The following is a 41979-nucleotide window of genomic DNA, read 5'->3' as shown; positions in this document are numbered from 1 at the left end:
GACTACATCGAGCGCTTCTACAATCGCCGACGCAGGCACTCGACGCTAGGCTATCTGAGCCCGATCGAGTTCGAGGAGCGAGCTAAATTAGCTTAACCTGGTGTCCACAAAACCGGCGGCAGGCCAGTTCCCTAGGACGTTGCGCCGCGCTCACGTGGCATCACGCCGCCGCCTTGACGCCGCGCGCCGCAACGCGGGCCTCGACCCAGGCCACGACTTCGGCGCGCACGAACGCGATACGGCGAACCCCAAGTTTGATGGACTGCGGGAATAGACCTTCGTCGCGGGCCACGAGGATGAAGGCTTTCGAAAGCGAGGTGTATTTCACGACCTCATTGAGACTCATGAGGGGCGAGTTGTCATTCATCATGATCTCCAGGCATAGGGGGGCGTTCGCGCCCAAGACGAGCGCGGCGGATACTGGCAAAACGGTCAACTGGATTTCTTTGGACTTAAAATATCATGGCAACGGCGGGCGCCATCGTGATTTTTCGATCCGTTCACACGCTCCGCATAACAAAATAATACATCTATCCGATGTAATTGGCCCACTCCGTCATCAACGCGCGCCGTTTATCCAATGCGTCCTTGCGGCGGTACGCGGCTTCAACTCCCTGGATCGTGTGAGCTAGGGCGGCTTCGCATATTTCGCGCGCGTATGTGGTCATGTCGCCGGCCCAGTCGCGAAACGAACTCCGGAAGCCATGCAGGGTCGCTGCCTTGTCGGGTGATGCGCTGCGAAGTGCACTGACCATCGCGGTGTCGGAGATCGGCCTGCCATCGCGCTCACCGCCGAACACCAGCTCACCCGTCGAGATCTCCTTCTGGTGACGGAGAATCTCGACGGCGCGAGCGGGCAGCGGGACACGGTGCTCCACTCCAGCTTTCATCCTCCTGGCCGGAACGGTCCACAGTGCAGCGTCCAAATCAATCTCGCCCCAAACGGCGCCGCGAATCTCGCCTGCACGTCCCGCTGTAAGACACAGGAATTCGACCGCCCTCGCGGACACGCCACGCGCCTTCCTGAGGGTGGCGATGGTGCCGGGCACCGCATGATAGTCCAGCGCCGCGTGATGGCCGCGGCTGAGCTTCTGCTGTCGCGGAAGGAGCTTGTCGAGATTGCCCTTCCAAGCGGCGGGGTTGTCGCCGGCCACGAGCTTCCGAGCTTTGGCATAATCCCAGACGGCTGCAATTCTTGATCGAAGCCTGTCGGCAGTCTCGGGACGCTCTGTCCAATGGGGGGTCAGGCAGGCGACCACATCATCGACGGACACTTTATCTATAGCGAGGGCATGGAGCGGCTTGGCGTACTCCCGTAAGGTCATTCTCCATTGGGCGCCATGTTTTGGATTGCTCCACTCTTTTTCCTTCATAGCGAGCACGGCTTCCACGCATTCGCCGAAGGTGCGGGCCGCTGCCTTCGAGGTCCGCGGATCCTCACCCCGAGCGAGCTTGCCGCGAATCCCCTCGGCCTTCTCGCGCGCGAGCTTTAGGGACACGGGGGCGGTACCCTGGCCGTATCCGCCGAGGCCCAGCTCGGTCCGTGTCCCGTTCCGTTTGAAAATGAACAGCCAATTCTTCGAGCCGCCCTTCTGCACTCTGAGCCAGAGGCCCTCGCCATCACCATAAATCCCAGGCGAATACAGTGCTTTGCATTGAGCTTCGGTGAGCTTGTGGCGTGCCATCACGAGTCTCCCAAGGGACAAGGGCAGGGGGCTTTGCCGAGCCTCAAGCGTCAGGTTTCATCATAACCTATAGCATAACTTCCATTTGGTCATTTTGGACTTTTTGTTCCGCTTCAGTGGATTGCACGCCATAAAGCCCTTAAAAATGGCGGAGAGGCGGCCTCCGTCTCCGCCACTTTTCCCAGGCCGCCGCCACAAGCTGAGTCGCGGCGCTTCCTGCGGACCCCCCCCACTTCCCCTTTTCTCACGCGACCAGAGCGTCATTCCGGCGCGATCGTTCCAGGGTATGCCGACGAAGCCCGGCGATTCGTCCGCTGCGCACCTCATGGGCAAGGCGACAAAGGTTACGCACAGGCGGCTTGAGCTGGACCATCCCGGCGGCGACGCCCTCTCGTTCACGAACATGAGAGCCGGGAAACAAGGTGAACGCTTGGTTTCCGCTGGGGTCATAGGTAAAATAATAGCGAAAAACCTGCGTGCTATTCGTGCAACACCTAGTAGGAATCCAGCGCTAGAGGGGGTTTCGGGGCGTCATCGGCGTTGATCCCGGTTTCGCCTTTTGTATGGTGACTTTGCGACGAAGGGGGGCAGTCCCCGGTCGCCCTTCCGTATTGGGGCTTGGCCCGGACGCGGGGGGTTATCGGGGCAAGAACCTCTCGGGGTGCGATGGCACTGACGATGCGGCGCTCGCTCCCTCGGAACGAAACTTTGGAGGTCACGATGAAGATGGTGAAGAGCCTTCTCCTCGGCAGCGCTGCGGGTCTCGCGGCGATGACTGGGGCCCAGGCTGCCGACCTTCCCGTTAAGGCGAAGGCAGTGGAATACGTGAAGGTCTGCGCCGCATACGGCGCCGGCTATTACTACGTCCCCGGCACCGACACCTGCCTGCGCGTCGGCGGCTATGTCCGCTTCGACACCTACATCAATGCGGTCGGCACGTTCAACCCGGCGATCTCGTCTGCCGGCGCCACGATCTTCAATGGTCCCGGCGGCGGTCTCGGCGGCTATCCGTTCACCACGAACGACTCGTCCGACTACCTGACCCGCGCTCGCGCGGTCGTGGACCTCGACGCCCGCACCGCCACCGACTACGGCGTGCTGCGTTCGTATGCCCGCTTCGGCGTGCAGTGGGATTCGTCTGCTTCGGCCGGCAGCCCCGCGGGTAACTCCGCGTACTTCGAGCGTGCGTTCATCCAGTTCGCTGGCTTCACGTTCGGTTATACCCAGTCGTTCTTCGACACGGGTATCAACTACATGCTGACCACCCCGTATGCGGGCTCCAACACCTGGACCTCCGCGATCGCCTACACGGCGCAGTTCGGCAACGGCTTCTCGGCGACCATCGCCCTCGAAGACGCCGCCAACCGCACCACTGGCGTTCAGCAGACGGCCGCGCTCGGCACGTTCACGAACACCACGACCCTCGCGGGCTTCACGGGCCTCGCCTACACCAACTACCAGGAAGGCCAGCAGGCCCCTGATATCGTCGCCAACCTCCGCCTCGACCAGGCTTGGGGCACCGCGATGCTGTCCGGCGCTCTGCATCAGGTCGGCGGCGTCACCCCGCTCAACGCGGGCGGCGGGCCGTTCCTCGGTGCGCAGGGCTCGGACACCTGGGGTTGGGCGGTCGGCGGCTCGGTGGAGTTCAAGCTCCCCATGCTCTCCCCCGGCGACAGCCTCTACATCCAGGCCAACTATGCTGATGGCGCTCTGAACTATCTCGGTCTCTCGGGCACCGCCCAGGGTCGCGCGACGGGTCTCGGCTCCATCGACCTCAACAGCAACCTGAACACCGGTGACGGCGCCTTCTACCCGCTCGCGGACGCGATCTGGAACGGCACCGGCTACTCCAAGGAGTCCGGTTGGGCGATCCAGGGTCAGTACCGTCACTACTGGGTCCCGAACCTGCGTTCGGCCCTGTACGGCGGCTACGCCAAGGTTGAAGTTCCCGGCAACGCGATCTTCACCCCGGCTCAGATCTCCTTCGCTGGCGCTGGTTCTGGCCTCGCTGCCTTCAACGGCGGCTACAATGTCGAGATCTGGCAGGTCGGCCTGAACACCATCTGGTCGCCGGTTAAGAACCTCGATCTCGGCCTCGAAGTGCTCTACAGCAAGGTCGACGGCAGCCTGCCGCTCACCGCTGCTTCTGTGAGCTCCAGCGCGACGGCTCCGACCGCCACCACCTCTGCGGCGGTGTTCGGTGGTTCGTCCGACGTGTGGTCGGGCGGCTTCCGCGCCCAGCGCAACTTCTGATCGATTTCTCTTCGATCAGGGAAGAACCCCGGCAGGGAACTGCCGGGGTTTTTCTTTTTTGAGGTGCTGCTCTTCAATTCCCGGCGGTCTCCAGTTTTTTACTGGGATGGAATTGATGCAATGTATCATTTAAGGTTTGCGGCACGGCTTTTTGCAGTGCATGATGTATAAGGATAGTATCGTCGCCTGCGGCGGCGGGGGATGTAGCTGGGGGTAAAAATGAAGGCTTCACATCTTGTGCCGGCTCTCGCGCTGGTCGCAGCTTCGTGGGGAAGCGCGCTGGCTGCGGATTTGCCGATGAAAGCCGCGTCGGTTGCCTATGTGAAGCAGTGCACCGCCATGGGCGAGGGCTTCTATTACGTCCCGGGAACCGATACCTGCCTCCGGATCGGCGGATATCTCCAGGCTCAATCTTATTACAACACTTATACGAACTATCCCGCGGCCAACGACAAGACCTATTCGATCGGCCTCTTCGGCATGATCATGGATGCGCGCACCAACACCGAGTATGGCGTGCTGCGTTCCTATATGGACCTGCGCTTCCTGTGGCGCACCGCCGATCAATGGTCCGACGGGCCGAACCAGGCGCAGTTGGATCCCTGGAACATCTACATCCAGTTCGCGGGCTTCACCTTCGGTTACGCCCAGTCCTTCTTTGATTTCTATGCCAATGCCAACGTTCTCGGCCAGGATCCGGCGACCATTGGCGACGACACGCGCACGCCCCTCATCGCCTACACCTGGGAGTTCGCCAACGGCTGGGCCGCCACCGTCGCCGCCGAGGATGCGAACACCCGAAATGGGGGCGTGAACCCCTCCGATCCGGACATGCCGGATGCCATCGACAATTATCAGGCCGGTTCCACCGTGCCCGACTTCGTCGCCAATTTCGGCCAGACGGGCGATTGGGGCCAGTTCCAGCTGTCCGGCGCGCTGCACCGGGTCGGCGCCGTGACCCCCACCACCGCGGGTGCACCCTTTATAGGTTCGTCTCAGACGGACAGCTGGGGCTATGCCGTTCAGGCCGGCCTGATGTTCAACCTGCCCTTCATTGCCAAGGGCGATTCCCTCTATCTCCAGAGCGCCTATGTGGACGGGGCCATCTCCTATCTCGGCCTCATCAATGCCAGCGGCGACTTCTCGCCGCCCGACGCTTTCATGAATGCGGACGGCACGCTCTCCAAGGTGAGCGGCTGGAACTTCACGGCGCAGTTCCTGCACAATTGGAACGACAAGTGGCAGTCCGCTTTCTTTGGCGGCTACGCCAAGTTCAATCTCGACAATCCCATCGCGGAAATTGCCTACGGCGCCACGTCCGGCACCAACTACAATCTCGGCGCCAACATCACCTGGACGCCGGTGGACAAGCTCGGGATCACGCTGCAATACGGCTACAACAATTACGCAGCGAACAATTATGTGGACACGGGCTTCGGGCTCCCCACGCAGTCCCAGGTGGCGCATCAGGTCATGTTCATGGTCGAGCGCGACTTCTGAGGACGGTGCACACCGTCATCCCCGTGATCCCAGCGGCGGCTTCGGCCGCCGCCTTGCGTTTGAGACCTCTGTTCAGTTCGCATCGTCTTGACCCATTCCAAATTTGCGGCCAAATCGATACGTAAAGTGCACGTGTGCCTCGCGCTTGATCTGGCGGCTGCGGGCTCAAGTGCCGTGCCTTATCTTTGAATCCAGCGCGGATTCACGATCACGGGCAGTCATCAGGACATCCGGGCCACCTTTGCCGGGCGTCTCCAGGAAGGGCAGGGATGAACGCAGGCCCCCGCAAGAAGACGGCCTCCGGTGCGCCTGCGCGCCGGTGGAACCGGCTTGCGCTGTGCCTGGGCGTCCTCTGCGCCGCATTCATCGCCGCCCTCGCCGTCGCGCAGCGTCCCGCCATTGAGGCCCAGCTCGCCAGCAGCGCCGGCCGTGCACTGGAATTGACCGGGGAGGGTTGGGCGGGGGCTTATTTCGTCGGGCGGGATGCCTTCGTTACCGGGGAGGCGCTGGCGGAAGAGGCGCGTACCAAGGTGCGTGGCGTGCTCGCGAACCTTCCCGGCGTCCGTCGGGTGGTGGACCGCACGACACTGCTGCCGGAGCGCCATCCCTTCACCTTCAGCGCGGTGCGGGATGGCCGCACCTTGCAGCTCTCGGGCTATGTCCCCTCCGGCGCGGCGCTGGAACGGATCACCGCCGCGGCGCAGGCCATGCCGGGCATCACGTCCGTGAAGGGCATCGACCAGCTGGTGCGGGCGCGCGGCGCACCGCCCGGTGATTTTGCCGCCGTGGTGGCCTTCGGGCTCGATCAATTGTCCCTGTTGCCGACGGGGCGGGTCATCCTGTCCGACGATGCGCTCGCCATCGAGGGCCGCAGCCCGGATCTTTCCACCTATGAGGCCCTCTCCGCGACGCTGCACGAGCCTTTGCCGCAGGGCTTCCGGCTCGCCCGCTTCGCTGTGCGCCCGCCCGTGGTCGCGCCTTTCATGTGGTCCGCCTTGCGCGAAGGAAACGACGTGCGCGCGCTCGGCTATGTCCCATCGCAGGAGGCGCGGCGCTCCGTTCTCGCCGCGCTGCGCGCCGCGGTGCCCCAGGCCCGCATCATGGACGAGATGCGGCTCGGCGACGGCGCGCCTTCGGCCGAGCTCTGGCTGAAGGCGGTCACCTTCGGGGCCATGCAGCTGGCGCTGCTGCCCAAGGGCCGTGTGGTCCTGTCCGACACCACCATGATGCTGGAGGGCGCAGCGCCCACGTTCGAGATCTTCGACGCGCTCCAGGCGGCGCGGCGCGCCCCGCCGGAAGGCTTCTCAGTCACCCGCTTCGCCGTTGAGCCGCCCGCGGTCTCGCCCTTCGTCTGGCGTGCGGAGCGCCGGGCCGAGCAGGTGCGCCTGTCCGGCTTCGTCATCTCCGAGGAGGCAAGGCGCGGGCTCTCCGATGCCGTGCGCAGCCTCTTCCCCGGCGTGCAGGTGGCTGACGAGACCCGCCTCGCCTCCGGCGGGCCCTCCCCGGAAAGGTTCGCCGCCGCGGCTCAGTTCGCGCTGACGCAGCTTTCCCGCATGCGCCTCGGCGAGGCGGTGCTCGACGGCGCGCGCCTGTCGCTCGACGGCGAGGCATTGGACGCGGAGGCCTTTGCCGGCCTCGCCAAGGCGGCCGGTGCCCCGCCGGCAGGGGTGGATATCAAGGCGGCGCTCCGCCCGCCCTTCATCTCCCCCTTCGTCTTTGCCGTGCGCCGGGATGGGCAGGGCGCGACCCTTTCGGGCTTCCTTCCCGACACCGCCGCGCAGGAGACCGTGGCGGGCCTGCTGGAGGAGCTGTTCCCCGGCGAGAAGGTGCAGGATGTGGTGGCGCTCGGCGGCGGCGCGCCCTCGGGCTTCATCGAGGCGGTGAAGGCGGGGCTGGTGCAGATGGTGCGCCTCGATCCGGCCGAGCTGCGCCTGACGGGAACCGAGCTGCGGCTTTCGGGCGATGCGCTCCACGCCGCTGCCGGCCAGCAGATCGACGCTGCGCTCGCTGCCGCGCTGCCCCAGGCCTTCAGCGCCCTGACGCAGATCGTTCCGGCGCAGCCGGGCGCGCCGCTCTCGGATGTGGAATGCCTGCCTTTGGCGGACCGCCTCACCGCGCGCAGCCTGACGTTCGAACGCGATACCAGCCGGCTGGACATAAGGGGCGCGGCCATGCTCGACCGCCTTGCCCATCTCGCCCAGAGATGCCCGGACGCAACGCTGGAAGTCGCCCTGGAAACGAGCTCCGGCTCGGGTGCCTCGGCCTCCCTCGCCCATGCCCGGGCACTGGAGATCGCGGCCTATCTCACGCAGGCGGGCATTCTGGCGGCCCGCATCGCCATTGTGCCGTTCGAGGCGGGGGCGCCGGGGGATGGTTCCGTGGCGGTGCAGCTTCGGGCCGGGCAGGCCCCGCGCGAGAATTGAGCGGCATCGGCATCGGCGGAGCGGATGACCCTCGCGCCACCGTCTTGGCCCGAACACGTCCGGCCATGATGATGGCTCCTCGGCCAATCTTGAGCTTGAATGTTCATACGGCGTAAGCCCGCTTGAAGCTGCCGGGCGAAGGGCACATGTTTGTCCAGCGGGCTCCCGTTTCCGGAACGGGGTGGGGCGCCCCTTCCGGATCGAAGCCGGGAAGGGCTGGAATGCGTCCGGTTCCGGCGCGAGCGGGGAGGAGAGGGTGGTCTATCTCGCCTTGGCCTTGTGGCCCTATCTGTTGGCGGCGCTGCTGGCGGGCCTCGCTACCGGCTATTTCGCCCGCGGCGGAGCGCGCGGATGAGTTTCAGCCTGGAAATCATCTTCCTGATCGCGGTGGCATTCGCCGTGGGAATGGCGCTGGGCCTGCTCCTGCGCCGCCGCTCCCGCGGCCGGCGGGCTTCGCCGCTGGCGAGCACGGTCCTCCTGCCCATTGAGGAGACCGAGTCGCCGCCTTCAGCGATGTCCGCGCCTGTCGTGCCGGCGCCCGAATCGGAACCGGAAACGCCTGAGGCGCCCGCGGAGCCACCTCCGGCCCCCACGGCCTTGCGCCCGCGCCAGGCACCGGAGGTGGCGACCCATCCCGGCCTTCGGCCGCCGGACCTGAAGGCGCCGCAGGGCGAGGCGGATGATCTCAAGCGCCTGAAGGGTATCGGGCCGCAGAATGAGCGTCGGCTCAACGGGCTTGGCATCTTCCATTTCGCTCAGATCGCCGCCTGGAACCACGAGGAGGCGCTATGGATCGGCGCCGCGCTGGGCTTTCCCGGCCGTGTCGAGCGGGAGGACTGGATCGGGCAGGCCCGCGCGCTGACCGGCATCGACGGCACGGCCGCACCATCCAGCGATGCAGCGCCCAACGAGGCATCGTCCCACGATGATGTGCCGCTTTTCCCGGAACTGAGCGCCCCACCCGCACCACCCCGCCCGCGCCGAAAGCGCTGAGGGCGGGGGGAGGGAAGTTGGTCGGAGCAGCAGGATTCGAACCTGCGACCCTCTGCTCCCAAAGCAGATGCGCTACCGGGCTGCGCTATGCTCCGACGGCAAGGCGTTCGCCTTCCTATTTTCTCGGCGCGGCGGAAGCAAGGCCCCGGAAGCGGAAGAAAGCGGGATACCGCAAATACACGACGTTCCCGCCCCTTTCGTTTCAGCCGTCAGGACGGCGCGATTGGCCGTCTCTCAGCCGAGCAGGTCGTTGATTTGGGCGCTGACGAAATCGATCTGCACCACCAGGTCGTTGAAGTCGCGATCCCCGCCGCCGGCGAGATCCTCCCAACCCCAGGTGTTGAAGCCGTAGCCCCAGAGATGCGCGGCGTTCCCGTCCTTATTGGCATCGGAGAAGGCATAGAAATCGTTGCCCTCGCTGGTGTGAAGCCGCATGGCGATGATGTCACCATTGTCCACGCCGACGATCTGCTCCTCTCCATACTTGCCGTAGCCCGCGCCGGAAACCCACGTTCCGCCGCTCTCGGCGTGATAGGCGCGCGCCAAGCTGGCAGCCTCGTAGCCCGCGTCGCCGGGCTTGATGCCATCGATGGTGCCGGAGAAGTCGTCCACCTTATAGAACAAGACCTCGACGCCGTTCTGGCCGTTCTGGCGCATCCGCACGACGGCGTGCTGGTCGTCGGCATCATTGACGGTGTTGGCGACGGCGACCGGCCGGGTGATCGCTACGGCGCTATGTTCGTCCGCGGTGATGAAATCGACGAAGCCATGGTTGTTCGAGAGCATCGCCTGCGGTGTTCCGGCCTGCGCGCCGCCAATGCTTACCGCCAGCTTCGCGCCATCGAGGATGGTGGCCTGATGCAGCGCACCTTGGGACTGCCTATCGAACTGGATGACGAGATCGGACGAGAAATCCGCCCGGAGGCTTTGCAGGGCGAAGGCCTTGCTCCAACCCGCGGAGGCAACGCCGTCGAACTGCGCGCTGCCGGCGCCGTAGCTGACGTTCACCTCCCCATTCTCCGCAAGGGAGGTTTGGAACAAGAGGTTCTGGTCGGCGGAACTCTCCCAGCTGCCGTCCGTGCTCGCGGCCAGCACCGGTGCGGTGGACGCATTGAGGGTGAGAGACAAGGTGGCAATCGCCCTCAGGAGGAGGTCTTCGCTGGGTGTCACAGTGCTCGGGATGAGATCGTATCCCGCGGCAACCTGATAGCCGAGGAAGGAGGAGGCGTTGTCCGGGGTAATGTCCTTAAAGGCGCCGGGTGCGATCACTGAGGCGATATAGATCAACTCATTGAGGTTGTCGGGAGCGGGAATCCCCAGCTTGTCCAGCACCGTGTTGACGTCCGCGCCCACGGAAACCCAGGATGAGTGGGACGTGACTTCGCCGGTCACCGTGCCCGTGCGTGTACCGCCGCCGCCGTCCGCAGCGGTGTAGGTGAAGCTGACGCTGCCATCGAATGTGATGAAGGGCGTAAACACCAGCTTGCCGTCCGCATCGAGCGAGACCGTGCCGCTGTCGAGAACGACTGTGGTGCCAGGGGCAACCACGCGGCCGTCGATGTGCGTGATCCGCAGCGTGTTGCCGTCGGCATCGGTATCATTGGCGAGGACATCGATCACCAGCGCGCGTGTGTCCTGCGTCGCGGAGAAGGTGTCGTTGCCGGTGATGGGGGCATGGTTCGGGATGGGCGTGACTTCGCCTGTCACCGTGCCCGTGCTCGTGCCGCCGATGCCGTCCTCGGCGGTATAGGTGAAGCTGACGCTGCCATCGAACGTGATGACGGGCGTAAACACCAGCTTGCCGTCCGCATCGAGCGAGACCGTGCCTCTTTCGAGAACGACTTGGGCGCCCGGGGCAATCACGTGGCCATTGATGTGCGTGATCCGCAGGGTGTTGCCGTCGGCATCGGTATCATTGGCGAGGACATCGATCACCAGCGCGCGCGTGCCCTGCGTCGCCGAGAAGGTGTCGTCGCTGGTGATGGGGGAATGGTTCGAGATGAGGTCCGTCGAAGCCGAGCTCGTATTGCTGGCTCCGTCGGTGACATCCATCGTCAAGCTCCGGGGAGCGGAGGTGTCATCAGCCAGGCTCTGATAGCTCACCTGTGCGGCCAGAGCTGTGAGCACCGCGTCGGTCACCAGTGATCTCTCGACGCGGAAATTGTCGACATAGAGCGATCCGCCGACAGCCTGCCCCCCCGTGTAGTCGTATGTGCCGCCCACGAAGACGAAGAACCAGTTGCCGTTCTCTGGAACCGTCACGCTGGAGGTCGCCCAGGGCGTTGTGCCGTTGGCATCGGCACCCGTTTCGTTCAGGACGATGATGGAGGCGCCGGTATCGGCATTCATCAAATAGCCGAATGCGTCGTAGGCATCATCGCCCGCTGCGGCTCTCCAGTCGAAATGGAACACATCGCCGGCCGATGCGGAAAAGGTGTCGGAATACGCATAGGGGCCGTGGACGACGTCAAATCTGGCGTCCGCCGTTCCGGAATTGAAGAGCCTTAGAGAGGTGGATCCCTCGCTATGCTGGTTGGTGGCCAACTCGGAATCGTAGATCATGGAGATGACGGGATCGGCATCACCCCCCGCATTGGAGGGAGATGTGGGATCCCCCGGCGTCACGATGCCATTGATGATCGTCGTTCCCAGAATCACCCGATCTTCCACGACATTCCAGCCGGAAAGACCACTTTCAAAGCCTGGGTTCGCGAAGGCGCCCGTGGAATCGGCGGTGAAATTGATCTTCAGCGCCGCGCCGTTCAGGCCGTTCTCGACAGCATCGACGACGCCGATGGGATTCCTCCCGGTGCCGCTCCCGAGATAAACAATGCCGGCATCCACGGAGATCGCGCCGGCGGCATTCGGGTCTGCCGCACTGTTCAGGACGAACTGGTCATTCGCTGTCGAATTGCCCACGTCGAAGCGGATCGAACCGCCGGCATATCCCTGGCCACCGCTGAAGCTGACGCCAGTTCCGATATTCTGTGGGCCGATGCCATCTGTGGTCACGATCGGGCGGAGGCCGCTGATGAGCGGGGCTGTCAGCACGGCCGGGTAGTTCGCCACATGGATCGGCGCGATTGCGATGGCCCCGACATGGATTTCGAGATCCCAGTTCCCGCCCAGTGCCTCTGAGCCCGTCAGCGTCCGCGATGCGGCGACGTCCGCGCCCGTGACGGCGGACAGTTGGGAAATGAATGCGAGGCCGATCTCACCCTCGGCGACGCTGCAGCCATAGAGAAGAAGGTCGCCGCCGGGAGCCAGAGAGGTGCCGATGCGCGCGAAATCGGCGGCGCGTTCCGCGAGCGTTTGTGCGTCGATCTGGGTGGATCCGAATACCAGCGCTCCGGGTCGGCCGTGGCATATGAGATGGAGCGCGGGAACGCCGTTGCGTTCCCGCAGCGCGACGATCATTTGATCTAGGCAGTCGATTTGAGGGTCTAGAAGCTGAAACTCAGCGGAATTTGGAATGGATTCCAGAATGATAGAAAGGTCATGCAATGTTTTGTCGACGAAATAAATCTGACGATGCAGAGAGATGGTCTTTCTCATGTGAATTATATCCCCCGTAGTGAAAAATAATCTGTGCCTGCATCGATGCGTCCATTTCGGAGTAGGTGATTTATTTTTGAACTAAGATCCAGCGCTCATTGCGCGGTGAGATCTATCCAGCGAAGTTCGGTTTCATTATACCCTTAAGAAACAATCATTTTTTGGCTGTACGCTGGGGTATATGTGGCGAAATGCCGCGGAATACCAGATCAGGTTGTGCGACTAATATTGTGCACGCGCCTTGGTCCGGAGTGCCCCGGAAGGAAGCTACCGGTGCGATGCCCAGGCGGCCCGGCGGCGGCGCCCAAGATTTCCAGCATGGGCCCCCCACCGAGGGGAGGGAAAGGCGGTCGGAGCAGCAAATTCGAACCTGCGCTCCTCTACTCCCAAAGCGGATGCGCTATGCTCTGGAAAGATGCGCGTCGCGCAACGCTTTCATCGGTTTATGACCGTCACGCGCAAGGGGAGGCCCATGTCAAACTTGGTTCCGGTTCAGGCGGCCGTCGCTGGTGAACGCATCGTGCCGCTGGCGGCGACCCACGAAATCCATTGGCGGGCGCTGTATCGGGACTATGCGGATTTCTACAGCCTGCCCATGAGCGACGACATCCTCGCCCGCACCTGGGCCTGGCTGATGGATGGCCAGAGCCGCAGGCTGGAGGGTCTCGTCGCCCAGGCTCCGGACGGCACCGTTGTCGGCCTTGTCCATTTTCGTGCGGTGCCGGATCCGCTGCTCGGGCGGGATGTGGGGTTCCTGGACGATCTCTTCGTTTCGCCGGTGACCGGCGAGCAGACCATCACCCGGCGGTTGATCCAGGCCGTGGCGGACGAAGGGCGCCGGCGAAGCTGGCCGCATGTTCGGTGGGTAACGGCACCGAACAATGCGAATGCCCGCATGCTCTACGACACCCTGGCGCGGGCGACGGCCTGGGTGACCTACGAACTGGTGACGGGGGTTAAGCCGTAGGGACGCCCCTATCGGCTGCCGAACAAGGTGGTCGAGACCTTGTCCCCCGGCGCGATCCCCAGACGCTTGGCAGCGCCGCCGGGAATTTCCAGCACCGCGCGCACCGGCTCGCCGGAGGAGATGGTGCGCTCGGAGAAGGGGGTCGTCATGGCCTCGATGCGGGCAATGCTGCCGTCCCGCCGGATGAAGACCATGTCCAGCGGGATATAGGTGTTCTTCATCCACATATAGACCGGCTGGTCGACGCCAAAATCGAACAGCATGCCTTGCCGCTCCGGCAGCTCCTTGCGGTACATGAGGCCGGTCTCGCGCTGCTTGTCGGTGCGCGCCATCTCGACCTCCAGCACCACCACGCCGGACCTGGTGGCGATCTCCAGGGCATCGAGCGGAGCCTGGGCCTGCGCCGCGGGCGCTTTGGCTGCGGGCGCCTGGGCCATGCCCGGGGCCGGGAGCGCGGCCGAAACCGCCAGGGCAAGGAAAAGAGTATAGGCGCGCGCCGTTGCGCGCACCCGCTGCACTGTGGCTTCCGTCATGATGTCCTCAATGCGTGCCGGGGAGCCCGTCCTCTGCCTTCACGTCGGTCGCCATGAGGCCCTTGGGACCATTGCCGAAGCGCACCAGCACCTGCTGGCCGGGGCGCAGCTCGGTGAGGCCATGGCGGCGCAGCGTCTCCATGTGGACGAAGATGTCGGGCGAGTTGTCGCCCTGGGTCAGGAAGCCGAAGCCGCGCAGGCGGTTGAACCATTTCACCGTCGCCGGCTCGAACCCGCCCGAGGGCTCGATGCTGGCGCGGGCGCGGGTCGCCGGGGCGACGGGATGCGGGACGGAGGTGGAGAGATCCAAAGAGACCACCCGGAAGGCCTGGAAGCCCTTGGCCCGCTTCGCCGCCTCGCACACCACACGTGCGCCTTCGAGGGCGGTCTGGAAACCGTCCCGTCGCAGGCAGGTGACGTGGAGCAGCACGTCCGGTCCGCCGCCGTCGGGGACGATGAAGCCATAGCCCTTGGAGGCATCGAACCATTTGATGGTTCCGGCGATCTCGACCAAGCCAACCGGCGTCTCGTCCAGATCGTCGGTATGGACGACAAGGTGCGGTTCGAATCCTGGTCCGTGAGACCCCATAGCCACCCGACCCTACGCTGTACCCCGACCGCCACGCATGGGCACCTGTCTCCAGGGACAGCTAGAATAGCAAGTCCGTTTCCCCTCGCACACCCTTTCCGAGCGATGAATCGTGCTCTCGGCGCACGATTGTTGGGCAAACCTTGTACTCCAACGCCCTAGCGTCAGGCGCTGGCCGCCAGGCCCTCGGCGAAGGGGGCGAGCACATCGCCGATCTCCTCGCGCACCACTAGGTCCGCTAATTCGTCGAAATCGGTTTCCTGCCGGTTGATGATGACGAGCCGCGCGCCGTTCCGCTTCGCCTGGAGGGGGAAGCCGGCGGCGGGGAAGACCACGAGCGAGGAGCCGATGACGATGAAGAGGTCGCTCTCCCGCGTCAGCCGCTCGGCCCGCGCCATCTCGCGCTCCGGCATGGCTTGCCCGAAGGAAATGGTGGCGGTCTTCACCGGGCCATCGCACGCTTCGCAATCGGGCGCGCGGCCGCCGGCGGCCTCGAAGCGGCTGCGCACCCAGGAAAGCTCATAGCGCTGGCCGCAATCGAGGCAGGTGGCATAGGTGGTGTTGCCGTGGAGCTCCACGAGGTCCTTGTCCGGCACGCCCGAGGCCTGGTGCAGGCCATCGATATTCTGCGTGATGATGCCGGAGAGCCGGCCCTCGGCGAGCAGCCGCGCCAGCGCCTTGTGGCCGCGCCCCGGCACGGCGCTCCCGAAGGCTTCGTCCATGGCGAACTTGCGCCGCCAGGCCTCGTTGCGCGCCGCCTGATGGGCGACGAACAGGTCGTAGGGAATGGGCTTGTTCTGCGTCCACAGGCCGCCGGGGGAGCGGAAGTCGGGGATACCGCATTCGGTGGAGATGCCCGCGCCCGTGAAGGCCACGGCACGGCGCGCGCCGAGGAGAAATTCCCGCAGCGTGTCCTGCGCGCCCTTGAGATCGCCGCGCGACGTCATACCTTCCCCACGCCGCCCGACGGCATCCTCACCCCTGTTCCAGGATCAGCCATGCGCTTTCTCCACACCATGGTCCGCGTGACCGATATCGACCAGTCCCTGGACTTCTACGTCAATAAGCTGGGGTTGAAGGAAATCCGGCGCAAGGACGTGCCGCAGGGGCGCTACACCCTGGTCTTCCTCGCCGCCCCCGGCCAGGAAGGCGTCGCCGAGATCGAGCTGACCTACAATTGGGACAAGGAGGCCTATGGGGAAGGCCGCAATTTCGGCCATCTCGCCTTCGAGGTGGAGGACATCTACGCCACCTGCGAGCGCCTCCAGGCCGGCGGCGTGACCATCAACCGCCCGCCCCGCGACGGCTACATGGCGTTCGTGCGCTCGCCGGACAATGTCTCGGTGGAATTGCTGCAGAAGGGCGGCCCCAAGGCGCCGCAAGAGCCGTGGTCCTCCATGGCCAATACCGGCAAGTGGTGAACGGCGCTTAGGGAAGCGTCCGTTCCGCCGGCCCTTTGCCCTGGAGCGCGGGTAAACGGGGCGGAGAAAGCGAGGAAGGCCAAGGCGCCGGCTGGCGTCCTTGGCCTTCTGGGGCATGCCGGAACATTTCGGCTGTGTGTTCTTTCCTCAGGGGCTTGCCTGCCGCCTGCCGCCCTCCTATAAGGACGGCCGCTTCAGCGCCCTTCGTCTATCGGTTAGGACGCCACCCTTTCACGGTGGAGAGAGGGGTTCGACTCCCCTAGGGCGCGCCAAAGCGATTCAAAAGAGAAGCCGCGTCAGGCCTCACCTTCTTCCGCGCCATTGCATGGTCGCCGAGATCGAGGCTGGCCCATATCAGCCATCGCTCGCCGGCTGTTTCTCCTTGGCCCGTGCGCCCAGGCCGGCGGACAGGTGCTCGGCAAACTGTGCGCCCGCAAGCGGAAGGTTTCGTCCCCTGAGCTGCCCGAGCACCAGGTCCGCGGGGGGCAGGTCGCGCTCGTCGATGGGGCGCACCACGATGCCCGGCGGCATGGCGTCGGATTGTGCGCCCACCTCGATCTGGAACGAGATCATGCCGCAATGGGCGACCAGCCCGCGCAGCAGCTCGAAGGAATTGGACTGCGCCGCCACGGAGAATCGCAGGCCCGAGCGTGAAATGCGCTCCTCGATCATCTGCCGCCCGCCGGTGGAGCGTTCCGACAAAGCGAGGGGATAGCCCGTGCAGTCGGCGAGCCGCAATTGGGGCCGCGCCGCCAGGGGATGGTCCGAAGGCAGCAGCGCGACAACTCTCTGGGGCAAGGTCATGAGGGGGCGCAGCCTGGCGATGAAGGGGGGACGGAAGACCAGGATCAGGTCCACCTCATAATCCACGAGGAGCGTTATGGCGTGCTCGTGGTCCGCGACGCTCACCTCGAAATTCATCAAGGGGTAGCGCTGCCGGAAGGAGCCGATCTGCTGGGGCAGGAAATCGTGCGCCAGCGCCTGGCTGCAGGCGATGCGCACGGTGCCGCGCCGCAGCCCGCGCAGATCCTCCAGCTGCGAGCGCATGCGCTCGGCGTCGTTGAGCTGCTCGCGGATATAGCTGACGAACACTTCCCCGGCGGCGGTGAGGTCCACGCCGCGCGGGCGCCGGTCCAGCAGCTTCAGCCCCAGCTCCTCCTCCATGTCCATGATGCGCCGGTTGAGCGCGGAGGGGGTCACGTTGAGCCGGTCCGCCGCGCGCCGGATCGAGCGCGTGCGCGCCACCTCGTCCATGTAGCGCAGGAATCTCAGATGGCGCACGGATTGCCCCTTTCGGACTTCGTAGCCGATTAGGCTACAGACGAAGGAGAAAACGGCAATAGATCACATCACCGGAATGCCCGTAGCTTCATTCGGAACGCGGCTTGCATGGGCGAGCCGCATCATCCGATCCGGCGAGCTCGTTCATGTCCGTGTCTCCCTCGCTTCTCTCCTTCGCCCGGCCGGTGCCGACGCAGCGCCGGGTGGCGCTTGAAGCAGCGCCCCAGCGGGCGGAGATCGATCTTGCGCGGACCGCGCTGGTCATCGTGGACATGCAGAACGACTTCCTGCACCCGGACGGTTGGTTCCCGCGCGCCGGCGTCGACGTCGCCCCCTTGCTCGCCATCGTGCCGCAACTTACGGCGCTGGCCGCCGCCGCGCGGTGCGCCGGCCTGCCGGTGATCTGGCTCAACTGGGGTGTGCGCGCGGACCGGGCCGAGCTTTCTGCCGCCATTCTCGACAAGGCATCGGCCGGAGGCACGCGGCCCATCTATGCCGATCCCTCCGTGCCGGGGCGCGGACGCATCCTGGTGGCGAGCGACTGGGGGGCGGAGGTGATCGAGGCGCTGGAGCCCCATCCCTCGGACCTCCTCGTGCACAAGCATCGCCTCTCCGGCTTCCACGACAACGAGCTTGATTCCATCCTGCGCAACCGGGGCATCGACACGCTGCTGTTCGCCGGCATCAACACAGACCGCTGCGTCTTCTCCACCCTCTGCGATGCCAGCTTCCACGGCTTTGGCTGCCTGATGGTGGAGGATGCCTGCGCGACCCCGTCGCCGCCCTTCGTCACCGACGCGATCCTCTACCTCGTGCGCCTGCTCTACGGCGCCACGCTGAAGAGCGATGACCTGATCGCCGCCCTCGCTTCCGCTTCCACAAACCAATGATAACCAGACGGGAACCTTCCAGATGACCTTTGCAAAGCTCTCGCGACGACTTGCCTTCGGTCTTGCGCTCGCAGTCTCCACTTCCGCGCTCGCCGGCCTGCCGGCGCTCGCGGACACCAAGATCAAGATGGTGCTGAACTGGAAGTATCAGGGCCCGCAGGGCATGTTCTTCCTGGCGCAGGACCGAGGCTATTTCAAAGCCGAGGGGCTGGACGTGAGCTTCGACCAGGGCAATGGGTCGGGCGCGGCCGTGCCGCTGGTGGCGAACGGCACCTACGACATGGGCTTCGGCGACATCAACGCGCTCATCGAGCTCGTCGCCAAGAAGCCCGAGGACGCGCCCATCGCCGTCTATGTGATGTTCAACCAGCCGCCCTTCACCATCGCCGTGAAGGCCGACAGCCCCATCAAGACGCCAAAGGACCTGGAGGGGAAGACGCTGGGCGGCGCGGCCAATGACGGCGCACTGAAGCTGTTCCCAGCCTTCTGCAAGTTCGCCAAGATCGACTGCTCCACCGTCAAGATCACCAACATGCAGCCGAACCTGCGCGAGCAGATGCTGATGCAGGGCCAGGTGGATGGCGTGTTCGGTTACGTGAACACCATCCGCTTTTCGGCAAAGCTCATCGGCCTGGACGACGACAAGCTGCGCTACATCAGCTTCGGCGATTACGGGATGGATCTCTATTCCAACGGCATCATCGTCTCGTCCGAGCTGGTGAAGAAGAACCCCGACGCCATCAAGGGTTTCCTGCGCGCGCTCAACAAGGGCCTCATCGACACGCTGAAGGATCCTGACGCTGCCGTGGCAGCGGTGGCGAAGCGCGAGCCGCTGATCAAGATCCCGCTGGAGCGCGAGCGCCTCGACGCGACGCTGAGGGCCGAGATGAACCACCCCGAGATCGCCAAGATCGGCCTCGGCAACGTGGACCCGGCACGGCTGAAGACTGCCATCGACATCCTGGTGGAGGCCAACAACCTGCCGTCCACGCCGAAGGTGGACCAGATCTTCACCCCCGCCTTCCTGCCGCCCGTGGCGGACCTGCCGAAGACGCTGTTCTGAGTTCCTGACGAACCCTCCATTGCCGTCATGGCCGGGCTTGACCCGGCCATCTCCCTCCGCGGCGAAACATCCCCGGGTCGAGCCCGGGGATGACGGTCACGAGAAAAACAACGGAAATCCCATGGACCTGAAGCTTCAAGATCGCGTGGCGATCATCACCGGCCCGGCGAAGGGCATGGGCGCGGCCGTCACCCGCGCCTTCGCGGCGGAGGGATGCAAGCTCTCGCTCCTCGGCCGCGACGTCGAGGCCATCGCGCCGGTCGCCGAGGAGATCCGCCTGAAGGGCGCCGACGTCATCGTCGTGCCCTGCGACCTCACCGATCCGGAAGCCTGCGAGGCTGCGGCGAGCCGGACCGTCGAAGCCTTCGGCACCGTGGACATCCTGGTGAATGTCGCCGGCGGCTCCGGCCCCATCGGCAAGACGGGCGTGGAGACCACGCCCGAGGAATTCGACGACATCGTCACGCTCAACATGCACGGCTGCTTCCACACCATGCGCGCGGTGCTGCCCGCCATGATCGACAAGCGCTACGGCAAGATCGTCAATGTGGGCGGCACTTTCGGCATGCGCGGGCGGGCCGGGCGCATGGCCTATTCGGCCTCCAAATGGGGCCTGCGTGGCATCACCAAGAGCTTCGCGCTGGAGGTGGGCGTGCACAACATCAACGTGAACTGCGTCGCGCCCGGCATGGTCGATGGCCCCCGCTTCCGCGACAAGGTCTGCGCCGACATGGCGAAGAAGCTGAACATCACCGTTGAGGAGGCCATGGAGCGCCACGCGGCGGACTATGCCCTGAAGCGCGTCACCACCGACGAGGACGTGGCGAACGCCTGCCTGTTCCTCGCCAGCGACGTTTCCCGCCAGCTCACCGGCGTCGACATGCCCGTCGACGGCGGCTGGGCCATGCTGTGAGTGAGGGGGCCGGAATGAGCGACATCCACCAGATCCCCGCCGACCTCGTCATCCATGGCGGCAAGGTCGTCACGCCCGAGACCGTGCTGGAGGCGTCCATCGCCGTGCGGGACGGCCGCATCGTCGCGGTCGGCGCGGCGGATGCCATGCCGGCGGCGCGGGAGACCTTCGATGCCTCGGGCCTCCATGTGCTGCCCGGCGCCATCGACGTGCATGTGCATTTCCGTGACCCCGGCTACACCCATAAGGAGGATTTTGAGAGCGGCACGGCCTCGGCCGCGTTCGGCGGCGTCACCACCGTCTTCGACATGCCGAACACCATCCCCACCGTCGCGGACGGCCCGGCGCTGAAGGCGAAGCACGCCATCGCGTCCGCCAAGGCCCACGTGGATTACGGCCTCTACGCCGTGCTCGGCGAGGACACCATCGAGAAGGTGCCGGAATTGGTCGAGGCCGGGATCGTCGGCTTCAAATGCTACATGGGCAACACGTTCGGCCGCATCCCCTCGCCCTCCACCGGCGCCATGCTGGAGGCATTCGAGGTGGTGGCGCCTACGGGCAAGCGCATCTCGCTCCATGCCGAGACCAATTCCATCATGGAGCGGCGCCAGCAGAGGCTCGTGGAGAGCGGCCGGCGCGATCCGCTCGCGCACCTCGCCTCCCGCCCGGCCGTTGTGGCGGTGGAGGCGGTGGCCCGCGCCGCGATCCTCGCCGAATGGACCGGCGCGCGCATCCATATCCTCCACATCTCCTCCGCCGCCGAGCTGCGCCCGCTCGCCGAGGCCAAGGCACGGGGCGTCGACATCACCGGGGAGACCTGCCCGCATTATCTGATGCTGGGCGAGGATGATTATGCCCGCTGCCGGGGCGTGATCCGCGTGAACCCGCCGGTGCGGGAAAAGGAGAACCAGGAGCCTCTCTGGGCGGCGCTCCTGGACGGCACCATCGACATGATCGCCACCGACCACGCGCCCCACACGCCGGAGGAGAAGACCCGCGCCGACATCTGGAGCGTGGATTGCGGCTTCCCCGGTGTCGAGAGCCAGATGCCGCTGATGTTGAGCGAGGTGGCGGCCGGACGTTATTCCATCAGCGATTATGTGCGCTGGAGCGCGGCCAACCCGGCGAAGGTGTGGGGCCTTTACCCCCGCAAGGGGGTGATCCAGGCGGGGGCGGATGCCGACTTCGCCTTCGTGGACCTCGACCGCGCCTGGACCCTTCACGATGCGGATCTGCACTCCCGGTCCAAGATCTCTCCTTGGGACGGACGCGCGGTTACCGGCCTGCCATTGCACACCATGGTGCGTGGCCGCTTCGTGGTGAAGGACCGCGTTCTGGTGGCTGAGACCAGGGGCTTCGGCCGCTCGGTCCACGCCATCCAGGAGATGCCGGCACCGCAGCCGAAACATGCCGACCAGACGCTGGCCGCCGTCATCGCCCTCCGACCGGAGGAAGCGGCATGAATGCGGAGACGGATCCTTTCGTCCAGCTCCAGCAGGTCACCCTCTCCTATGGCCGCGGGGAGACCACCGTTGCCGCGCTCGGTGAGACCAACCTCAAGATCGGCAAGGGCGATTTCGTCGCCCTCGTCGGCCCGTCCGGCTGCGGCAAGTCCACCATCCTGAAGCTGGTGACCGGGCTCATCCAGGCCTCCACCGGCTGGGTGTTCGTGGCCGGGCGGGAAGTGGGCGCCGAGCCGGTGCGCGTCGGCATGGCGTTCCAGAACCCGACGCTGCTGCCCTGGCTCTCCATCCGCGACAACATCATGCTGCCGCTGAAGATCGTGCCGCCCTTCCGGCAGGATTTCCGCGCCAAGAGAAAGACCGAGTTCCGCGACCGGGCGGATGCGCTGCTGAAGCAGGTGGGCCTCGCCGGCTTCGGCGACAAATTCCCCTGGCAGCTCTCCGGCGGCATGCTCCAGCGCGCCTCGCTGTGCCGCGCGCTGATCCACGACCCCCAGCTGCTGATGCTGGACGAGCCCTTCGGCGCCCTGGACCAGTTCACCCGCGAGGAGCTGTGGGCGATCCTCCAGGATCTCTGGATGACCCGCCGCCCCACGGTGCTCCTCGTGACGCACGATTTGAAGGAGGCGGGCTATCTCGCCAACCGCGTCTGCGTCATGCGCGCCCGCCCCGGCCATATCGTCGAGGACCGCCATGTGGACCTGCCGCGTCCGCGCACCATCGAGATGACCTATGAGCCGGGCTTCGTGGCGCTGACCCAGCGCCTGCGCGAGCTCATCGTTTCCGCCCGCACCGGCGATCCCCTGCCGGCAGAGATCGCCGAGGTGCTCGCATGACTTCCACCACCCGCCGGCGCCTCCAGTCCGCCGCCGTCATCATCGGCTTCTTCGTCCTGTGGGAGCTCGCCTGCATCGTGTTCCACATCAAGGACATCGTGCTGCCGCGGCCGACGCAGATCCTCTACACATTGTGGGACCGTGCGCCGGCCATCTGGCCGCATACGGTCCAGACCCTCTACACGACGCTCGTGGGGTTCGCGCTGGGCATCGCCTCGGGCGTGCTGATCGGCATGCTCATCGGCTCCTCGCGCCTCGCTTATGACGTGGGTTATCCGCTGCTGATCGGCTTCTCCTCCATCCCGAAGGTGGCGGTGGTGCCCATCTTTGTCCTGTGGTTCGGGGCAGGGACCATCCCGGCGGTGCTCACCGCCATGATCATGAGCCTGTTCCCCATCGTGGTGAACGTCGCCACCGGGCTTGCGACCACCGAGCCCGAGCTTGAGGACGTGATGAAGGCGCTGCGCGCCACGAAGCTCGACATCCTGTTCAATGTCGGCCTGCCGCGCGCCATGCCTTACTTTTTCGCCTCGCTGAAGGTTTCCGTGACGCTGGCCTTCGTCGGCACGGTGATCGCCGAGACGGTGGCCTCCAATCGCGGCATCGGCAACCTGATGATGATCGCCTCGTCCTCTTTCGACGTGCCCCTGGTCTTTGCCGGCCTTCTTGTGCTCGCGCTCCTCGGTGTCGGCCTCTACGCCATCTTCTCCGTCATCGAGGGGCGGGTGATCGGCTGGGCCAAGCGCAAGGACGATTTCGCCATGGGCTGATGCCCACGGCCAACCAAAAAACCAGAACACAAACCTTCCTGGAGAACCATATGAAACGCTTGCTCATGGGGGCCTTCGCCCTGCTCCTCAGCGGCGGCATTGCCGGCGCGCAGGAGACCACCAAGATCCGCTTCACTCTGGACTGGAAGCTCCAGGGCATCCACGCCTGGTATTACTGGGCGAAGGAAAAAGGCTACTTCGCCGCCGAGAAGCTGGACGTCACCCTCGACCAGGGCGAGGGCTCGGCCGCGACCGTCACCCGCATCATGTCCGGCGTGTACGATGCCGGCTTCGGCGACACCAATGCGGTGATCCAGAACGCGGCGCTCAAGCCCGGCGAGGCGCCGGTGATGGTCTACATGCTCTACAGCAAGGCGCCGTTCGCACTTCTCACCAAGGCCGACAGCCCCATCAAGAGCGTGAAGGACCTCGCCGGCTCCAAGCTCGGCACGCCGCCGGGCGGCGCTTCCTTCAAGCTGCTGCCGCTGCTCGCGAAGGCGAATGGCGTGGATTATTCCAAGATCGCCGTGACGCAGGTGGCGCCGAACCTCCAGGAGCAGCTGCTGCTGGGCGGCCAGGTGGATTCCATCGCCATCTTCACCGCCACCAGCTACATGAATCTCGTGGCGCTGAAGCTCGATCCCGACAAGGATTTCCGCTGGATCTACTATGCCGATGCCGGCGTCGACCTCTATTCCAACGGCGTGATGGTCTCCCCCAAGCTCGCCAAGGACAAGCCGGAAGCGGTGAAAGGCCTGCTGCGCGCCATCAACCGCGCCATCAAGGAGACGGTGGCCGACCCGGACGCTGCCATTACCCTGCTGGCAAAGGTGGAGCCGCTCATCAACAAGGACATCGAGAAGCGCCGGCTCATCTATGTCTACAAGACCCTGATCGACACGCCGGAAGCGCGCGAACTCGGCCTTGGCGACGTGAGCGACGCGCGCCTCGACGCCTCCATTGCGGTGATCGCGGATGCCTTCGAGCTGCCGCGCAAGCCCACAGCCGCGGAGGTGTTCAACCGTAGCTTTCTGCCGCCCAAGGCGGACCGCATGCCGCCCACGCTAGGACAATGAGCATGGCCCGCAGCATCTCGTGCGCCCATCTGATCGGCGCGGCCCATGCCGCGCCGGCCGGTCCTTCCACGCTGGTCATCGAGGACGGGCGCATCGCGTCCCTCGCTCCCGCGACGTCGCCCGTGGAGCCGCTGCTGGCGCTGCCGGCCCTCGTCAATGCCCATGACCATGGCCGCCCGGTGCGCTCCTCCTCCATCGGCGCCGGGGGGAAGCCGCTCGAGGCGTGGCTGCACTATCTCGCGCTGTTTCCCTCGGTGGACCCGTATCTTGCCGCTGCCGTGTCGCTGTCGCGTAGCGCGCTGGGCGGGGCAGGGGTGGTCATGATGCACTACACCCGCGCGCAGGGCTTCATGGACCTGCCCAGCGAGGTGAGGGAGGTCGCCCGTGCGGCGCGCGATATCGGCGTGCGCGTCGGCTTCGCCGTCTCTATGAAGGACCGCAATCCGCTCGCCTACGGCCCGTCCGAACCCATCCTGGCGGACCTGCCGGAGCCGGCGCGCGAGGCAATCGCCGCCAAGTTCCTGCGCCCCCCGCTGACGCCGGCCGCCTATATCGCGCTGGCGGACGCTGTGGCGGAGGCGGCCGCCGGTCCGGGCTTCGATGTCCAGTACGGGCCGAACGGCCCGCAATGGTGCTCCGACGCGCTGATGGAGGCGGTGGCGGAAGCGTCCGCGCGCACCGGCCGGCGTGTGCACATGCATCTGCTGGAGACGCGATACCAGCGCATCTGGGCGGACGAAGCCTATCCGGGTGGCGTGGTGAAGCATCTCGATGCCATCGGCCTGCTCTCGCCGCGCCTCACGCTGGCGCACTGCGTCTGGGCGCGGCCGGACGAACTGGAGCTTCTGGCGGCGCGTGGCGTCACCATCGTCACCAACACCTCCTCCAACCTGCATCTGCGCTCGGGCATCGGCCCCGTCGCCCAGATGCTGAAGGCAGGGTGCAGTGTAGCCCTGGGGTTGGACGGCAAGGCGCTCGACGAGGACGACGACGCGCTGCGCGAACTGCGCCTTGCCCATCTTGTCCATGCGGGAACGGGCTTCCGGACCGCAGTGAGCCGCGAGGCCATGCTGGAGATGGCCGTGCGCAACGGCCGCTTCAGCGTGACCAATGAGAGGGATGGCGGCCTCATCGCGCCCGGCACCCCGGCCGACCTTATGCTGCTGGACTGGGACCGCATCGAGGACGACCGGCTCATGGACGGGCTCGATCCCGTCGAGCTGATGCTGACCCGCGCTACCGCAGCCCATATCCGCGAGTTGATCATCGCAGGGCGCACCGTGGTGAAGGACGGCGCGATCACCGGCATCGACTATCCCGCCGCCCGCACGGAACTGCTCGCGCAGATGCGCGCCGGCATGGCGGCCTCCGCTCCTCTCGCCGCAGCCATGCCGGCGCTCGACCGCGCCATGGCCCGCCATTTCGAACCCGATTGCCCCTGCTGCTGACATGCCCACTGCCAAGGTCCACCGCATCTCCGCCGCCGCCCCCGACGATGTCTCCGGCATCGAGGCCGCCATCGCCCGCGGCGATATCCAGCCGGCCTGCATCCTCGCCATCTTCGGCAAGACCGAGGGCAATGGCTGCGTGAACGATTTCTCGCGCGGCTTCGCGGTTCAATCCCTCTCGCTCCTGCTGCGCGGCCATCTCGGGGCGGCGGCGGACGAGGTCTGCCTCGTCATGTCCGGCGGCACGGAAGGGGGCATGGCGCCCCATTGGCTGGTCTTCGAGAGGAGCGAGGACGAAAGCGGGCCGACGCCCGCCCTCGCCATCGGCCGGGCCCATACGGCCGGTCTCAGGCCCGAGGATCTCGGCCGCATGGGCCAGGTTGAGCAGGTGGCGGACGCCGTGCGCCGCGCCATGGTGGCGGCGGGGATCTCGGACCCACAAGAGGTGCATTTCGTCCAGGTGAAGTGCCCGCTCCTCACCGCCGCGCGCGTCGCGGAGGCGCAGGCCCGCGGCGCCACTGTCGCGACCTCGGACACGCTGAAATCCATGGGCCTGTCGCGCGGCGCGAGCGCGCTCGGCATCGCTTTGGCCCTGGGCGAGGTGCCGCCCGGCGCCCTCTCGGACGGTGTCATCTGCGCGGACCTCAACCTCTGGTCAGGGCGCGCCAGCTGCTCCAGCGGCATCGAGCTGATGGGGCACGAGGTTGTTGTGCTCGGCATGTCCCACGCATGGTCCGGGCCGCTCGCCATCGCCCATGGGGTCATGGCGGATGCCATCGACATCGCCCCGGTGCAGGCGGCGCTCGCCCGCCTCGGCATCCAGCTTCCCCACCGAAGCCGGGAGGCGGCGGAGCGCATCATCGTCCTCGGCAAGGCGGAGGCGAGCCGTTCCGGCGCCATTCGCGGGCATCGCCACACCATGCTTGATGACAGCGACATCTCCTCCACCCGCCACGCCCGCGCCTTCGTGGCCGGCGCGCTGGCGGGGGTGGTGGGGCACACCGAGATCTACGTCTCGGGGGGCGCCGAGCACCAGGGGCCGGACGGCGGCGGCCCGGTGGCACTCATCGTGCCGCGCTGACGGCACCGCGCGCTCAATGCCGCATGGTGCAGCGTGGCACGCCGAGCTTCGCCATGAGGGTGTCGGAAAGAGCGACGAAATAAAATGAAAGAAATAGGCCTTCCAGTACCGGGCATCGAACCCGATTCAAACGTGCTGAACACATGAAGGTCGATTGAGGAAAGGAAACCGATCCTAGGTTTTCGGTGTTTTCCGGCTTCTAAACTCCTTCGCGCGTCCAAGACTATGGCTTGCATTCGCGCGGCGCCGGCCTTATCCGCGTGGGGTTGCCGTAATGACAATTCGCACGCGCCATTGCAGGGCCGGATCGGACAGAGCACGGTAGATGGATTGCAGTGGCATCACCGCCCCCGCATCAGCCATGGCCCGTTTCGGGCACCTCCTGGTTGTGCGCCTCATCGGCACCGCACCATCCGCGTGGCGATGGTGCCTCGCGGGCATGCTGCTCTGCTGCCTCCTCATGCCGGCCGGGGCGTCTGCCGACCCGCTGGCGCTCGATGCAGACGAGTATGGCGTGTCCGTCGCAGGCCATCTTTCCGTCCTTTATGACGAGGCCGGCACCATGACGCGGGACGAAGCGGTTGCCGCCGCCGACCAGTTCCGGCCGATCCCTGGCAATTTCAATGCGGGCTATTCACCGAAGGGCGCCTGGTGGATTCGGCTGCGGGTCCTGCCCAAGGCGGGAGGCGGGGGCACGTGGTATCTGGCGATCAACGCGCCCTATACTGACCTCATAGATGTCCACGCACGCGACATCGCGCCGGACGGCGTGGCGCGCATGACCCATAAGCAGACCGGTGCCCTCCTTCCCATATCGAGCCGGGATCTTCTCACCCATACGTTCGTTGTGCGTGTCGAGCTGACGGACCTCCAGGAAGAGGACATCTTCCTGCGCTTCTCGGGGGCCCGCTCGCTGAGCGCCAAGCCCGTCCTGTGGCGCCTGCCGGCCTTCGTGCAGCACCTGACGATCAATGTTCTTCTGAGCGCCGTGGCTCTGGGCGCGGCCGCCATCACCGCGGTCGGGGCGCTGATATTCGGCCTGTGGCTGCGCAACGCGGCCTTTGCGTGGTACGGCGCCTATGTCGGCAGCACGGCCCTGGTGTTTCTGTCCAATACCGGCTTTTCGGCGCTGCTGCTGTCCCCGCTTTCGCCGATGATCGTGCTCCGCCTCCAAGGCATGATCGGCTGCCTGAGCATCATGACCGCAGCCTTCGTGGTGCGCGCCATCTTCTGCCCACCCGGAAGGCTGCCGGCGGTGCGCTGGGTGCTTTCGGCTTTCGGCGTCGCCGCCGCGCTGAGCATCCCGGTCTCGGCAGCCGGCTATTACGGCCTGCTCGCGCCCTTCCTCATGGCGGGCGTCCTCATCATGGCGGTGCTGGTGCCCTTCCTCGCGGCGGCGCGGCTGATGCGGGGCGAGCCGGCCGCGCTCTGGTATTTCGTGGGTTTCGCGAGCTACGGCATCGCCAGCCTGTGGTTCGCCCTCGTCGTCTTCGGCATCGCCCCGCTCACCACTTTCATGGAATGGGGCTATCAGACCGTCGGGCTGCTGCACATGGCTGCGATCTTCGTGGGCCTCGCCGCGGCGCTTCGGGCAGGGGTGCGGGAGCGGCGCGCGCTTCAGGCCCGGCTGCTGAGCGCATCGCAGGACAATGAGCGCGAGCTCGAACGTTCAGTCGCCCAGCGCACGGTCGCGCTGGAAAACGAGATCGAGGCGCGCCGGCAGGCCGAGGCTGCGCTGCAGGTCGCATTGCGGGAGCAGCGCAATTTCCTTGTGATGGTCAGCCACGAATTCCGCACGCCGCTGGCTACCGTCCGCGCCGCCATCGCCGTCATCGAGCGCGGTTCCCAGGACATGAGCGAGAGATTGCAGCGCGAGGCCGGCAAGATCGTCCGCGCCGTCGCGCGCCTGACCAGCCTGATCGACACGTTCCTGGCGGAGGAGTGGATCAACAAGGTCGCCATGCAGATCGAGCGCGTTCCGGTGGACGTGGCGGCGCTCGCCGCAGACGTCTCCCGCGAGCAAGCCGCCCAGGCCGCGCGAACGATTCATTTCAGCGGATCGCCGCACGCCATGATTGAAGGAGACCCTGTCCTGCTGCGGACGGTCATCGAGAACCTTGTCGGCAACGCGATCAAGCACACTGACGGCGACATCCGTGTGGAGCTGTCTCCGCGCGACGGGGGTGTCGTCCTGGCCGTGATCGACAGCGGCGCCGGAATCGCGCCGGAGGAGCGGGAGGCGATCTTCGAGCGCTATTACAGGTCCGTGACGGCCGGTTCGCGGCCGGGGGCGGGCATCGGCCTGCACATCGTGAAGCGGGTCATGGACCTGCACCAGGGCCTGATCACCGTTTCGAGCAGCCAGGAGGGCGGGAGCATGTTCGAGGTTTGGCTGCCGGGGCTCGGGGCGAGGCAAGCCAGCTCAGAGCCTTCGCATTCGGTATCGGGAGCGTGAGCGAATGCAGATCCGTATTCTCCTGGTCGAAGATGATGATGATCTGCGGGACAGCCTTCAGGCTTACCTGACCGATGCCGGCTTGCAGGTGCGCGCCGTTCGGACGGCGGAGCATCTCGTCGAAGAGATCGCCGCATATGCACCGGACATCGTCGTGCTCGACATCAACCTGCCCGGCCAGGATGGCTTCGAGGCTGCCATGGCGGTGCGCGAGCATTCATCCGTGGGCATCATCATGCTTACCGGACGATCCATGCGAACGGATCGCCTGCACGGCCTGTCGGTGGGTGCGGACCACTATCTGGTCAAGCCGGCGGACCCGGCGGAGCTGGAGATGGTCATCCGCAATCTGCATCGGCGGGTGAAGGGGCCGGAGGCGGCCAGCCGGCCGGACGAGGTCGACAGGGATGTCTGGGGGTTCAACGCCAAGCGATGGACCTTGTCCTGCCCCCACGGGACAAAGGTGTCCTTATCGGCTGCGGAGCGGCATCTTCTGGAGAAGCTTCTGGAGCGGACCGGCGAGCCGGTCGCCCGTGCGGATCTTGTTGCGCCGGGCAGCCGGCAGGATCTCGATTCCGGCCGCGGGCTGGATCTGCTCGTGTTTCGGCTGCGTCGTAAGGTTGAGAGGGAGTGCGGACTTTCGCTTCCTGTGCTCTCCGCGCGAAGCATTGGCTATGTCTTCGCTGGCGCCATCCGCAACGATAACGACTGACGTAGTTTGAGAATCCCTTTTTCGCTGCTTGCGCGCCCCCGCTCTTTTTTAAGAGCGGGGGCGCGAGCGATGCGATCACCCTGGGAAGGGGTGACGAAGCCCGGTTAAGCTGCCCGCAGCACCGAGCGGTGAATCCTCCCCTTTGACGGAAGTCTAGAGAAGGTCGCTCATAAGGGCTTCGCCGGGGGCGAAGGTGCCGGGGGCAATGTCCACCGGCGCGAACGCGACGCGCCGGTAGCGGTCCTTGTCCTCGAAGGGGACCGTTGCGTCGATGCCGAGCTTCGCGCGGATGCCGTTGCGGCCGATGCGGACATATTCGTGGCCGCGCGCCTCCGGAATGACGAGGAGGTCGCTGGAGGCCTCCATCCGCGTGGCGAGGGCATATTCCACATCCGAGGGGTCGCGGATGTCGATGTCCTCGTCCACGACGATGACGAGATCCAGGTCCTTGAGCGCGCCGAACGAGGCGAGGATGGCATTGCGCTGCAGGCCGTCATGCTGGGGCGTCTGCTTCTTCACCTGGACCACCGCATGGAAGCGGTGGAGCCCGCCCGCGGTCATCTCCGCATCGGTGACGATGGGCACCGCTGCGCGCAACACCTTCAAAAGGCTGGCCTCCAGCACGTATTTGCGCAGCATGATGGTTTCGCGGCCGAAGCCGTTGATGGCGTGATAGATGGGGCGGGTGCGGTGCGTGATGGCGCTCACCTTCAGCACCGGCGCATCCGCCGCGGGTGCCGCGAACCCGATGAATTCGCCGAACGGTCCTTCCGGCTGGTGCCCGCCGGGCAGGATTTCCCCTTCCAGCACGAACTCGGCTTCAGCGGGGACGAGCACATCCTGCGTCACCGCCTTGATGACCGCCAGCGGCCGCCCGGCCAATCCGCCGGCGACCGCCAACTCGTCCATGCTCTCAGGCATCTGCGAGCCCATGGTGGCCGCGGTGAAGTGCAAAGCAAGGTCGGCGCCGATGCAGACGGCGACGGGCAGGGGCTTTCCAAGGCGCTGCGCGCGCTCATAAGCGACGCGCAGGTGCCGGCCGAAATCGAGCTTGATGCCGAGGCGGTCGGGGCCGAGCAATTGCAGCCGATGATAGGAGGCGTTGTAGATGCCGGTTTCCGGGTCGCGGACGACGACGATGCCGGCGGTGATGTAGCGCCCGCCATCCTTGGGGGCATGGAACAAGGCGGGCAGCATCTCGCCGAGATCGAAACCGGAGGTCATCACCACCTCCTGCACGGGCGCCTTCGTCACCAGCTCCGGCGGCATCGGTTCTGCAAGCGCGCGGGCGATCATCTCGCGGATGCCGTTGAAATCCCGGCCGAACGCGGATTCGCAGTTTTCCCGGCAGCTGAGGAGATTGCCCACCACGGGGGTGCCGTGCCCTTTGACCTTAGGAAAAAGCAGCACTTCCTTCCCGTCCAGCTTCTTCATCAGCGAAGCGATCTGCAAATGCGGATCCGCCTCTCCCTGGAAGGCATGGATGCGCCCGTCAGCCGCCAGACGGGACAGCGCGGGACGGAAACCTGTGTCCGGGGTGTTCGAAATCGGCATTGGGTGCCCCAGAGTTTTGAGGGAGATGACGACCGGCGCCCGGGAGACGCCGCTGCTTGCGATGTCGTAAATTTGATTATGAAAATAGCTATGCTGCAAAGTCAGTCAAGGCCATGGCCCACGCATTCACCGCTTCCACCAAACGGCACGGGCCGGGAGTTCGGGCTTGGCCGCCGACGGATGCACGATGCCGGCGACTGGAAGCGGGATGGGCGTGTGGCTGAAGACGGATAAAGGCCCGGACACAGCCCGGTCAGGCGTCGACATCTTCCGGTTTCGCTTCCAGAACGCCGTTCGGCGCCAGATATTCGATCAGGCGAAGCGTCCGGTCGCCGGTGCCCGCGAGCTTTGCGACGATGCCCCGGATAGCTTTGAAGTCGCCGGCGGTGAGGGGCTCGAAAAGGGCATCGTTGGCCGGACGCTGCACGCGCGACAGGGCCTCCAGGCGCTCTACGGCTTCGTCGGTCACCGTCAGCACCACGCGGCGGCGGTCCTCGGGGTTCACAGCTTTTGCGACCAGCCCGGCTGCCACCAGCTTGTTGACCTCGATGGTCACGAATGCGCCGCTGAGGTGCAGGTGATCGGCCAATTGGTTGACCCCAAGCTCCTCCCCCTGCTGCCCGAGGCGGGCAATGGAAATGAGGATCGTATATTGCGTTCCCGACAGACCGATGAGCTGGCCGAGCCGATTTCGCATGTCCTGCATCGCTGCGGCGAAGGCGAGCATGTCATGGACCAGTTCGCGAAACTCGCGGTCCGAACCATTCACCAGCAATGCCTTGCGGGAGGTGGTCAGCGGCAGCTTCTTGTTCGCTTTGGTTTGCCTTGGCTGCATCCTGGCTCCGGCTCCTTCGATCAGGTGATGGCGCACGTCTTAATGGCCTGCGCCACAGCGTCCAAGAATTTATCTGAGTAGCTTTATCACAAAGCGGATTTCAAGGGCGCCTCGTGGTTCCGCCGTCCGAGGCATCGGCTTCGCAAATCCGTGCAAGGCCAATGCCGAACGTTGCGGTGGCCATGCCCGGTTGATTGGCACACGCTGCCCGCTTTCGCAGCTTGACTGACTTTGTCACATAGCTATCATTTCAAATTAAATCCTTCCGGCGCCGCTCTGGGGCTTGATGCTGCAGCGTGCGTGTCCGGCCACACTTTCATCCGGGCGGGTGCTTCATGTTCCCACCAAGTGTCTTGGATATCCCATCCTGCTTCGGGCGCGCGATGCTGTGCAGGCCGTGGGCGGCCAGCTTTATAAATTCAATAATTAGAGCGGATCTTCTTGGATAAAGGCGTTCCTGCGAAAATAAATACGGTGGAAAAATCACCGGGGACTTCCAGATAAAGAGGAGAACGGTATGAAAAAGCTTGCGGTGGCGATGATATCTCTCGCCGTCATGGCTTCGACGGCAGCAATGGCCCAGGACAAGTGGCCGAGCAAGACCATCAAGCTCATCGTTCCCTATGCGCCTGGCGGCTATACGGACCTGACCGCCCGCATCACGGCCCGTTTCCTTGAGAAGGATCTCGGGCAGACCGTCGTGGTGGAGAACAAGGCCGGGGCAGGGGGGATCGTCGGCACCGATATCGTGGCGAAATCTCCGCCCGACGGCTACACCTTCTGCGTTTGCAGCGTCGGTGCCGTCTCCGTGGCGCCGGTCGCCCAGTCGGTGCAGTACAATCCGCTGAAGGATCTTGCCCCGATCAGCATCGTCAGCACCATTCCGCAGACGGTCATCATCAATCCCAAGCTGCCCATCAAGACCATCCCAGAGCTGATCGCTTACGCCAAGGCCAATCCCGGCAAGCTCACCTATGGATCCAGCGGCGCGGGCGGCCTGATGCACTATTCCGTGCAGCTCTTCGACACGCGCACCGGCACGAGGATGGTGCATGTGCCCTTCAAGGGTGGCGCCCCGGCCACCGCCGCAGTGGTGGCGGGCGAGGTGGACCTGTCCTTCACCAACATGACCGACGCGCTGCCGCAGATGGAAGCGGGGACGGTGCGCGGCATCGCCGTGACGTCCAGCGCTCGCAGTCCCTTCACGCCCGATCTTCCCACGGTGGAGGAGACCGGGGTGCGCGACTTCTCGGTGGAATCCTGGAACGGCATCATCGCGCCCCCCGGCACGCCGAAGCCCATCATCGACCGGATGTCCGCAGCCCTGAAGAAGATGTCCGAGGATCCGGAGGTGAAGGAGGCACTCGCCAAGATCGGAGCCTCGCCCGTCTTTACCACCCCTGAGCAGTATCAGGCGGCCATCGCCAAGGAAGTGGGGCAGTGGACCGACTTGATGAAGGAAATCAAGGACAAGAAGAACTGAGCCGCGCAGGCGCAGCTCAGCTTTCACCTTTGGTCCGAGGGCTTTCGGGCGGGGGCGCCTCCTTTTGAAGGACGCGCCCCCGCCACGGTGAGCCGAGGGGGAAGACGATGAAGATCACCGTGTTGCGCGGAGGCGTGGACTTCTATTCCGGCCTCCTGCTGGTCTCGATCGCAGCCGCCGCGCTCTGGTACATCACCAGCCTGGAGATCGGCACGGCGCTGGAAATGGGGCCCGGCTACTTTCCCCTGGGCATCGCCTTGGTGCTGGGCGGCATGGGGCTTTTCCTCCTGGTGCGCGGGCTGATGGTGGAGGGCGCTCCCGTGGGCCGCATCGATGCGCGCGCCATGGGGCTCATCCTCCTCTCGTTTCTCGCCTTCGCGCTGCTGCTGGACCGGTTCGGGATCGTGATCGCCATCCTCGCCCAGGTGGCCATCGCGAGCCTCGCCTCCCGCGAGGCCGTCTTCTGGCAAAGCCTCATCTTCGGCGCCGTCCTCGCCGCAGGCTCCACGATCCTTTTCGTCTGGCTTCTGGGCATCCCGGTGAGCGTGCTGCCATGATCGACACGCTGCTTCTCCTCGGCCATGGCTTCGCGGTCGTCCTGACGCCCGAGAATCTCCTGTTCTGCCTCATCGGCGCGCTCTGCGGCACGCTGATCGGCGTGCTGCCGGGGCTCGGCCCCGTCGCCACCATCTCGCTTCTTCTGCCGGCGACCTTCGCGCTGGAGCCGGTGGGCGCCATCATCATGCTGTCGGGCATCTATTACGGCGCCCAGTATGGCGGTTCCACCACCGCCATCCTCGTCAATATTCCCGGGGAATCCACGTCCGTCGTCACGGCCATTGACGGCTATCGCATGGCCCAGCAGGGGAAGGCTGGCGAGGCGCTCGCCATCGCCGCCATCGGCTCCTTCATCGCCGGTTGCTTCGGCACTGTGGTGATCGCCTTCGCCGGACCGCCGCTGTCGCGCATCGCGCAATCCTTCACCTCGCCTGATTATTTCTCCCTCATGGTGTTCGGCCTGGTCTCCGCCGTGGTGCTGGCCAATGGCTCGCTCTTCCGCGCGGTGGCCATGATCGTGCTCGGCCTCCTTCTGGGCATGATCGGCATGGATGTGAACACCGGCATGCCGCGCCTGACAGGGAACTTCGTCGAACTGTCCGACGGCGTGAGCTTCGTCGCCATGGCGCTGGGCTTGTTCGGCGTCGCCGAAGTCATCTGCAATCTGGAAGAGGATACGAGCCGGTCCCTGAACCAGGCGCGCATCACCAGTCTCTGGCCCTCCTGGAGCGTCCTGAAGGCGTCGCGCGGCGCGATCACCCGCGGCACGCTTCTGGGCTCCCTGTTCGGCGTGCTGCCGGGGGGCGGCGCCACCATGGCGGCCTTTTCCGCTTACGCCCTTGAGAAGCGCGTGTCACGCACCCCCTCGCGCTTCGGCAAGGGCGCCATCGAGGGCGTCGCGGCGCCGGAATCCGCCAACAATGCAGCAGCGCAGACCTCCTATATCCCGCTCCTGACCATGGGGCTTCCGACCAGCGCCACCATGGCCCTCATGGTCGGCGCGCTGACCCTGCACGGCATCGCGCCCGGTCCCACGGTCATCACACGCCAGCCGGACCTGTTCTGGGGCCTCGTGGCGTCCATGTTCGTCGGGAACATCATGCTGATCATCATCAATCTTCCGATGATCGGCCTCTGGGTGCGCCTGCTGAAGCTGCCTTATCGCTTCCTCTATCTTCTCATCGTGGTCGTCAGCGCCATCGGCGTTTATTCCGTCAACAATTCCGTCTTCGACATCTATCTGATGATCGGTTTCGGCCTGCTGGGCTACATCCTGCGCAAGCTCGATGCCGAGCCGGCGCCGATGCTCATGGGCTTCGTGCTCGGCCCCATGCTGGAGGAGAATTTCCGGCGCAGCCTGATCACGGGCAGGGGCGACCCGTTCGTCTTCTTCGAGCGGCCCATCAGCCTCGCTTTCCTCCTCCTCTCCGCCGCTTTGCTCGTCTCCGTGGCGCTGCCGTTCATCCGCAAGCGGCGCGAGGTGATTTTCCAGGAAGAATAGAGCCTTCCGGCAAGTTGAGATGTAAGCCCCATGAGCGACCTTCCCTACATTCCCTGCTTCCTCGGCGGCCGCGAAGTTCCCGCGCGCGATGGATTCGAGAAGCATGACCCCGCGACCGGCCGGCCGTCCGCCCGTGTGGCGGAGGCCGATGCGGACCTCGTGGACCAGGCGGTCGCGAGGGCCCGTGCGGCGTTACGCGGGCCCTGGGGAGCGACGACGCTCGCCGAGCGGATCACCTTCCTGGAGCGGCTTGCCGACCGGCTGGAAGAACGCCTCGATCTCCTGGTGAGCGAGGAGATTGCCGATACCGGAAAGCCCATCACCATCACCACCCAGGTGGAGATCCCGCGCGCCATCGCCAATTTCCGCGCCTTCGCGCAGATCGCGCGGGAGGCGGAGGAGGAGATGTTCGACACGCCCATGGCCGGTGGCGCGCGGGCAAGAAACCGCATCCTGCGCCAGCCCGTGGGCGTGGTGGGCATCGTCGCCCCATGGAACCTGCCGCTCCTGCTGCTCACCTGGAAGGTGGCGCCGGCCTTGGTGTGCGGCAACACCATCGTGGTAAAGTCGTCCGAGCATTCGCCTCGCACCGCCCTCATGCTCGCGCGCATCGCCGCCGAGGCCGGGCTGCCGGACGGCGTTCTGAACGTGATTCACGGCCACGGGGCAGGGGCGGCCGGGGGCTTCCTCGTCGCCCATCCCGGCGTGAACGCCATCACCTTCACCGGCGAGACGCGCACGGGCGAGGCCATCATGCGCGCTGCGGCCGAAGGGCCGCGCCCGGTCTCGCTGGAGCTGGGCGGCAAGAATCCGGCCTTGGTGTTCGGCGACTGCGACCTTGCGGCTGCCATCGCCGGCACCACGCGGTCCATGTTCGACAATTGCGGGCAGGTCTGCCTTACCACCGAGCGCGTCTTCGTCCATCGCTCCGTCTTCGGGCGTTTTGCCGAAGGCCTCGTCGCTGCTGCGCAGAATCTGCGGCCGGGCGATCCCCGCGCGGCGGAAACCACCCTCGGGCCGGCCATCAGCGCGGTCCAGCGCGACAAGGTTCTGGGCCTGTACGCTGGCGCCCGCGCGGATGGTGCCACCGTCCTGACCGGGGGCGGGGCGCTGGAGATGCCGGCTCCTTTCACGGAGGGTTATTGGGTGGCGCCGACCCTCTGGACCGGGCTCCCGGACGATGCGGAAATCTGTCGCCGGGAAGTGTTCGGCCCCTGCGCGCACCTCTCCATCTTCGATGACGAGGACGAGGTGATCGCCCGTGCCAACGCCTCCGAATTCGGCCTCGCGGCCACGGTCTGGAGCGGCGATGCCGCCCGCGCCGAGCGGGTGGCGGGGCGGCTCGAGAGCGGCACGGTCTGGATCAATTGCTGGCGGGTGCGCGACGAGCGGGCGCCGTTCGGCGGCTTCAAGCGCTCCGGCATCGGCCGAGAAGGCGGTGTCCGGTCGCTGGATTTCTATTCCGAGCTGAAGACCCTCTGCGCCTACGAGCCGGCGCGCTGAAGAAAGGGATGCACCACATGGAGACCGTCAGCCCCACGTCCCAAGGCGCCGCGCTCAGCCTGCGCAATGGCGGCCAGATCTTGGTGGATGGCCTGCGCATCCATGGCGTGGACACGGTGTTCGGCGTGCCCGGCGAAAGCGCGCTTCCCATCTTCGACGCCCTGCGCGGCGGGGAGAATGGCGTGCGCTTCATCGTCTGCCGCCACGAGGCCAATGGCGCGCACATGGCGGAGGCGGACGGCAAGCTGCGGGGCGCGCCCGGCGTGTGCATCGTCAGCCGCGGCCCCGGCGCCATGCATGCGGCGGTGGGCGTACATACGGCGTTCCAGGATTCCACGCCCATGATCCTCATCATCGGGCAGGTGCCGCGCGCCCATCGCGGCCGCGAGGCGTTCCAGGAGATGGATTACAGCCGTGTGTTCGCGGACATGAGCAAATGGGCCGCCGACATCCCGAACGCCGATTCCATCCCGGAATATCTGAGCCGCGCGTTCCACATCGCCACCCATGGCCGCCCCGGCCCGGTGGTGCTGTCCATTCCCGAGGATGTGCTCAGCGACCTTAGCCCTGTGGCGGATGCGCCCGCCTGGAAGCCGGTCTCCGCCGCGCCAGCAGTCGGGACCATGGCGCGGCTGCGCGAATTGCTTCAGGCGGCCCACCGCCCGCTGGTGATCGTGGGCGGCAGCGGCTGGACGGCGGAAGCGGCGGCGGATATCAGCGCGTTCTGCGCCGCCAATGATCTGCCTGTGGTCGCGGGCTTCCGGGCGCAGGACATCGTCGACAATCGCAGCCCGAACTATGTGGGCGACCTCAGCCTCGGCTCCAGCCCGGCGCTCACCGCGCGGGTGAAGGCGGCGGATCTTTTGCTGGTGGTCGGAGACAGGCTGGGCGAGGTCTCCACCAAGGCCTATGGCGCGCTCCAGGTGCCGGACCCCTCGCAGACCCTCATCCATGTGTTCCCCGATCCGGACGAATTGGGGCGGGTCTATAATGCCGACCTGCCCATCCTTTCGGGGATGGTGGATTTCGCCGCCCAATTGCGTGATGTCGCCCCGCTGGACCCCACCCATTGGAGCGGCTGGCGGCGCGAGGGCCGGGAGGCCTATGAGGCCTTCCGGAAGCCGCCGGGAAAGTCCGCGGGCTTCGACCTCGCCAAGGCCATCCTCCATTTGCGGGAGCGGTTGCCGGACGATGCCATCGTCACCAATGGCGCCGGCAACTACACCATCTGGCTCCAGCGTTTCTTCCGTTTCCGCACCTTTCGCACCCAGCTGGCGCCGAAGTCCGGCTGCATGGGCTATGGCCTGCCGGCGGCCATCGCCGCCAAGCTCCGCTTTCCGGACCGGGTGGTGGTGGGCCTTGCGGGAGACGGCTGTTTCCAGATGGCCTCGCCCGATTTCGCAACAGCGGTGCATCACAAGCTGCCCGTTGTGATGATCGTCGTGAACAATGGCGCCTATGGCTCCATCCGCGCGCACCAGGAGCGCCATTTTCCGGGGCGGGAAAGCGGCACGGTGCTGACAAATCCCAGCTTTGCGGCCCTGGCCCACGCCTATGGGGTTCACGGCGAGACGATCTCGGATGACGCCGACTTCCCTGCGGCGCTGGAGCGGGCGCTGTCGGCTGGGGTGCCCGCCATCCTTGAAATCAAGATGCCCGGAAACCATCTGACGCCCGATCTTATTATCTGAACAGGCCGTGGGTCTGGCGTGCCGCCATGCTTGCCGCACCTGAGGGATTTGGCCGTTGACCGGTCGTTCCAGTTCAATTATCTTTGTAACAAAGATATTTTATCAAGCTAAGAGAGGCCAAGGCCATGCATGAGGGGAGTGACGCTCAGTTCGATGCCCGTGCCTTTCGGCACGCCCTCGGCCAGTTCGCGACCGGCGTCGCGGTGGTTACCGCGAGCACGGCCGACGGCGTGGTGGTGGGCATGACCATGAGTTCCTTCAACTCGGTCTCGCTCGATCCGCCCCTGGTGCTGTTCTCCGTCGCCCGCAACGCCTATTCGCTTCCCGCCATGCGGGCCGCGAAGGGCTTCGGCATCAATATCCTGGCCCAGCACCAGCAGGACCTCTCCAACCGTTTCGCCCGCGCGCTGGAGGACAAATGGCACGCGGTGGAGCACCATCGCGGCGTCCATGACGCGCCGCTCATCACCGGCGCCATCGCCCATTTCGAGTGCGAGCCCTATGCCCGCCATGATGGCGGCGACCACGAGATCTTCCTTGCGCGGGTGCTGCGCTTCTCCGCGCCCCACGAGGGAGATCCGCTCATCTTCTTCCGCGGCCGCTACCACGCCCTCGCCTCGGGCGAGAGCGCGCGCAACTGACGCCGCCGGATACTAAAGGACCACTGCCATGATCAAGACCGGAGCCCAGCATATTGCGAGCCTGAAGGATGGCCGCGAGATCTTCCTGGACGGGCGGCTGGTGAAGGACCCTGCGACGGACCCCGCCTATCAGGGGGCCATCGCCTCGGTGGGGCGTATGTTCGACTTCCACAGCGCGCCGGAAAACCGCGAGCTGATGACTTTCGAGACCGACACCGGCACCCGCGCCAACCGCATCTGGCAACTGCCCGAGAGCTATGAGGACCTGAAAGTCCGCCGCGCCGGCCTTGAAGCCTGGACCGAGCTGCATGCCGGCTTCCTCGGCCGCGCGCCGGACCATGTGGCCTCCTGCATCTCCGGCCTCTATATGGGCCTCGACGTTTTCGAAGCCTATGATCCGGCCCGCGCCAAGGCGCTCGCGGACTATTACCGCTACGCCCGCGACAACGACCTCTACCTCACCTACGTCATCATCAACCCGCAGGCGGACCGCTCCAAGAGCGCGGCGCAGCAGCAGGATCCCTATCTCTCGGCTGGGGTCGTGGACCGCGACGCAGAAGGCATCACCGTGCGCGGCGCCAAGATGCTCGCCACCGGCGGCATCATGGCGAACGAGGTGTTCGTTACCTGCATCCAGCCGCTGCAGCCGGGCGACGAGAAATACGCCATCTCCTTCGCCATCCCCATGAATGCGAAGGGGCTGAAGATCCTCTCGCGCAAGTCCTACGAGGCGGGCGCGTCGTCCGTGTTCGACAATCCGCTCTCCAGCCGCTTCGACGAGAACGACGCGGTGCTCTATTTCGACGATGTGAAGGTGCCGTGGGACCGCGTCTTCGTGGTGGACAGCATCGAGATGACCGCCAAGCAGTTCCAGGTGACGCCGGCCCACGTCTACCAGAACTACCAGGCGCAGATCCGCCTCTCGGTGAAGCTGAAATTCCTTCTCGGCGTCGCCCGCCGCATCACCGAGATCAACGGCACCACCGGATTCCCGCAGGTGAAGGAGATGCTGGGCCAGCTCGCCGCCGAGGCGGCCACCATCGATGCCTTCGTCGCCGCCATGGAGGCGAAGGGCAGCCATTATGGCCGCTATTTCGTGCCCGACCGCCACACCCTCTATGCTGCCCAGACCGTGGCCCAGCAGCTCTACGGCAAGGTGATCACCACGCTGCGCGAACTGGCGGGCGGGGGCATGATCATGCTGCCGTCCTCGGTGCACGATTATGAGAATGCGGAACTGGCGCGCCTCATCGGCAAGACCCAGCAGTCCCCGGCTGCCAATGCCGAGGAGAAGGTGAAGTTTTACAAGCTCGCCTGGGATGCGGTCGGCTCGGAATTTGCTTCGCGCCATACGCAGTATGAGATGTTCTATGCGGGGGCGAGCTTCGTGGTGAAGAACCATTCCTTCCGCACCTATGACTGGGCGGCCGCCGGCGCGCTGCTCGACCGCATGCTGGCGAGCTACGAGCTTTCCGACGAGGTCGTTCCGGCGCCCGCCCGCGCCGCTGAATGAAGTCCGTTTCTGACCAGAGGACGCCACGATGGCCATCAACAAGATCCATGACGAGTTCCACACGCTCGACCTGAGTTCCGGCTGGGAAGTGCCGGCCGGATATCCCAAGGGCATCCAGCAGAAGATCCTGTCCGGCGGGCTGGACGAACAGAACAAGAGCGGCTCGCGCACGCGCCTGCTGCGCTTCGATGCCGGCGAGTTCACCACCAAGCCGTTCGTGCATGAGTATTGGGAAGAGGTGTTCCTGGTCTCCGGCGACCTCACGGTGGGCAATGACGAGCACGGCAATGGCGGCGAGGCGTTCGGGCCCTTCACCTATGCGGTCCGCCCACCGGGTGCCTTCCACGGGCCCTTCAAGTCGGAGAAGGGCTGCATTCTCATGGAAATCCACTATTTCGATCCGGCCTGATTTCTCTCTCCTTCTCCCGGCCCGCGCCCCCGGCGCGGGCCTTTCGGTTTTCGCCCGTCACTGACCGCTCAGGTGGGCTGGTTGAAGAAATCCTCCGCCCGGTAGCCGCTGACGATGTTCCGGCTCATGCCCACCGCGCGGTCCCAGTCATAGGTGCGGAAGCTGTGGCCCCTCGTGACGAACTGGGCGCCCGCATAGAACATCTCGTACTGGAGATGGCGGGAGGCGAACTCGGAGCCGACCGCGTCCCAGGCGAGCTTCAGCGCCTTCACCCGGTCTTGGCCGGTCATGGCCGGTGAGATCTGGGTGCTGGCGATGATGCGCGAGAGATCGGCGTTCGCGAAATCGTGGACCGAGGACGGCAGCATCAGCAGCGCCCCGCCC

Annotated in this window: 36 protein-coding genes and 2 tRNA genes (1 of these 38 cut by a window edge); 27 read left to right on the top strand and 11 right to left on the bottom strand. The window is 65.5% G+C overall.

What is annotated here, in order from left to right; all coding sequences use genetic code 11:
• The coding region (locus tag ABLE91_RS25315) for an IS3 family transposase (RefSeq protein WP_348930610.1) at positions 1 to 96 on the top strand (96 nt) is incomplete at its 5' end.
• Between the two features lie 64 nt (positions 97 to 160).
• Here the strand turns inward: ABLE91_RS25315 and ABLE91_RS25310 are convergent.
• Positions 161 to 367, bottom strand: coding sequence for a helix-turn-helix transcriptional regulator (locus ABLE91_RS25310; RefSeq protein WP_348935323.1), 207 nt, complete (start codon positions 365 to 367; stop codon positions 161 to 163).
• Between the two features lie 163 nt (positions 368 to 530).
• Entirely contained in the window at positions 531 to 1685 is a 1155-nt protein-coding gene (locus ABLE91_RS25305) for a tyrosine-type recombinase/integrase (RefSeq protein WP_348935322.1), read from the bottom strand.
• 720 nt (positions 1686 to 2405) lie between these two features.
• On the opposite strand from ABLE91_RS25305, the gene ABLE91_RS25300 reads away from it, so the two are divergent.
• The 4 genes from ABLE91_RS25300 to ABLE91_RS25285 all read left to right on the top strand — a co-directional run bounded on the left by ABLE91_RS25300 (position 2406) and on the right by ABLE91_RS25285 (position 8854).
• Entirely contained in the window at positions 2406 to 3938 is a 1533-nt protein-coding gene (locus tag ABLE91_RS25300) for a porin (protein WP_348935321.1), read from the top strand.
• 297 nt (positions 3939 to 4235) lie between these two features.
• Positions 4236 to 5438, top strand: coding sequence for a porin (locus ABLE91_RS25295; RefSeq protein ID WP_348935320.1), 1203 nt, complete (start codon positions 4236 to 4238; stop codon positions 5436 to 5438).
• 269 nt (positions 5439 to 5707) lie between these two features.
• Complete coding sequence (locus tag ABLE91_RS25290) at positions 5708 to 7861, top strand: BON domain-containing protein (protein ID WP_348935319.1); 2154 nt, start codon at positions 5708 to 5710, stop codon at positions 7859 to 7861.
• Positions 7862 to 8212: 351 nt separating this feature from the next.
• Complete coding sequence (locus ABLE91_RS25285) at positions 8213 to 8854, top strand: helix-hairpin-helix domain-containing protein (protein ID WP_348935318.1); 642 nt, start codon at positions 8213 to 8215, stop codon at positions 8852 to 8854.
• Positions 8855 to 8872: 18 nt separating this feature from the next.
• Here the strand turns inward: ABLE91_RS25285 and ABLE91_RS25280 are convergent.
• Positions 8873 to 8949 (bottom strand) — tRNA-Pro (locus tag ABLE91_RS25280).
• Between the two features lie 139 nt (positions 8950 to 9088).
• Positions 9089 to 12409 carry a DUF4347 domain-containing protein gene (locus ABLE91_RS25275; RefSeq protein ID WP_348935317.1) on the bottom strand — a complete coding sequence of 1107 codons (3321 nt, stop codon included), beginning with the start codon at positions 12407 to 12409 and terminating at the stop codon, positions 9089 to 9091.
• 472 nt (positions 12410 to 12881) lie between these two features.
• Here ABLE91_RS25275 and ABLE91_RS25270 point away from each other — a divergent pair, with 472 nt between their 5' ends.
• A complete protein-coding gene (locus tag ABLE91_RS25270; RefSeq protein WP_348935316.1) occupies positions 12882 to 13376 on the top strand; it encodes a GNAT family N-acetyltransferase in 495 nt (164 codons plus the stop codon).
• A gap of 8 nt (positions 13377 to 13384) precedes the next feature.
• On the opposite strand, the gene ABLE91_RS25265 is transcribed toward ABLE91_RS25270, so the two are convergent.
• The 3 genes from ABLE91_RS25265 to ABLE91_RS25255 form a co-directional block, all read right to left on the bottom strand.
• Positions 13385 to 13909 (bottom strand): DUF192 domain-containing protein, encoded by a 525-nt coding sequence (locus tag ABLE91_RS25265; protein WP_510181996.1) that lies wholly within the window; start codon positions 13907 to 13909, stop codon positions 13385 to 13387.
• Positions 13910 to 13916: 7 nt separating this feature from the next.
• On the bottom strand, positions 13917 to 14498 hold the full coding sequence (locus ABLE91_RS25260; RefSeq protein WP_348935315.1) for a cold-shock protein: 582 nt from the start codon (positions 14496 to 14498) through the stop codon (positions 13917 to 13919).
• Between the two features lie 164 nt (positions 14499 to 14662).
• The gene (locus ABLE91_RS25255) at positions 14663 to 15445 is read right to left on the bottom strand and encodes an SIR2 family NAD-dependent protein deacylase (RefSeq protein WP_348935314.1); all 783 of its coding nucleotides are present in this window, start codon (positions 15443 to 15445) and stop codon (positions 14663 to 14665) included.
• 51 nt (positions 15446 to 15496) lie between these two features.
• Here ABLE91_RS25255 and ABLE91_RS25250 point away from each other — a divergent pair, with 51 nt between their 5' ends.
• Together ABLE91_RS25250 and ABLE91_RS25245 are read left to right on the top strand one after the other, a co-directional pair.
• Complete coding sequence (locus ABLE91_RS25250; RefSeq protein WP_348935313.1) at positions 15497 to 15919, top strand: VOC family protein; 423 nt, start codon at positions 15497 to 15499, stop codon at positions 15917 to 15919.
• A gap of 197 nt (positions 15920 to 16116) precedes the next feature.
• Positions 16117 to 16191: transfer RNA gene (locus tag ABLE91_RS25245), tRNA-Glu, on the top strand.
• Positions 16192 to 16273: 82 nt separating this feature from the next.
• On the opposite strand, the gene ABLE91_RS25240 is transcribed toward ABLE91_RS25245, so the two are convergent.
• Complete coding sequence (locus ABLE91_RS25240; protein WP_348935312.1) at positions 16274 to 17200, bottom strand: LysR family transcriptional regulator; 927 nt, start codon at positions 17198 to 17200, stop codon at positions 16274 to 16276.
• A gap of 146 nt (positions 17201 to 17346) precedes the next feature.
• Between ABLE91_RS25240 and ABLE91_RS25235 the strand changes: the two genes are divergently transcribed.
• The 11 genes from ABLE91_RS25235 to ABLE91_RS25185 all read left to right on the top strand — a co-directional run bounded on the left by ABLE91_RS25235 (position 17347) and on the right by ABLE91_RS25185 (position 29907).
• Complete coding sequence (locus ABLE91_RS25235; protein WP_348935311.1) at positions 17347 to 18090, top strand: cysteine hydrolase family protein; 744 nt, start codon at positions 17347 to 17349, stop codon at positions 18088 to 18090.
• Positions 18091 to 18112: 22 nt separating this feature from the next.
• Positions 18113 to 19153, top strand: a complete 1041-nt coding sequence (locus ABLE91_RS25230) for an ABC transporter substrate-binding protein (protein ID WP_348935310.1) — start codon at positions 18113 to 18115, stop codon at positions 19151 to 19153.
• A 121-nt stretch (positions 19154 to 19274) separates the two neighbouring features.
• Positions 19275 to 20066 (top strand): SDR family NAD(P)-dependent oxidoreductase, encoded by a 792-nt coding sequence (locus ABLE91_RS25225; RefSeq protein ID WP_348935309.1) that lies wholly within the window; start codon positions 19275 to 19277, stop codon positions 20064 to 20066.
• A 14-nt stretch (positions 20067 to 20080) separates the two neighbouring features.
• Entirely contained in the window at positions 20081 to 21529 is a 1449-nt protein-coding gene (allB, locus tag ABLE91_RS25220; RefSeq protein ID WP_348935308.1) for an allantoinase AllB, read from the top strand.
• The gene (locus ABLE91_RS25215) at positions 21526 to 22365 is read left to right on the top strand and encodes an ABC transporter ATP-binding protein (protein ID WP_348935307.1); all 840 of its coding nucleotides are present in this window, start codon (positions 21526 to 21528) and stop codon (positions 22363 to 22365) included. The genes allB and ABLE91_RS25215 overlap by 4 nt, the downstream gene beginning before the upstream one ends.
• Entirely contained in the window at positions 22362 to 23135 is a 774-nt protein-coding gene (locus tag ABLE91_RS25210; protein ID WP_348935306.1) for an ABC transporter permease, read from the top strand. Before ABLE91_RS25215 ends, ABLE91_RS25210 begins: the two co-directional genes overlap by 4 nt.
• A 50-nt stretch (positions 23136 to 23185) precedes the next feature.
• Positions 23186 to 24211, top strand: coding sequence for an ABC transporter substrate-binding protein (locus tag ABLE91_RS25205; protein ID WP_348935305.1), 1026 nt, complete (start codon positions 23186 to 23188; stop codon positions 24209 to 24211).
• A gap of 2 nt (positions 24212 to 24213) precedes the next feature.
• Positions 24214 to 25659 carry an amidohydrolase family protein gene (locus ABLE91_RS25200; RefSeq protein WP_348935304.1) on the top strand — a complete coding sequence of 482 codons (1446 nt, stop codon included), beginning with the start codon at positions 24214 to 24216 and terminating at the stop codon, positions 25657 to 25659.
• Between the two features lies 1 nt (position 25660).
• Positions 25661 to 26740, top strand: coding sequence for a cyanuric acid amidohydrolase (gene atzD, locus ABLE91_RS25195; protein WP_348935303.1), 1080 nt, complete (start codon positions 25661 to 25663; stop codon positions 26738 to 26740).
• Between the two features lie 361 nt (positions 26741 to 27101).
• The gene (locus ABLE91_RS25190) at positions 27102 to 29195 is read left to right on the top strand and encodes a sensor histidine kinase (RefSeq protein WP_348935302.1); all 2094 of its coding nucleotides are present in this window, start codon (positions 27102 to 27104) and stop codon (positions 29193 to 29195) included.
• 4 nt (positions 29196 to 29199) lie between these two features.
• Positions 29200 to 29907 (top strand): response regulator transcription factor, encoded by a 708-nt coding sequence (locus ABLE91_RS25185; RefSeq protein ID WP_348935301.1) that lies wholly within the window; start codon positions 29200 to 29202, stop codon positions 29905 to 29907.
• A 153-nt stretch (positions 29908 to 30060) separates the two neighbouring features.
• On the opposite strand, the gene ABLE91_RS25180 is transcribed toward ABLE91_RS25185, so the two are convergent.
• Both ABLE91_RS25180 and ABLE91_RS25175 read right to left on the bottom strand, forming a co-directional pair.
• The gene (locus ABLE91_RS25180) at positions 30061 to 31461 is read right to left on the bottom strand and encodes a UbiD family decarboxylase (protein ID WP_348935300.1); all 1401 of its coding nucleotides are present in this window, start codon (positions 31459 to 31461) and stop codon (positions 30061 to 30063) included.
• A gap of 253 nt (positions 31462 to 31714) precedes the next feature.
• Positions 31715 to 32332 (bottom strand): MarR family winged helix-turn-helix transcriptional regulator, encoded by a 618-nt coding sequence (locus ABLE91_RS25175; RefSeq protein ID WP_348935299.1) that lies wholly within the window; start codon positions 32330 to 32332, stop codon positions 31715 to 31717.
• A 481-nt stretch (positions 32333 to 32813) separates the two neighbouring features.
• Here ABLE91_RS25175 and ABLE91_RS25170 point away from each other — a divergent pair, with 481 nt between their 5' ends.
• From ABLE91_RS25170 to ABLE91_RS25135, 8 genes are all read left to right on the top strand, one after another.
• The gene (locus ABLE91_RS25170; protein ID WP_348935298.1) at positions 32814 to 33779 is read left to right on the top strand and encodes a Bug family tripartite tricarboxylate transporter substrate binding protein; all 966 of its coding nucleotides are present in this window, start codon (positions 32814 to 32816) and stop codon (positions 33777 to 33779) included.
• 107 nt (positions 33780 to 33886) lie between these two features.
• The gene (locus ABLE91_RS25165) at positions 33887 to 34336 is read left to right on the top strand and encodes a tripartite tricarboxylate transporter TctB family protein (protein ID WP_348935297.1); all 450 of its coding nucleotides are present in this window, start codon (positions 33887 to 33889) and stop codon (positions 34334 to 34336) included.
• On the top strand, positions 34333 to 35838 hold the full coding sequence (locus tag ABLE91_RS25160; RefSeq protein ID WP_348935296.1) for a tripartite tricarboxylate transporter permease: 1506 nt from the start codon (positions 34333 to 34335) through the stop codon (positions 35836 to 35838). The genes ABLE91_RS25165 and ABLE91_RS25160 overlap by 4 nt, the downstream gene beginning before the upstream one ends.
• Positions 35839 to 35868: 30 nt before the next feature.
• On the top strand, positions 35869 to 37341 hold the full coding sequence (locus tag ABLE91_RS25155) for an aldehyde dehydrogenase family protein (protein ID WP_348935295.1): 1473 nt from the start codon (positions 35869 to 35871) through the stop codon (positions 37339 to 37341).
• A 17-nt stretch (positions 37342 to 37358) separates the two neighbouring features.
• The gene (locus ABLE91_RS25150; protein WP_348935294.1) at positions 37359 to 39032 is read left to right on the top strand and encodes a thiamine pyrophosphate-dependent enzyme; all 1674 of its coding nucleotides are present in this window, start codon (positions 37359 to 37361) and stop codon (positions 39030 to 39032) included.
• 125 nt (positions 39033 to 39157) lie between these two features.
• On the top strand, positions 39158 to 39673 hold the full coding sequence (locus ABLE91_RS25145; RefSeq protein ID WP_348935293.1) for a flavin reductase family protein: 516 nt from the start codon (positions 39158 to 39160) through the stop codon (positions 39671 to 39673).
• 28 nt (positions 39674 to 39701) lie between these two features.
• Positions 39702 to 41186, top strand: coding sequence for a 4-hydroxyphenylacetate 3-hydroxylase family protein (locus ABLE91_RS25140; RefSeq protein WP_348935292.1), 1485 nt, complete (start codon positions 39702 to 39704; stop codon positions 41184 to 41186).
• 28 nt (positions 41187 to 41214) lie between these two features.
• On the top strand, positions 41215 to 41595 hold the full coding sequence (locus ABLE91_RS25135; RefSeq protein WP_348935291.1) for a cupin domain-containing protein: 381 nt from the start codon (positions 41215 to 41217) through the stop codon (positions 41593 to 41595).
• A gap of 68 nt (positions 41596 to 41663) precedes the next feature.
• Here ABLE91_RS25135 and ABLE91_RS25130 read toward each other — a convergent pair whose 3' ends face one another.
• Positions 41664 to 41979 carry the final stretch of a 4-hydroxyphenylacetate 3-hydroxylase family protein gene (locus ABLE91_RS25130; protein ID WP_348935290.1) on the bottom strand. Its footprint extends 1190 nt past the window's final position, so 316 of the gene's 1506 nt are visible here — the last part of the coding sequence; its start codon lies beyond the right edge, outside the window; the stop codon is at positions 41664 to 41666.

Origin of the sequence: Aquabacter albus, from assembly GCF_040049275.1 — a bacterium.
Taxonomy (GTDB): domain Bacteria; phylum Pseudomonadota; class Alphaproteobacteria; order Rhizobiales; family Xanthobacteraceae; genus Aquabacter.
Note: the sequence above shows the minus strand (reverse complement) of the source record. Positions and strands in the feature narration are given on the sequence as shown.

What these genes read in the sequence shown, in the direction of transcription:
- ABLE91_RS25310 (WP_348935323.1), bottom strand. Translation starts at nt 367, where the DNA reads ATGAATGACAACTCGCCCCTCATGAGTCTCAATGAGGTCGTGAAATAC.
- ABLE91_RS25305 (WP_348935322.1), bottom strand. Translation starts at nt 1,685, where the DNA reads ATGGCACGCCACAAGCTCACCGAAGCTCAATGCAAAGCACTGTATTCG.
- ABLE91_RS25300 (WP_348935321.1), top strand. Translation starts at nt 2,406, where the DNA reads ATGAAGATGGTGAAGAGCCTTCTCCTCGGCAGCGCTGCGGGTCTCGCG.
- ABLE91_RS25295 (WP_348935320.1), top strand. Translation starts at nt 4,236, where the DNA reads ATGAAAGCCGCGTCGGTTGCCTATGTGAAGCAGTGCACCGCCATGGGC.
- ABLE91_RS25290 (WP_348935319.1), top strand. Translation starts at nt 5,708, where the DNA reads ATGAACGCAGGCCCCCGCAAGAAGACGGCCTCCGGTGCGCCTGCGCGC.
- ABLE91_RS25285 (WP_348935318.1), top strand. Translation starts at nt 8,213, where the DNA reads ATGAGTTTCAGCCTGGAAATCATCTTCCTGATCGCGGTGGCATTCGCC.
- ABLE91_RS25275 (WP_348935317.1), bottom strand. Translation starts at nt 12,409, where the DNA reads ATGAGAAAGACCATCTCTCTGCATCGTCAGATTTATTTCGTCGACAAA.
- ABLE91_RS25270 (WP_348935316.1), top strand. Translation starts at nt 12,882, where the DNA reads ATGTCAAACTTGGTTCCGGTTCAGGCGGCCGTCGCTGGTGAACGCATC.
- ABLE91_RS25265 (WP_510181996.1), bottom strand. Translation starts at nt 13,909, where the DNA reads ATGACGGAAGCCACAGTGCAGCGGGTGCGCGCAACGGCGCGCGCCTAT.
- ABLE91_RS25260 (WP_348935315.1), bottom strand. Translation starts at nt 14,498, where the DNA reads ATGGGGTCTCACGGACCAGGATTCGAACCGCACCTTGTCGTCCATACC.
- ABLE91_RS25255 (WP_348935314.1), bottom strand. Translation starts at nt 15,445, where the DNA reads ATGACGTCGCGCGGCGATCTCAAGGGCGCGCAGGACACGCTGCGGGAA.
- ABLE91_RS25250 (WP_348935313.1), top strand. Translation starts at nt 15,497, where the DNA reads ATGCGCTTTCTCCACACCATGGTCCGCGTGACCGATATCGACCAGTCC.
- ABLE91_RS25235 (WP_348935311.1), top strand. Translation starts at nt 17,347, where the DNA reads ATGTCCGTGTCTCCCTCGCTTCTCTCCTTCGCCCGGCCGGTGCCGACG.
- ABLE91_RS25230 (WP_348935310.1), top strand. Translation starts at nt 18,113, where the DNA reads ATGACCTTTGCAAAGCTCTCGCGACGACTTGCCTTCGGTCTTGCGCTC.
- ABLE91_RS25225 (WP_348935309.1), top strand. Translation starts at nt 19,275, where the DNA reads ATGGACCTGAAGCTTCAAGATCGCGTGGCGATCATCACCGGCCCGGCG.
- allB (WP_348935308.1), top strand. Translation starts at nt 20,081, where the DNA reads ATGAGCGACATCCACCAGATCCCCGCCGACCTCGTCATCCATGGCGGC.
- ABLE91_RS25215 (WP_348935307.1), top strand. Translation starts at nt 21,526, where the DNA reads ATGAATGCGGAGACGGATCCTTTCGTCCAGCTCCAGCAGGTCACCCTC.
- ABLE91_RS25210 (WP_348935306.1), top strand. Translation starts at nt 22,362, where the DNA reads ATGACTTCCACCACCCGCCGGCGCCTCCAGTCCGCCGCCGTCATCATC.
- ABLE91_RS25205 (WP_348935305.1), top strand. Translation starts at nt 23,186, where the DNA reads ATGAAACGCTTGCTCATGGGGGCCTTCGCCCTGCTCCTCAGCGGCGGC.
- ABLE91_RS25200 (WP_348935304.1), top strand. Translation starts at nt 24,214, where the DNA reads ATGGCCCGCAGCATCTCGTGCGCCCATCTGATCGGCGCGGCCCATGCC.
- atzD (WP_348935303.1), top strand. Translation starts at nt 25,661, where the DNA reads ATGCCCACTGCCAAGGTCCACCGCATCTCCGCCGCCGCCCCCGACGAT.
- ABLE91_RS25190 (WP_348935302.1), top strand. Translation starts at nt 27,102, where the DNA reads ATGGCCCGTTTCGGGCACCTCCTGGTTGTGCGCCTCATCGGCACCGCA.
- ABLE91_RS25185 (WP_348935301.1), top strand. Translation starts at nt 29,200, where the DNA reads ATGCAGATCCGTATTCTCCTGGTCGAAGATGATGATGATCTGCGGGAC.
- ABLE91_RS25180 (WP_348935300.1), bottom strand. Translation starts at nt 31,461, where the DNA reads ATGCCGATTTCGAACACCCCGGACACAGGTTTCCGTCCCGCGCTGTCC.
- ABLE91_RS25170 (WP_348935298.1), top strand. Translation starts at nt 32,814, where the DNA reads ATGAAAAAGCTTGCGGTGGCGATGATATCTCTCGCCGTCATGGCTTCG.
- ABLE91_RS25165 (WP_348935297.1), top strand. Translation starts at nt 33,887, where the DNA reads ATGAAGATCACCGTGTTGCGCGGAGGCGTGGACTTCTATTCCGGCCTC.
- ABLE91_RS25160 (WP_348935296.1), top strand. Translation starts at nt 34,333, where the DNA reads ATGATCGACACGCTGCTTCTCCTCGGCCATGGCTTCGCGGTCGTCCTG.
- ABLE91_RS25155 (WP_348935295.1), top strand. Translation starts at nt 35,869, where the DNA reads ATGAGCGACCTTCCCTACATTCCCTGCTTCCTCGGCGGCCGCGAAGTT.
- ABLE91_RS25150 (WP_348935294.1), top strand. Translation starts at nt 37,359, where the DNA reads ATGGAGACCGTCAGCCCCACGTCCCAAGGCGCCGCGCTCAGCCTGCGC.
- ABLE91_RS25145 (WP_348935293.1), top strand. Translation starts at nt 39,158, where the DNA reads ATGCATGAGGGGAGTGACGCTCAGTTCGATGCCCGTGCCTTTCGGCAC.
- ABLE91_RS25140 (WP_348935292.1), top strand. Translation starts at nt 39,702, where the DNA reads ATGATCAAGACCGGAGCCCAGCATATTGCGAGCCTGAAGGATGGCCGC.
- ABLE91_RS25135 (WP_348935291.1), top strand. Translation starts at nt 41,215, where the DNA reads ATGGCCATCAACAAGATCCATGACGAGTTCCACACGCTCGACCTGAGT.